55 protein-coding genes and 1 riboswitch (2 of these 56 cut by a window edge) are annotated in these 55838 nt (G+C 71.0%); of the genes, 17 read left to right on the forward strand and 38 right to left on the reverse strand.

The features are described 5' to 3' along the window. The 8 genes from ACFYTT_RS09210 to mqnC form a co-directional block, all read right to left on the reverse strand. A protein-coding gene (locus ACFYTT_RS09210) for an NADH-quinone oxidoreductase subunit C (protein WP_176092342.1) crosses the window boundary here: on the reverse strand, positions 1 to 567 show its 5' portion. The gene continues 165 nt to the left of window position 1, outside the view; only the first 567 of its 732 coding nucleotides appear in the window; its start codon is at positions 565 to 567; its stop codon lies off the left edge, out of view. Beyond that, positions 564 to 1241 (reverse strand): NADH-quinone oxidoreductase subunit B family protein, encoded by a 678-nt coding sequence (locus ACFYTT_RS09215; protein ID WP_117229654.1) that lies wholly within the window; start codon positions 1239 to 1241, stop codon positions 564 to 566. Before ACFYTT_RS09215 ends, ACFYTT_RS09210 begins: the two co-directional genes overlap by 4 nt. Positions 1242 to 1254: 13 nt before the next feature. Continuing rightward, complete coding sequence (locus ACFYTT_RS09220; protein ID WP_117229653.1) at positions 1255 to 1620, reverse strand: NADH-quinone oxidoreductase subunit A; 366 nt, start codon at positions 1618 to 1620, stop codon at positions 1255 to 1257. Positions 1621 to 1729: 109 nt separating this feature from the next. Then, positions 1730 to 3004, reverse strand: coding sequence for a geranylgeranyl reductase family protein (locus ACFYTT_RS09225; RefSeq protein ID WP_387258337.1), 1275 nt, complete (start codon positions 3002 to 3004; stop codon positions 1730 to 1732). Positions 3005 to 3172: 168 nt separating this feature from the next. Beyond that, positions 3173 to 3379, reverse strand: coding sequence for a hypothetical protein (locus tag ACFYTT_RS09230; protein WP_131054082.1), 207 nt, complete (start codon positions 3377 to 3379; stop codon positions 3173 to 3175). Positions 3380 to 3455: 76 nt separating this feature from the next. Next, on the reverse strand, positions 3456 to 4163 hold the full coding sequence (locus ACFYTT_RS09235) for a demethylmenaquinone methyltransferase (protein ID WP_131054083.1): 708 nt from the start codon (positions 4161 to 4163) through the stop codon (positions 3456 to 3458). 149 nt (positions 4164 to 4312) lie between these two features. Further along, the gene (locus tag ACFYTT_RS09240; protein ID WP_176092339.1) at positions 4313 to 5494 is read right to left on the reverse strand and encodes an LPXTG cell wall anchor domain-containing protein; all 1182 of its coding nucleotides are present in this window, start codon (positions 5492 to 5494) and stop codon (positions 4313 to 4315) included. Between the two features lie 294 nt (positions 5495 to 5788). Beyond that, on the reverse strand, positions 5789 to 6979 hold the full coding sequence (gene mqnC / locus ACFYTT_RS09245) for a cyclic dehypoxanthinyl futalosine synthase (protein ID WP_131054602.1): 1191 nt from the start codon (positions 6977 to 6979) through the stop codon (positions 5789 to 5791). Positions 6980 to 7167: 188 nt separating this feature from the next. On the opposite strand from mqnC, the gene ACFYTT_RS09250 reads away from it, so the two are divergent. Further along, a complete protein-coding gene (locus ACFYTT_RS09250; RefSeq protein WP_387258339.1) occupies positions 7168 to 8916 on the forward strand; it encodes an ATP-binding protein in 1749 nt (582 codons plus the stop codon). A 48-nt stretch (positions 8917 to 8964) separates the two neighbouring features. Here ACFYTT_RS09250 and paaE read toward each other — a convergent pair whose 3' ends face one another. From paaE to paaA, 5 genes are read right to left on the reverse strand one after another with little or no spacing between them, the layout of a single operon-like run. Further along, the gene (gene paaE, locus ACFYTT_RS09255) at positions 8965 to 10083 is read right to left on the reverse strand and encodes a 1,2-phenylacetyl-CoA epoxidase subunit PaaE (RefSeq protein WP_387258340.1); all 1119 of its coding nucleotides are present in this window, start codon (positions 10081 to 10083) and stop codon (positions 8965 to 8967) included. Then, on the reverse strand, positions 10080 to 10556 hold the full coding sequence (gene paaD, locus ACFYTT_RS09260) for a 1,2-phenylacetyl-CoA epoxidase subunit PaaD (RefSeq protein ID WP_387258342.1): 477 nt from the start codon (positions 10554 to 10556) through the stop codon (positions 10080 to 10082). Before paaD ends, paaE begins: the two co-directional genes overlap by 4 nt. A gap of 19 nt (positions 10557 to 10575) precedes the next feature. Further along, the gene (gene paaC / locus ACFYTT_RS09265; protein WP_387258343.1) at positions 10576 to 11301 is read right to left on the reverse strand and encodes a 1,2-phenylacetyl-CoA epoxidase subunit PaaC; all 726 of its coding nucleotides are present in this window, start codon (positions 11299 to 11301) and stop codon (positions 10576 to 10578) included. Next, complete coding sequence (paaB, locus tag ACFYTT_RS09270) at positions 11298 to 11600, reverse strand: 1,2-phenylacetyl-CoA epoxidase subunit PaaB (RefSeq protein ID WP_131054607.1); 303 nt, start codon at positions 11598 to 11600, stop codon at positions 11298 to 11300. The genes paaC and paaB overlap by 4 nt, the downstream gene beginning before the upstream one ends. Before the next feature lie 55 nt (positions 11601 to 11655). Further along, positions 11656 to 12711, reverse strand: a complete 1056-nt coding sequence (paaA, locus tag ACFYTT_RS09275) for a 1,2-phenylacetyl-CoA epoxidase subunit PaaA (RefSeq protein WP_387258345.1) — start codon at positions 12709 to 12711, stop codon at positions 11656 to 11658. Positions 12712 to 13074: 363 nt separating this feature from the next. On the opposite strand from paaA, the gene ACFYTT_RS09280 reads away from it, so the two are divergent. Together ACFYTT_RS09280 and ACFYTT_RS09285 are read left to right on the forward strand one after the other, a co-directional pair. After that, positions 13075 to 14058, forward strand: coding sequence for a hypothetical protein (locus tag ACFYTT_RS09280; RefSeq protein ID WP_387258347.1), 984 nt, complete (start codon positions 13075 to 13077; stop codon positions 14056 to 14058). Next, complete coding sequence (locus ACFYTT_RS09285) at positions 14058 to 14996, forward strand: serine hydrolase (protein ID WP_131054610.1); 939 nt, start codon at positions 14058 to 14060, stop codon at positions 14994 to 14996. The genes ACFYTT_RS09280 and ACFYTT_RS09285 overlap by 1 nt, the downstream gene beginning before the upstream one ends. Before the next feature lie 91 nt (positions 14997 to 15087). Here the strand turns inward: ACFYTT_RS09285 and ACFYTT_RS09290 are convergent, their stop codons facing one another. Beyond that, positions 15088 to 15939, reverse strand: a complete 852-nt coding sequence (locus tag ACFYTT_RS09290) for a menaquinone biosynthetic enzyme MqnA/MqnD family protein (RefSeq protein WP_131055694.1) — start codon at positions 15937 to 15939, stop codon at positions 15088 to 15090. A gap of 296 nt (positions 15940 to 16235) precedes the next feature. On the opposite strand from ACFYTT_RS09290, the gene ACFYTT_RS09295 reads away from it, so the two are divergent. The 4 genes from ACFYTT_RS09295 (at position 16236) to ACFYTT_RS09310 (ending at position 20848) form a co-directional block, all read left to right on the forward strand. After that, a complete protein-coding gene (locus ACFYTT_RS09295) occupies positions 16236 to 18290 on the forward strand; it encodes a HelD family protein (RefSeq protein WP_387258349.1) in 2055 nt (684 codons plus the stop codon). A 61-nt stretch (positions 18291 to 18351) separates the two neighbouring features. Then, positions 18352 to 19236: an ABC transporter ATP-binding protein gene (locus ACFYTT_RS09300; RefSeq protein ID WP_131055698.1), complete on the forward strand. Its 885-nt coding sequence runs from the start codon at positions 18352 to 18354 to the stop codon at positions 19234 to 19236. A 13-nt stretch (positions 19237 to 19249) separates the two neighbouring features. Continuing rightward, entirely contained in the window at positions 19250 to 19987 is a 738-nt protein-coding gene (locus tag ACFYTT_RS09305; protein ID WP_131055700.1) for an ABC transporter permease, read from the forward strand. A gap of 96 nt (positions 19988 to 20083) precedes the next feature. Next, on the forward strand, positions 20084 to 20848 hold the full coding sequence (locus ACFYTT_RS09310) for a VOC family protein (protein WP_387258351.1): 765 nt from the start codon (positions 20084 to 20086) through the stop codon (positions 20846 to 20848). Between the two features lie 18 nt (positions 20849 to 20866). On the opposite strand, the gene ACFYTT_RS09315 is transcribed toward ACFYTT_RS09310, so the two are convergent. From ACFYTT_RS09315 to mqnE, 7 genes are all read right to left on the reverse strand, one after another. Next, positions 20867 to 21631, reverse strand: coding sequence for an ABC transporter ATP-binding protein (locus ACFYTT_RS09315; protein ID WP_387258669.1), 765 nt, complete (start codon positions 21629 to 21631; stop codon positions 20867 to 20869). 29 nt (positions 21632 to 21660) lie between these two features. Further along, positions 21661 to 22749, reverse strand: a complete 1089-nt coding sequence (locus ACFYTT_RS09320; protein ID WP_131053074.1) for an iron ABC transporter permease — start codon at positions 22747 to 22749, stop codon at positions 21661 to 21663. Between the two features lie 35 nt (positions 22750 to 22784). Further along, positions 22785 to 23720: an ABC transporter substrate-binding protein gene (locus ACFYTT_RS09325; protein WP_131053073.1), complete on the reverse strand. Its 936-nt coding sequence runs from the start codon at positions 23718 to 23720 to the stop codon at positions 22785 to 22787. 107 nt (positions 23721 to 23827) lie between these two features. Continuing rightward, positions 23828 to 23888, reverse strand: a riboswitch (cobalamin riboswitch). Positions 23889 to 24047: 159 nt separating this feature from the next. Further along, positions 24048 to 25925, reverse strand: coding sequence for a M14 family zinc carboxypeptidase (locus ACFYTT_RS09330; protein WP_131053072.1), 1878 nt, complete (start codon positions 25923 to 25925; stop codon positions 24048 to 24050). 142 nt (positions 25926 to 26067) lie between these two features. Then, the gene (locus ACFYTT_RS09335) at positions 26068 to 26409 is read right to left on the reverse strand and encodes a DUF4229 domain-containing protein (RefSeq protein WP_131053071.1); all 342 of its coding nucleotides are present in this window, start codon (positions 26407 to 26409) and stop codon (positions 26068 to 26070) included. A 70-nt stretch (positions 26410 to 26479) separates the two neighbouring features. Further along, on the reverse strand, positions 26480 to 26902 hold the full coding sequence (locus tag ACFYTT_RS09340; protein WP_176092328.1) for a hypothetical protein: 423 nt from the start codon (positions 26900 to 26902) through the stop codon (positions 26480 to 26482). 24 nt (positions 26903 to 26926) lie between these two features. Then, a complete protein-coding gene (mqnE, locus tag ACFYTT_RS09345; RefSeq protein ID WP_131053069.1) occupies positions 26927 to 28096 on the reverse strand; it encodes an aminofutalosine synthase MqnE in 1170 nt (389 codons plus the stop codon). A 293-nt stretch (positions 28097 to 28389) separates the two neighbouring features. Here mqnE and ACFYTT_RS09350 point away from each other — a divergent pair, with 293 nt between their 5' ends. Then, the gene (locus tag ACFYTT_RS09350) at positions 28390 to 29943 is read left to right on the forward strand and encodes an NlpC/P60 family protein (RefSeq protein ID WP_357211090.1); all 1554 of its coding nucleotides are present in this window, start codon (positions 28390 to 28392) and stop codon (positions 29941 to 29943) included. 65 nt (positions 29944 to 30008) lie between these two features. On the opposite strand, the gene ACFYTT_RS09355 is transcribed toward ACFYTT_RS09350, so the two are convergent. Continuing rightward, positions 30009 to 30677: a hypothetical protein gene (locus tag ACFYTT_RS09355; protein ID WP_387258353.1), complete on the reverse strand. Its 669-nt coding sequence runs from the start codon at positions 30675 to 30677 to the stop codon at positions 30009 to 30011. Positions 30678 to 30737: 60 nt separating this feature from the next. Continuing rightward, positions 30738 to 31391, reverse strand: a complete 654-nt coding sequence (locus tag ACFYTT_RS09360) for a hypothetical protein (protein WP_387258355.1) — start codon at positions 31389 to 31391, stop codon at positions 30738 to 30740. Between the two features lie 235 nt (positions 31392 to 31626). Between ACFYTT_RS09360 and ACFYTT_RS09365 the strand changes: the two genes are divergently transcribed. The 3 genes from ACFYTT_RS09365 to ACFYTT_RS09375 all read left to right on the forward strand — a co-directional run bounded on the left by ACFYTT_RS09365 (position 31627) and on the right by ACFYTT_RS09375 (position 34342). Next, positions 31627 to 31842: a hypothetical protein gene (locus ACFYTT_RS09365; protein WP_131053194.1), complete on the forward strand. Its 216-nt coding sequence runs from the start codon at positions 31627 to 31629 to the stop codon at positions 31840 to 31842. Positions 31843 to 32028: 186 nt separating this feature from the next. Next, positions 32029 to 33657, forward strand: a complete 1629-nt coding sequence (locus ACFYTT_RS09370; protein WP_387258357.1) for a DEAD/DEAH box helicase — start codon at positions 32029 to 32031, stop codon at positions 33655 to 33657. A gap of 55 nt (positions 33658 to 33712) precedes the next feature. After that, positions 33713 to 34342, forward strand: a complete 630-nt coding sequence (locus ACFYTT_RS09375) for a putative glycolipid-binding domain-containing protein (protein WP_387258359.1) — start codon at positions 33713 to 33715, stop codon at positions 34340 to 34342. 13 nt (positions 34343 to 34355) lie between these two features. On the opposite strand, the gene ACFYTT_RS09380 is transcribed toward ACFYTT_RS09375, so the two are convergent. Both ACFYTT_RS09380 and ACFYTT_RS09385 read right to left on the reverse strand, forming a co-directional pair. Further along, positions 34356 to 35447, reverse strand: a complete 1092-nt coding sequence (locus ACFYTT_RS09380; RefSeq protein WP_387258361.1) for a PLP-dependent cysteine synthase family protein — start codon at positions 35445 to 35447, stop codon at positions 34356 to 34358. A 22-nt stretch (positions 35448 to 35469) separates the two neighbouring features. Then, positions 35470 to 35928: an Lrp/AsnC family transcriptional regulator gene (locus ACFYTT_RS09385; protein WP_387258362.1), complete on the reverse strand. Its 459-nt coding sequence runs from the start codon at positions 35926 to 35928 to the stop codon at positions 35470 to 35472. A 268-nt stretch (positions 35929 to 36196) separates the two neighbouring features. Between ACFYTT_RS09385 and ACFYTT_RS09390 the strand changes: the two genes are divergently transcribed. Continuing rightward, positions 36197 to 36463, forward strand: a complete 267-nt coding sequence (locus ACFYTT_RS09390; protein WP_131053190.1) for a BldC family transcriptional regulator — start codon at positions 36197 to 36199, stop codon at positions 36461 to 36463. A gap of 29 nt (positions 36464 to 36492) precedes the next feature. Here the strand turns inward: ACFYTT_RS09390 and ACFYTT_RS09395 are convergent, their stop codons facing one another. After that, a complete protein-coding gene (locus ACFYTT_RS09395) occupies positions 36493 to 37122 on the reverse strand; it encodes a UbiX family flavin prenyltransferase (RefSeq protein ID WP_131053189.1) in 630 nt (209 codons plus the stop codon). 172 nt (positions 37123 to 37294) lie between these two features. Here ACFYTT_RS09395 and ACFYTT_RS09400 point away from each other — a divergent pair, with 172 nt between their 5' ends. After that, the gene (locus ACFYTT_RS09400) at positions 37295 to 38281 is read left to right on the forward strand and encodes a terpene synthase family protein (protein WP_387258364.1); all 987 of its coding nucleotides are present in this window, start codon (positions 37295 to 37297) and stop codon (positions 38279 to 38281) included. Between the two features lie 24 nt (positions 38282 to 38305). Here the strand turns inward: ACFYTT_RS09400 and mqnP are convergent, their stop codons facing one another. Further along, positions 38306 to 39220, reverse strand: coding sequence for a menaquinone biosynthesis prenyltransferase MqnP (mqnP, locus tag ACFYTT_RS09405; RefSeq protein WP_131053187.1), 915 nt, complete (start codon positions 39218 to 39220; stop codon positions 38306 to 38308). Then, positions 39220 to 40680 (reverse strand): menaquinone biosynthesis decarboxylase, encoded by a 1461-nt coding sequence (locus ACFYTT_RS09410; protein WP_131053186.1) that lies wholly within the window; start codon positions 40678 to 40680, stop codon positions 39220 to 39222. The genes mqnP and ACFYTT_RS09410 overlap by 1 nt, the downstream gene beginning before the upstream one ends. A gap of 175 nt (positions 40681 to 40855) precedes the next feature. On the opposite strand from ACFYTT_RS09410, the gene ACFYTT_RS09415 reads away from it, so the two are divergent. Both ACFYTT_RS09415 and ACFYTT_RS09420 read left to right on the forward strand, forming a co-directional pair. Further along, positions 40856 to 42268 carry a hypothetical protein gene (locus ACFYTT_RS09415; protein ID WP_387258366.1) on the forward strand — a complete coding sequence of 471 codons (1413 nt, stop codon included), beginning with the start codon at positions 40856 to 40858 and terminating at the stop codon, positions 42266 to 42268. A 103-nt stretch (positions 42269 to 42371) separates the two neighbouring features. Next, a complete protein-coding gene (locus ACFYTT_RS09420; RefSeq protein ID WP_387258367.1) occupies positions 42372 to 43256 on the forward strand; it encodes a transglutaminase-like domain-containing protein in 885 nt (294 codons plus the stop codon). 63 nt (positions 43257 to 43319) lie between these two features. On the opposite strand, the gene ACFYTT_RS09425 is transcribed toward ACFYTT_RS09420, so the two are convergent. Then, on the reverse strand, positions 43320 to 44216 hold the full coding sequence (locus tag ACFYTT_RS09425; protein ID WP_387258369.1) for a DUF397 domain-containing protein: 897 nt from the start codon (positions 44214 to 44216) through the stop codon (positions 43320 to 43322). Between ACFYTT_RS09425 and ACFYTT_RS09430 the strand changes: the two genes are divergently transcribed. Further along, positions 44130 to 44330 (forward strand): hypothetical protein, encoded by a 201-nt coding sequence (locus ACFYTT_RS09430; protein ID WP_131053182.1) that lies wholly within the window; start codon positions 44130 to 44132, stop codon positions 44328 to 44330. The two genes, ACFYTT_RS09425 and ACFYTT_RS09430, sit on opposite strands and share 87 nt — an antisense overlap. A gap of 30 nt (positions 44331 to 44360) precedes the next feature. Here the strand turns inward: ACFYTT_RS09430 and ACFYTT_RS09435 are convergent, their stop codons facing one another. The 7 genes from ACFYTT_RS09435 to hemL all read right to left on the reverse strand — a co-directional run bounded on the left by ACFYTT_RS09435 (position 44361) and on the right by hemL (position 52115). Continuing rightward, complete coding sequence (locus ACFYTT_RS09435) at positions 44361 to 45842, reverse strand: ATP-binding protein (RefSeq protein ID WP_387258371.1); 1482 nt, start codon at positions 45840 to 45842, stop codon at positions 44361 to 44363. Positions 45843 to 45907: 65 nt separating this feature from the next. Next, positions 45908 to 46933, reverse strand: a complete 1026-nt coding sequence (ccsB, locus tag ACFYTT_RS09440) for a c-type cytochrome biogenesis protein CcsB (RefSeq protein WP_387258373.1) — start codon at positions 46931 to 46933, stop codon at positions 45908 to 45910. Next, the gene (locus ACFYTT_RS09445; RefSeq protein ID WP_387258375.1) at positions 46933 to 48627 is read right to left on the reverse strand and encodes a cytochrome c biogenesis protein ResB; all 1695 of its coding nucleotides are present in this window, start codon (positions 48625 to 48627) and stop codon (positions 46933 to 46935) included. The genes ccsB and ACFYTT_RS09445 overlap by 1 nt, the downstream gene beginning before the upstream one ends. Continuing rightward, the gene (locus ACFYTT_RS09450; protein ID WP_176092319.1) at positions 48627 to 49487 is read right to left on the reverse strand and encodes a cytochrome c biogenesis CcdA family protein; all 861 of its coding nucleotides are present in this window, start codon (positions 49485 to 49487) and stop codon (positions 48627 to 48629) included. The genes ACFYTT_RS09445 and ACFYTT_RS09450 overlap by 1 nt, the downstream gene beginning before the upstream one ends. Then, entirely contained in the window at positions 49487 to 50065 is a 579-nt protein-coding gene (locus ACFYTT_RS09455; RefSeq protein ID WP_387258377.1) for a TlpA family protein disulfide reductase, read from the reverse strand. The genes ACFYTT_RS09450 and ACFYTT_RS09455 overlap by 1 nt, the downstream gene beginning before the upstream one ends. Position 50066: 1 nt before the next feature. Then, the gene (locus tag ACFYTT_RS09460) at positions 50067 to 50714 is read right to left on the reverse strand and encodes a histidine phosphatase family protein (RefSeq protein ID WP_131053678.1); all 648 of its coding nucleotides are present in this window, start codon (positions 50712 to 50714) and stop codon (positions 50067 to 50069) included. Positions 50715 to 50780: 66 nt separating this feature from the next. Beyond that, positions 50781 to 52115, reverse strand: a complete 1335-nt coding sequence (gene hemL / locus ACFYTT_RS09465; protein WP_131053679.1) for a glutamate-1-semialdehyde 2,1-aminomutase — start codon at positions 52113 to 52115, stop codon at positions 50781 to 50783. A gap of 139 nt (positions 52116 to 52254) precedes the next feature. On the opposite strand from hemL, the gene ACFYTT_RS09470 reads away from it, so the two are divergent. Further along, the gene (locus ACFYTT_RS09470; protein ID WP_131053680.1) at positions 52255 to 52590 is read left to right on the forward strand and encodes an STAS domain-containing protein; all 336 of its coding nucleotides are present in this window, start codon (positions 52255 to 52257) and stop codon (positions 52588 to 52590) included. Between the two features lie 102 nt (positions 52591 to 52692). On the opposite strand, the gene ACFYTT_RS09475 is transcribed toward ACFYTT_RS09470, so the two are convergent. Both ACFYTT_RS09475 and ACFYTT_RS09480 read right to left on the reverse strand, forming a co-directional pair. Further along, complete coding sequence (locus ACFYTT_RS09475; protein ID WP_131053681.1) at positions 52693 to 53253, reverse strand: two-component system response regulator; 561 nt, start codon at positions 53251 to 53253, stop codon at positions 52693 to 52695. Further along, positions 53250 to 55838, reverse strand: the 3' portion of a protein-coding gene (locus ACFYTT_RS09480) for a HAMP domain-containing protein (protein WP_131053682.1). Its footprint extends 1782 nt past the window's final position; only the last 2589 of its 4371 coding nucleotides appear in the window; its start codon lies beyond the right edge, outside the window — the gene reads right to left on this strand; it ends in the stop codon at positions 53250 to 53252. Before ACFYTT_RS09480 ends, ACFYTT_RS09475 begins: the two co-directional genes overlap by 4 nt.

Here is a 55838-nt window from a genome sequence, read left to right on the forward strand (position 1 = left end):
GTCGTACGCCTCCCGCTCCTGCCAGTCCGCGGTCGGGTAGACCGAGGTGACGCTGGGCAGATGCGGCTCCTCGGCGGAGACGGCCACCTCCAGCCGCACCAGTCGCCGGTAGGTCATCGAGGTGAGCTGGTAGACCACGTGCAGCCGGCGCTCGTCGGCACCGAGGTAGTCCACGCCGGAGAGCGACGAGAGCAGCTCGAAGCGCAGCCCCGCGTCGTCCCGCATCACCTGGCAGACCTCGGCGATCCGCTCCGGGCGGATGTGCAGGGTCAGCTCACCCCGGTCGACGACCACGTTCTCGATCGCGTCGCCGAAGGCCGGGTACGCCTCCTCCAGCGCGTCGTACACCTCGTCGAAGTAGCCACCGAACGGCCGGGGCGAGTCCACGAGCTGCGGGCGCGGGCGGACCAGCCCGCCGAAGCCGGAGACGTCACCGGTGCCCTGGTTGCCGAACATGCCCCGACCGGCGGGCGAGGCCGGCGGGAACTCGGCGGGTGCGCCGCTGGTCGACCCGGCCGGCGTCACCGGAACCGGTACGACACCGTCGGTCCGCTTGTCGTCAGTCACTTGATCCCCCCGTACGGGTGGAGGTGGTTCTGGGCCTTCATCCAGTTCTCGATCCGCAACTGCTCCTCGCGGCCCTCGCGGACGGCCTTCGTCCACTCGGCCCGCCGGGCCTTGTCGTTGCGGTACGACGACGGCATCGAGCCGTACGGCACCACCGGCACGTCACCGCGCGCCTCGCGGGCCGCCAGCATCTTGCGGCCGTTCGGACCGAGCGGCTCGTGGCCGATCTTCTCGCGCAGCTTGAGGATCGCGTCGATGAGCATCTCCGGCCGGGGCGGGCAGCCCGGGAGGTACATGTCGACCGGCACGACGTGGTCCACGCCCTGCACGATGGCGTAGTTGTTGAACATGCCGCCGCTGCTGGCGCAGACGCCCATGGAGAGCACCCAGCGGGGCTCGGCCATCTGGTCGTAGATCTGGCGCAGCACCGGGGCCATCTTCTGGCTGACCCGGCCGGCGACGATCATCAGGTCGGCCTGACGGGGCGAGGCCCGGAAGACCTCCATGCCCCACCGGCCCATGTCGTAGTGCGGACCACCGGCGGCCATCATCTCGATCGCGCAGCAGGCCAGGCCGAAGGTGGCACCCCAGACCGACGACTTGCGCGACCAGTTGACGAGCTTCTCCACCGAGGTGAGCAGGACGCCGGCGGGAAGTTTCTCCTCGATACCCATTGCCGTTCCTCCCTCAGTCCCAGTCCAGGCCGCCGCGCCGCCACTCGTAGGCGTACGCGACGAAGACCGCACCGATGAAAATCAACATGGCGACGAATCCGAATACCGGAAGCATGTCGAAGGAGACCGCCCACGGGTAAAGGAAGATCATTTCCACGTCGAAGACGATGAAGAGCATCGCCGTCAGATAGAACTTGACCGGGAACCGGCTGCCGCCGATCGGCTGCGGGCTGGGCTCGATGCCACATTCGTAGGCTTCGAGCTTGGCCTTGTTGTAGCGCCGGGGTCCGGCGAACCGGGCAGCCCCTATGGAGAACAGCGCGAAGGCCGCGGCGAGGGCGAACAGCCCAATGATGGGTACGTAAGGCGAGAGCGACATCTTCTTCTCCTGCTCGTCCTTCCCTGCCCGCGTTCGTTGGCGAAATTCACACTATTCACATCCCACCCGGCGACCGTCGGCGGGGGGTCGATCTGCCTGGTCCGCGCCCCTACACTGCGGGCGCGACCCGGGTCATCGCATTGATCACCCGGTCCATCGCGTCACCGCCACGAGGGTCGGTGAGGTTGGCCAGCAGCTTGAGCACGAATCTCATGAGGGTCGGGTGGGGCATGCCGTGCTTGGTCGCCACCCGCATGATCTCGGGCCGGCCGATCAGCTTCACGAAGACCCCACCCAGCCGGTAGTAGCCGCCGAACCGGGTCTTCAACTCCTGCGGGTACGCCATCAGTGCCCGCTCGCGCTCGGCACCGACCGGACGGGCCAGCGCCTGCACCGCGACCTCCGCGGCCAGTTCACCGGACTCCATGGCGTACGCGATGCCCTCGCCGTTGAACGGGTTGACCATGCCACCGGAGTCACCGACAAGCATGACCCCCCGGGTGTAGTGCGGCACCCGGTTGAAGCCCATGGGCAACGCCGCGCCGAGGATCGAGCCCTCGGCGTTGGCCTCGTCGGTCATCCCCCACTCCGGTGGCGTGTTGGCCAGCCAGTCGGTGAGCAGCCGCCGGTAGTTGGTCTTGCCGAAGGCCGACGAGGAGTTGAGGATGCCGAGGCCGACGTTGACCCGGCCGTCGCCGAGGCCGAAGATCCAGCCGTACCCGGGCAGCAGGGCACCGGTGCCCTTGGCCCGCAGCTCCAGCCAGGACTCCAGGTAGTTGTCGTCGTGCCGGGCCTCGGAGCGGTAGTAGCGGCGTACCGCCACGCCGATCGGACGGTCCTCGCGCTTGGCCAGCCCGAGGGCGAGCGGGAAGCGGCCGGAGACGCCGTCCGCGGCGACGACCAGCGGCGCGTGGAAGGTGGCCGGGGCCTTGTCCGGGCCGTCCTCGGCCTCCACGCCGATCACCCGGCCGTTGCCGTCGAGCACCGGGCCGGTCACGTTCACGTTGGTCCGCAGCGTCGCCCCGGCGGACGTCGCCCGCTGGACGAGCAGGTCGTCGAAGTCGAGTCGGGTGCGGACCAGCCCGTAGTTCGGGAAGCTGGCCAGGTCGGGCCAGTCCAGTTCGAGCCGGACCCCGCCGCCGATCACCCGCAGACCTCGGTTGTGCAGCCAACCGGCCTCGGGCGAGGTGTCCACGCCCATCCGGATCAGTTGCCGCACCGCGCGCGGGGTCAGCCCGTCACCACAGACCTTCTCCCGGGGGAACTCGGTCTTCTCCAGCAGCAGCACGCGTACGCCGTGCCGGGCCAGGTGGTATGCGGTCGCCGCCCCACCGGGGCCGGCGCCCACGACGATCACGTCGGCGTCGTTCTCCACCGCGGTCATTCGCGCCTCCTCCCCGGGTGCTCGTGAAATGCTTCACAAGCCAGTCGGGACGAGTCTATGACCGCCGCCGTACGCTCGGTTTGTTAGGGCGACCTAACATCACGGAAACAGGACACTGACGGAACTCCCGGACGCTGGGCTCATGCCGTCCGAGGCATCGGAGCAGCCCTATGCGCGGGGGCCGGTCGCGTCCAGACCTGCGCGGATCGTCTCCGGCAGGTGCTCCCGCAGCGCGCCGCCGGCAGCCCGGTCCAGCGCGGCGAGCACCTCGGACACCACCTGACGCACGTCCGCCGGATCCGCGCCGGCCAGATCCCTGAGCTGGTCGACCAGCTCGGCGGCATCATCGATGGCCACGTGGCGCGAATCCGTCATGCGGGCCAGCCTAAGCGGCAGACAATATCAAACAGACTTATTCGCCCAAATAGCGGTGAAAATGGTGCAAGTCGGGTCAGTCGCGGATCGCGCGGTGCAGCGCCACGATGCCGCCGCTCAGGTTCCGCCACGCCACCCGACCCCACCCGGCCGCGCCCACCCGGGCGGCCAGCGCGGGCTGGTCCGGCCAGGCCCGGATCGACTCGGCGAGATAGACGTAGGCGTCCGGGTTGCTGGACACCGTCCGCGCCACCGCAGGCAACGACCGCATCAGGTACGACAGGTAGACGGTGCGGAAGGCCGGGTTGACCGGGGTGCTGAACTCGCACACCACCAGCCGGCCGCCGGGCCGGGTGACCCGCGCCAGCTCGCGCAGCGCCGCATCGGTGTCGCTGACGTTGCGCAGCGCGAAGGAGATGGTCACCGCGTCGAAACTCGCATCGGCGAAGGGCAGCCGGAGGGCGTCACCGGCCAGCAGCGGCACCTGTGGACGGACCCGCTTGCCCGCATAGAGCATGCCCAACGACAGGTCGGCGCCGACCGCGTACGCCCCGGAACGGGACAGCTCTTCGGTCGAGACCCCGGTGCCCGCGCCCACGTCCAGCACCCGGTCCCCGGGGCGCAGATCCAGCGCGGCCCGGGTGGCCCGCCGCCAGAACCGGTCCTGCCCGAAGGAGAGGACGGTGTTGGTCAGGTCGTAGCGGGCCGCGACCCCGTCGAACATCGCGGCGACCTCGTGCGGCTGCTTGTCCAGGCTGGCGCGCTGGCCCTGCGGGGTGCTCACCCCTCCACTCTGCCAGCCGGGCCTCGCACCCTTCACGCCCAGGGTCACCGGCGCCCACCGCAGAGACAGTAGGGGCGGGATGGTCGCCCATCCCGCCCCTACTGCCGTGCGTTATGTGAACGGCCCGCGCGGGCCGATTGAGGACTACCTCAGGAATTGGTCTTCTCGTCGCCCGGAGCCACCAGGACCACCCGGCGACGACGGGACACCAGGAACATGGCCGCACCGGCGAGCACGACACCCGCGCCGACGGCGCCGATCACGCCCGCCTGCACACCGGTGACCGGCAGGCCACCGCCGCCGCCACCGTTGCCGGTGGCCGCCACGATCACGGCGAAGTCGTCGCTGTTGTCGGACGGGTCGATGTCGACGAACTCGGACTCCTCGATCTTCCGGACCTCGGCCCGGTCGAAGTCGGGCTTGGTCGCCTGCTTGCTGATCCGGGCTTCCGGCTTCAACGCGCCGTGCGCCACGGCCTCCAGCGAGCCGCCCTTGAGGGCCACCGGCGCCTTCACGTCCTCGTCCACCACGACCGGCAGCGGGAGGATCAGTACGCTGTCCTGCTCGAGCACGAAGTCCTTGTCCTCGCAGACCACGGTGCGGTCGGCGCCGGTCTTGCAGCCGTCGATCGGGAAGGCCAGGCTGACGTGCTCGGGCAGCTTGTAGGTCAGCTTGAGTCCCCGTGCGGCCATGTCGCCCTGGTTGGCGATCTCGCTGTAGACCAGGGCGGTGTCACCGGGGTGCAGCTTCTTGCCCTCTTTGACGGTCTCGAAGTCAAAGCTGGTCTTCACGTCCGGGACGATCACGCCCAGGTCGACGCCGCTCTCCGGGGTCACCTCGACGTCGAAGGTGACGCTGTTGTTGCTGTCGTCGGTGTCGTCCGGCGACTCGACGGTGATGGTGACCGGGGCCTTGTACGGCCCGGTGGCCGTTCCACCGGGCTTGATCAGGAGGAGCGGCAGCTCGGTGGTCTCGCCGGGACCGGGGATCTCGGTCTTGTCCAGCTCGCAGACGAACAGGTTCGGGTCCGGGTCGTTGTCGAAGGTGCACCCACCCTCGGTGAACGTCACGAACCAGAGCTTGCTCTCGTCCACCTTGGAGGCGTCGACCCTGAGGGAGACCTTGCTCGGGGTGTTCTTGCCCTGGTTGGCGATCTTGGCCCAGGCGACCTTGCCCCAGACACCGTCGGTGACCTTGGTGCCGGCCGAGGTGATCGCCAGGTCGGTCTCGGTGCCGGCCGCGTGGGCCGGCGCGCCGAACGCGGCGACCGCGCCCGAGGCGAGCAGTGCGGCCGTGGCCAGGCTCGCGGCACGGCGAGTGCGGAAGATCATTGAAGGGTCTCCCCCGTGGAGTGGTGTGAAGCGTACGGCCGGGGACGTTAGCGCTCAGGGATCACCCGCGCCACCCCGGTTCACACCCGCCACAGGCTGCTCAGCTAATCGCCATTTAAGGTTTGTCCGGATTGATGGCTCTTGTTGCCCAGGGGAGCGCGACCCCGCACCGCTCCGGCGTCGCGCTTCGAACCGGATGGATGGGCGGGGTGAGCCGTTCGGATGATCAGCTGAGAAGCGACACCGTTGGCGAACCGTGACCTTCCCGGAAACCGCCCGTGACCTCGGGGAGAGTCAGTTCGCCTCGACCAGCGGCAGGGAGCGGCCGGCACCGCCGCCGGGCAGCGCGATCGACGAGAAGTGCGACACCACCCGTTCGTCGGTGGGGTCGTCGGCGGGGGTGTGGTGCACGGCCAGCCGCTGGTAGAGCGTGTCCCGTTGCGCCGGGATCCGGTCGGCGGAGCGGATCATCCCGATCAGCTCGTGCAGGTTGGACCGGTGCCGGGCACCCGCCGAGGAGATGACGTTCTCCTCCAGCATGATCGAACCCAGGTCGTCCACGCCCATGTGCAGCGCGAGCTGCCCCACGTCCTTGCCCGTGGTCAACCAGGACGCCTGCAGGTGCGGCACGGTCTCGAAGAAGAGCCGGGCCACCGCCACCAGGCGCAGGTACTCCAGCGTGGTCGCCTGGGTCCGGCCCTTGAGGTGGTTGTTCTCCGGCTGGTACGTCCACGGGATGAACGACCGGAAGCCCTGGGTACGGTCCTGCACGTCGCGGATCATCCGCAGGTGCTCGATCCGCTCGGCGGCCGTCTCACCGGTGCCCATCATCATCGTCGCGGTCGACTCGACGCCCTGCCGGTGCGCCAGCTCCATGACCTCCAGCCAGCGCTCACCCGACTCCTTGAGCGGCGCGATCGCCCGGCGCGGGCGCTCCGGAAGCATCTCGGCACCGGCACCGGCGATCGAGTCCAGCCCGGCGGCCTTGATCCGGGCGATGGCGTCGTCCAGGCTCACGCCGGAGACCTTCGCCATGTGCAGGATCTCGCTCGGCCCGATCGAGTGGATGGCGAGCTGCGGGTACGCCTTCTTGACCGAGGAGAACAACTCCTCGTAGTACTCCACCCCGTAGTCCGGGTGGTGGCCGCCCTGGAGCATGACCTGGGTCGCGCCCAACTCGACCGCCTCGCCGCAGCGGCGCAGGATCTCCTCGGTGGGGTGGGTCCACCCCTCCTTGTGCTTCGGAGCCCGATAGAAGGCGCAGAACTTGCACGCCGTCACGCAGACGTTGGTGTAGTTGATGTTGCGGTCGATCAGGTAGGTGACGACGTTGTCCGGGTACCGCCGACGGCGCACCGCGTCCGCGGCCTCGCCCAGCGCGTGGAAGGGCGCCTCGGTGTAGAGCAGCAGCGCCTCCTCGGGCGTGATCCGCCCACCGTCCGCGCCACGCTGCAGGATGTCGTCGATCTCCCGGCTCGTCGTCACATCCCGAGCGTACGTCGAGGACCTGTGCTGCGCGGAGGCGACTGACGAGCCGTTACTGCCGTCACACAGCACCGAGCTGTGTTACTCCTCAGGCCACACAGGCGCCACACAACGGCATGTCACCGCACCACATCTCCATCACAGTGTCACACTGAGCCACACCAGGAACTCGCCGCCGGAGGTGACCAGTGGAGGCATCGGAACTCCGAGAACTACTCGAACGCCTTCGCCAGCTCCGCAACGACTACTCGACCTGCGAAGTCAAGAAGGCCCAGGGCGGACTCCCGGCCAGTATCTGGGAAACGATCAGCGCCTTCGCCAACGCGAGCGGCGGGTACCTGCTTCTCGGGGTCGACGAGCGCGACGCATTCGCGGTGACGGGCGTCGCCGAACCGGGTGCCACGGAGGCAAACCTCGGGGCGGTCTGCGCTGATCTGGAGCCGGCGGTTCGCGCGGACATCAGCACCGTCGAACTCGACGGTCGCCACGTCGTGGTCTGCGAGGTCCCACAGCTGGCCCGCGACCAACGTCCGTGCCACAAGAGGAGCCTCGGCCCGTGGGCGGGTTCCCGGATCCGGGTCGGCGACGGAGACCGCCGCCTCACCGACTACGAGGTGGCGGTGCTGTTGGCCAACCGCACCGAACAACGGCACGACGTGGCGCCGGTCCCACGTGCCACGCCGGACGATCTGGACGCGGACCTTCTCGCGGCATTCCTGGTCCGGATCCGACAGTCCCGGGCGGACATCTTCCGGCGGCTGGACGACGAACAGGTGCTGATCATGCTGAACGTCCTGACCCGTCACCAGGACGTCGTGGTTCCCACCCTGGCCGGGCTCCTCGTGTTCGGCACCTATCCACAGACCTTCGAGCCTCAGTTGGGGTTGACCTTCGTGGCGTACCCCACGGCACAGCCGGGAGTTCTCGGTCCCCGCGGCGAACGTTTCAGCGAGAACCGGTCCGTGGACGGTTCGATACCCGTGATGGTCGCGGAATGCATCCGGGTGCTGAAGCGCAACATGAAACGGCGCAACGTGATCACGGGTCTCTATCGGACCGAGGAGTGGGAGTACCCGGAGGAGGTACTGCGCGAGGCGCTGGTCAACGCGCTCGTACACCGCGACTACGCCGAGTTCGCGCGGGGCATGCAGGTCCAGGTCGAGATGTATCCGGACCGTTTGGTGATCAGGAACCCGGGCGGACTCTACGGTCCGGTGGAGGTGAGCTCGCTCGGCACGACGCCGGTCACCTCGTCCCGCAACCGAGCCCTGCTCAAGATTCTCGAAGACACACCCTTCGGCGACGGCCACATGGTCTGCGAGAACCGAGGCAGTGGGATCACCCGTATCAGGGTCGCCCTCGCCGAAGCCGGCATGGAGCAACCCCGATTCGTGGACGACATCGCCACCTTCACCGTGGAGTTCCCCAACCACACACTGCTGGACGAGGAGGCCATCAGGTGGTTGGGGTCGCTCGGTCGAGGTCCGTTGAGCCGGTCCCAGATGACCGCTCTCGTGCTGATGCGCAGCGGGCGGGAACTGTCCAACAGTTCCTACCGCGACGTGACCGGCGTGTCCGACAGTCGCGCGGCCAGCCGGGAACTCCGCGAGCTCGTGGAACGTGGGCTGGTCGCGCAGCAAGGCTCACGGGGGGGCACGACCTATCGACTGCTGACCGACGTCATCGCCGAAGCACCCGACCTTTTCGCACCCATGGCCGCACCGGCTTCCGGTTCCCGACCTCCGTTGAACGCGAACGAGGGCATCGTCCTGGCGGCACTGGGCGTCGGCAGCCGCTCTCGGGCGGAACTCGAGACGGCCACCGGGCTACGGCCGCACCAGATACACCGCGCGCTGCGCTCACTGCGGAGGCAGAACCTCGTGCAGATGAGCGGCCAGGAACGGTCCCGCAACGCCCGGTACACCGCCGTCCGTTGACTCCGCCGACCACCCGAAGTTCCGACCGAGCGGGTGACGCGGGTGGCCTCAGGCGTCGTAGTCGACGGTGACGGTGTCGGTTACCGGGCTGGACTGGCAGGTCAGCACGTAACCGGCGGCCACCTCGTCAGGCTCAAGCGCGTAGTTGCGGGCCATCTCGACCCGACCGGAGACCACCTTCGCGCGGCAGGTCGAGCAGACGCCGCCCTTGCAGGCGTACGGCAACTCGCTGCGGACCTTCAACGCCGCGTCCAGGACCCGCTCGTCGCGGCGCATGGTGAAGCGCGACGAGCGGCCGTCGAGCAGGATGGTGACCTCGGTGCCGGTGCCCGGCTCGTCGCCCGGACGGCGGACCGGCTCCGGTGGCGCGTCGACGTGGAACAGCTCCGTGTGCACCGCCGACTCGGCGACGCCCCGCCCGACGAGCACCGTCCTGGCGTCCACCACGAGCCCGTACGGGCCGCAGAGGAACCACTCCTCGATCGCGCCACCGGGCACCACGGTGTCCAGCAACCGCCCCAGACGCGTGGCGTCGATCCGCCCGGAGAGCAGCGGCGACTCGGTCTGCTCCCGGGACAGCACGTGCACCAGGTGCAGCCGGGTCGGGTAGCGGTCCTTCAGGTCGGCCAACTCCTCGGCGAACATCACCGAGTTGGCCGTGCGGTTGCCGTACACCAGGGTGAAGGTGCTGGCCGGCTCGACGGCCAGGGCGGTGGCGATCAGCGACAGCACCGGGGTGATCCCGGAGCCGGCGACCACCGCGCCATAGCGACGGACCCGGTCCGGGTCGAACGCGGTGCCGAAGTGTCCCAGCGGCGGCAGCACCTCGACGGTGTCGCCGCGCCGCAGCACCCCGCAGGCGTACGCCGAGAACGCCCCGCCGGGGATCTCCCGCACGCCGATCCGCAGCCGCCCGTGCCGGGCCAGGTCCTGCGGGATCGAGCAGATCGAGTACGACCGGCGCACGTCCTGGCCGGCACCCCCACCCTCGGTGGGCAGCCGTACGGTGAGGTGCTGGCCGGCCTGGAAGGCGAAGGTCTCGCGCAGGTCCTCGGGTACGTCGAAGGTGATCGCGACGGCGTCGGCGGTGAGCCGGTCCACCGCGACCACGGGCAACGGGTGGAACACCGGGCGGCGGCGGACCGGACGGGTGATGGTGACAGTCACAGCGCCTTCACATGGTCGAAGGGTTCGGAACAGGCGCGACAGCGCCACAGCGCCTTGCACGCGGTGGAGCCGAAGCGACTGAGCTGCGCGGTCTCCGGTGAACCGCAGCGTGGGCACCGCACGGCGAGGGTCAACGGGACCACGCCGTCGCGGGGTGCCGCCCCCGGTGGGGCGATGCCGGCGGCGGCCAGCTTGGCCCGGCCGGCATCGCTGATCCAGTCGGTGCTCCAAGCGGGACTGTGCACCGTACGCACCTCGGCGTCCGGATGTCCGGCGGCGGCCAACGCCCGCCGGATGTCGGCCCGGATGACGTCCATCGCCGGGCAGCCGGTGTACGTCGGGGTGATGGTCACCACGACGTGGCCCGTGGCCGCATCCTCCTCGACCGCCCGCAGGATGCCGAGGTCGTCGATGGTGACCACCCGGATCTCGGGGTCCACCACCGACGCGACGGCCGTGCGCGGGTCGGTCATCGCGGCGGTCCGTCCGCGCTCACCAGCGCGCCCCGGGGTGCGCGCGGTGCAGCACCTGCATCTCGGCGAGCAGGTACGACAGGTGTTCGGTGTGCACGCCGTCCCGCCCGCCGGCCGGCGCCCAGGCCGACTCGGGCGCGGTGAGGGTCGCCTCGGCGAGCACCCCGGTGACCGTGCGGTCGAATCCGGCCCGCAGGGTGGCCGGGTCGACCGGCGCATCCGGCCCGGGGGTGAACAGCTCGTCGGCGTACGGCCAGACCTGGTCGACGGCGGCCTGCATCCGCCGGTGCGACTCGGCGGTGCCGTCGCCGAGCCGCTTCACCCAGAGCGCGGCGTGGTCCAGGTGGTAGGCGGACTCCTTGCGGGCCTTGCCGCCGATCGCGGCCAGCCGCTCGTCCGCGCAGCCGGCCAGCGCGGTGTAGAGCGGAAGCTGGTACGCCGACAGCACGAGCAGCTTCGCCATGGTCACCGCGAAGTCGCCGTTCGGCAGCTCAACCAGCAGGCAGTTGCGGAACTCCCGGTCGTCGCGCAGGTACGCCAGCGCGTCCTCGTCGCGGCCCGCGCCCTCCAGCTCACCCGCGTACGTCAGCAGCAGCCGCGCCGCACCGAGCTGGTCGAGGGCGATGTTGGCCAGCGCGATGTCCTCCTCCATCTCCGGGGCGCGGGTGGTCCACTCGGCGAGCCGCTGCGCCGCGATCAACGCGTCGTCGCCGAGCGCCAGAGTGAAGGCGAAGGGACCGTTCACAGGTGCGCCACCCCGTCCGGCACCTCGTAGAAGGTGGGATGGCGGTAGACCTTGTCGGCGGCCGGGTCGAAGAAGGCGTCCTTCTCGTCGGGGCTGGAGGCGGTGATCGCGCCGGCCGGCACCACCCAGATCGACACCCCCTCCTGACGGCGGGTGTAGAGGTCCCGGGCGTTGCGCAGCGCCAACTCGGCGTCGGGCGCGTGCAGGCTGCCCACGTGCGTGTGCGACAGGCCCCGTCGGGCCCGGACGAAGACCTCCCAGAGCGGCGAGGTTTCCCTGCCAGCACTCGTCGCGCTCACTGTGTTGCCTCGGTTCGCGACTGCGGGGCTCGCAACACCGGCTCACTCCTCGCGCTCACGCTGCCACCTTCTCGTTGGTCCGCCGCTTCGCCGCGTACGCCTCGGCGGCCTCGCGTACCCATGCGCCGTCGGTGTGCGCCTGGCGGCGGTGCGCCATCCGCTGCCGGTTGCACGGCCCGTTGCCCTTGATCACCCGCATCAGCTCGGCGTAGTCGGGCTGGGTGTAGTCGTACGCCTGGCGCTCCTCGTTCCAGCGCAGGTCCGAGTCGGGAATGGTGAGCCCGAGCGCCTCCGCCTGGCCGACGCACATGTCCACGAAGCGCTGCCGCAACTCGTCGTTGGAGAAGCGCTTGATCTTCCAGGCCATCGACTGGGCGGAGTGGGTGGAGTCACCGTCCGGCGGGCCGAACATGGCCAGCGACGGATACCACCAGCGGTCGACCGCGTCCTGCGCCATCGCCCGCTGGGCCGGGGTGCCGTGTGCCAGCACGTGCAGGATCTCGTAGCCCTGGCGCTGGTGGAACGACTCCTCCTTGCAGACCCGGATCATGGCGCGGGCGTACGGGCCGTAGGAGCAGCGGCACAACGGCACCTGGTTGACGATCGCCGCGCCGTCCACCAGCCAGCCGATGGCACCGACGTCGGCCCAGGTCAGAGTCGGGTAGTTGAAGATCGAGCTGTACTTCTGCCGGCCGTCGAGCAGGAGTTGGACCAGTTCGTCCCGGCTCACCCCGAGGGTCTCGGCGGCGGCGTAGAGGTAGAGCCCGTGACCGGCCTCGTCCTGCACCTTGGCGAGCAGGATCGCCTTGCGCTTGAGCGACGGCGCCCGGCTGATCCAGTTGCCCTCCGGCTGCATGCCGATGATCTCGGAGTGCGCGTGCTGGGCGATCTGCCGGATCAGCGTCCGCCGGTACGCCTCCGGCATCCAGTCGCGCGGCTCGATCTTCTGGTCGGCCTCGACCACGGCCGTGAAGTACGTCGCCAGGTCGGTGCCGGGTTCGGCGACCGTCCGTCCCTGTTCCGCCGCGGCGCGCAGCGCGGCCTCCGCCGCCTCGACCTCGCCGAGCAGGCCGCCGGGCGGGTCCTCGCCCGGGAAGTCATTGCCATACATGGACTCAGTGTTACAGCTTGCGACCAGCGGCACCAGGGGGGTGTCATAGAAATACGAGATGCCCGAGCGTTACCGTCCGCACGCCACGAGTAGCGTCCATCGCTGTGAGACGGGTCACAAACGAGCCACAAATCCTCGCAACAGCCGCGTAGCGGGTTCTTATCCCGCCTTCCCCGCGAGTTGGCCAGTGTCGGATCCTGGCGTCACGCAGATCCGGACGTAGACTTCGCAGGTCACACCGATCGGTGCCGAACGATCGCCTGCCTTCAGGGGCACATCCCCCGCCTCCGCAAGCGATCCATACCGGTCAGTCCTGGCAACAAGCCGGTCCCCCCGGCCCTGACATCTGGAGCTCACCCGCTCATGCGATCTCGCGTGATCATGGTGTTCGCCGTCACGGCGGTGCTACTCGGCGGCGTCATGCTGGTGCCGGCCGCGTACGCCCGGCTCTCCGGCGACGAGGCGAACGCCGCCCAGGAGAGCGTCGCGGCGCCGCCGCCCGCGCCACCGCCGCCACCGACCCTCGCCGCAGGCAAGGTCTCGGTGAACTTCGAGGGCGAGTTCTTCTCGTGGGCGCTGATGGACCGCGAGTCGGGCAAGATCTCCGGCTCGAAGAACATGGCCGCGACAAGCTCCACCGAGTCGATGATCAAGGCCTGGATCGTCGCCGACTACCTGCGCCAACTCGGCGACGAGGAGCCGACGGCCGCGCAGAAGAAGGCGGCCAGCAAGGCCATCCGGGACAGCGACGACTCGTCGACCAACTACATCTACCGCATGGCCGGCGGCTCGTACGCGGTGCCGGCCGGCGGCCAACCCGGCCCGGTGATCAAGCGCGCGATCAGCATCTGCGACCTCACCGACACCAAGCGGGGCAACGTCAAGGGGTACGAGGGCTGGTGGAGCTTCACCAGGATGTCCCCGCGCGACGCGGTCCGACTCGGCGACTGCATCGCCGACGGCCGGGCAGCCGGCCCGAAGTGGACCGAATGGGTGCTCTCCGAGATGAGCAAGGTGCGCGGCAGCACCGCCGCGAAGGACCAGCACGAGGAGGAGGGTTGGGGCGGCGGCCGATGGGGCATCATCGACGGCCTACCTGAGTCGATCACCAGTCAGGGCCCGGTCGGCATAAAGAACGGCTGGACCCGCCTCTATTACGACCGCAACTGGCACGTCAACTGCCTCGCCGTCACCGAGAAGTGGAGTCTGGCCGTCATGCTTCGCTATTCGATCGCCGAGAAGCTCGACTACGGGGCCGACGTCTGCGCCAGCGTCGCCGCCCAACTGGTGACCCCGCAGCCCGGCGGTGCGCTCAAGGTGCCGCAGCAGCCGGTCGGGAAGCTCTGATGGCCGCCCGCAAGCGCGACCGGGAGGGCGGAACATCCCCGCTACGGCTGATCGCGATCGCCTGCGTACTGCTCGGGCTGGTCCTGGTCTCCCTGCGCCTGCTCCCCGGCTCGCCCTTCGAGTCCCGCGCCGCCGCCGAGTGGGGCCGGTCCGATCCGCCGGTGTCCCGCGACGGCTCGCTCACCGACCGCCACACGCGTCCGTCGCCCTCGCCCAGCCCGTCACCGGAGCCCGAGCCGCTGCCGTTCGCGGCGAAGCAGCTCGACCTGGACATCGACGGCTGGTACGGCTGGAGCGTGCTGGACCGCCGTTCCGGCGAGATCATCGGCTCGGACAACATGGACGAGACCAACACCACCGCCTCGCTCATCAAGTCCTGGGTCGTCGCCGACTACCTGCGCCGCACCGCGAACGCGGGACAGACGCCGAGCGACGCGAAGCTCGACGACCTGACCAGGATCATCCGGGACAGCGACAACACCCGCACCGAGCAGCTCTACACCCAGATCGGGCGGGCCGCGTCGATCAAGCGGTTGCTGTCCGTCTGCGACCTGACCGACAGCAAGGTCTCCAGTGACCTGGGGTGGAGCCGTACCGAGCTGTCTCCCCGCGACACCGCCCGGCTGGGCAACTGCATCGCCGACGGACGGGCCGCCGGCCCCGAGTGGACCAAGTGGCTGCTCAAGGAGATGCGCCTGGTACGCGGTGCCGGCGACTTCGGCATCCGCAAGGCGTTCCCGGCCGACGAGGCGAAGCGGATCGCCATCAAGAACGGCTGGGTGGACCGCACCCAGGAGCAGGAGATCCACGTCAACTGCCTGGCGGTCGGCGACACCTGGACGATGGGCGTGATGCTCCGCTACCCCATCGCCAAGGGCTACGAGTACGGCATGGACAACTGCCAGGAGATCACCGAGGCCCTGCTGACGCGTACCTGAGGGTGCGCGGGTGGTCAGCAGCCGACCGCAGCGCCGGCGGCGGCGCACGGCGGGGGCTCGACGGCCGCGCTGCCGCCGGTTCGGGGTGCGGTCAGCGGGTGAAGAAGGCCGGTCCGCCGGCCGGCAACGCGGGCGTCTCGCCGATCTCGGCGGCCCGACGGGCGAACTCCCGGAGCCCGGCGACCTGACGCTCGCCGAGCGAGAAGTCCAGGGCCCGGAAGTACTCGGCGAGGGTGGCCGCGTCGAAGGGTTCCCAACGGGCCGCCGACTCGGCGACCTGGTCCAGCTCGGCCAGGCACAGGTCACGCGAGCGCAGGAACGCCTCGTGGACCTCCTTGACCAGGCCGGGATGGGCGGCGGCGAAGTCGCGGCGGACCGCCCAGACGGCGAAGACCATCGGCAGGCCGGTCCACTCCCGCCAGGCGAGCCCCAGGTCGGTCACGGTCAGCCCCTGCCGGGGGGCTTCGTACATCGCCCGCAGGGCCACGTCACCGATCAGCACCGCGGCGTCGGCCTCCAGCAGCATCTGGGTCAGGTCCGGCGGGCAGCGGAAGTACTCCGGGTCGACGCCGTACCGCTCGCGCAACAGCAGCCGGGCGAGCAGCACCCCGGTCCGCGAGGTGGACCCGAGCGCGATCCGCGCCCCGTCGAGGTCGGCCAGCGGGCGGGTGCTGACCAAGTTGACCGAGAGCACCGGGCCGTCACTGCCGACCGCCAGGTCCGGCAGGAGCAGCAGTTCGTCGGCGTGCCGCAGGTACTCGACCAGGGTGATCGGCCCGATGTCCAGGTCACCGGCGACCAGCGCGGCGCTGAGCCGGTCCGGCGAGTCCTTGTGCAGGTCGACGTCGAGCAGCGCACCCGAGCGCATCAGCCCCCAGTAGATGGGCAGGCAGTTGAGGAACTGGATGTGCCCGACCCGGGGGCGGGCGACGCGCTCGACCATGCCCCGACCGTATCCCCGCCCGGCCCGATCGGCTCAGCGAGCCGCCCCGGAAGTGGCCAACCCCGCACCTGATGTAAGCAGGGGTCCCCTGTACGACACCAGGCGTTAGCAGGGGGCCCTTCCTTGCACGGCCCCGGCTCGGGGTGGTGGTAAATCGGTTGCTGGCCGCCCGGCGGGGAGTAGGCTGTTCGTTTCCGCCTGACGGCCGAGGTGAGTAGCACCGGAGCGGACGTCCCGCGCCGACCCGTGGTCGGACACGCGAGCGGCAGCCTTCCTCCCCGTCAAGGAGCACGTGGATGAGCCTGCACGCCCCACACACCCCGTACCCACCGCCGTCCGGCCTCGACGACGAGCTGACCGCCGAGCGGACGCACCTGACCCGGTCCCGCGCGGCACTACACCGGATGCGTGAACGCGCCGAGGCCCTCTTCGCCACCGGCGACACGGTGGCCGGTGACTCGTACACCGCCGAACAGCTCGGGCGGCACCTCGCCCGGCGGGTGGCCGAACTCGCCGACGACCCGCGGACGCCGTTGTTCTTCGGCCGCCTCGACTTCGGCGACGCCGATGCCGAGCACGCCGGACGGCGCTACCACGTCGGCCGCCGGCACGTCACCGACGAGCAGGGCGAACCGCTGGTGCTGGACTGGCGGGCCCCGGTGTCGCGGTCGTTCTACCGGGCCAGCGCGCGCGACCCGCAGGGGCTCGCGGTCCGCCGCCGGTTCGGTTTCGGCGACGGCGTACTGACCAGCTTCGAGGACGAGCACCTCGACCGGGGCGAGGAACTCGGCACCGCCAGCCGGATCCTGACCGCCGAGATCGAACGCCCCCGGATCGGGCCGATGCGCGACATCGTCGCCACCATCCAGCCGGAGCAGGACGAGCTGGTCCGCGCCGACCTGGCCGACTCGATCTGCGTACAGGGCGCGCCGGGCACCGGGAAGACGGCGGTGGGGTTGCACCGCGCCGCGTACCTGCTCTATCTGCACCGGGAGCGGCTGCGCCGGTCGAAGGTGCTGGTCGTCGGCCCGAACCGGGCGTTCCTCGGGTACATCGCGGCGGTGCTGCCCGCCCTCGGTGAGGTGGAGGTCGCGCAGGCCACCGTCGAGGACCTGGTCGACCGGGTGGCGGTGCGCGCGATGGAAGCGCCGGAGGTGGCGAGGATCAAGCACGACGCCCGGATGGCCGAGGTGCTGCGCCGGGCCGTCGACGCGTACGTGGGCGAGCCGACCGAGGCGATGACCGTCTCCGACGGCTCGTACCGCTGGCGGATCGGATTGGAGCCACTGCACCGGCTGGTCCACGAGACGCGCGCGGAAGGACTGCCGTACGCCGTCGGGCGGGAACGGATCCGCGCCCGGGTCGTCGGGCTGCTGCAACGGCAGGCCGAGGCCCGGCGGGCGGAGTCGCCCAGCGACGCCTGGCTGCGCCGGACGGGCCGCTCGACGCCGGTCACCACCTTCCTGGACGCGGTCTGGCCCGCGCTCACCCCGGAAGGGCTGGTGCACGCCCTGCTCGGTGATCCCGCCCGGCTCGCGGCGGCAGCCGAGGGACTGCTCACCCCTGACGAGCAGGCCCTGCTCACCGCCGGGAAGCGGGCCCGTACGCCGAAGGCCACCCGGTGGACCGCCGCCGACGCCGTCCTGATCGACGAGGCGGCCGGGCTGATCGAGCGGCCGACCGGCTTCGGCCATGTCGTCATCGACGAAGCCCAGGACCTCTCCGCGATGCAGTGCCGGGTGATCGCCCGGCGCAGCGAGCACGGCTCGCTCACCCTCCTCGGCGACCTGGCGCAGGCGACCGCGCCGTGGGCCGCCACCGACTGGCGGGAGACCCTGCGCCACCTGGGCAAGCCGGACGCGGTCGTGGTGCCGTTGACGGTCGGTTTCCGGGTGCCGGCGGAGGTGCTCGCCTTCGCCAACCGGCTGCTGCCGGCGCTCGCCGTCGACGTACCGCCGGCCGAGTCGCTGCGCCACGACGGCATGCTCGCGGTGCGTACCGTGACCGAGCTGTCCGAGGCGACGGTCGCCGAGGTGCGCGCGGCGCTCGCGCACGAGGGGTCGATCGCGGTGATCGCCGCCGACGACGCGGTGGCCGGGCTACGCGCGGCGCTGGCCGCGGCGGGGATCGAGACGGCGACCGTCGACGAACCGACGGCGGGTACGCGGGTCTCCGTCATGCCCGCCACGACGATCAAGGGCCTGGAGTACGACCATGTGGTCGTCGCCGAACCGGCGGCCATCGTGGCGGCCGAACCGCGCGGCCTGCACCGCCTGTACGTGGTGCTCACCCGGGCGGTGTCCCGGCTCTCGGTGGTGCACGTCGCGCCGCTGCCCGCACCACTCGGCTGATTGCGCGGTGGCACCGACCCGATAGACCGTTGTACACGGAGCACCATGGAAGGAGCCCCCCGTGATTCTCGCCCGCGCCGATCAGGTCAGTCGCCGCTACGGCGACGTCCTCGCACTGGACCGGGTCGACCTGGAGGTCCGTGCGGGCGAACTGGTCGGCCTGCTCGGGCCGAACGGCGCCGGCAAAAGCACCCTGCTCAACCTGCTGGTGGGGCTGCGCCGGCCGACCTCGGGCCGGGTGGAGCTGTTCGGCGGCGACCCCCGGGACGCGGCGAACCGGCAACGGATCGGCGTGACGCCGCAGGAGACCGGGCTCCCCGCCACCCTGCGCGTCGGCGAGGTGGTCGACTTCGTCTCCGCCCACTACCCGGACCCGGTGCCCCGGGATGAACTGCTCGACCGGTTCGGCCTCACCGACCAGCTCAAGCGGCAGACCGGCGGGTTGTCCGGCGGACAGAAGCGCCGGCTGGCCGTGGCGCTGGCGTTCGTCGGCCGCCCCCGGCTGGTGTTGCTCGACGAGCCGACCACCGGGCTCGACGTGGAGGCCCGGCACACCCTCTGGAACGCCATCCGGTCCTTCCACGCCGACGGCGGCACGGTGCTGCTGAGCAGCCACTACCTCGAAGAGGTGGAGACGCTGGCACGCCGGATCGTGGTGATCGGGCACGGCCGGGTACTCGCCGACGACAGCGTCGACGCGGTCCGGGCCGTGGTCGGCGTACGCCGGGTCAGTCTGACCACCGACGCGCTGCCGACGCTGCCCGGAGTGGTCCGCACCGAACACGTCGACGGCCGGACGCACCTGCTCACCGCCGACGCCGACCAGCTCGTCCGCGACCTGGTCACCAGCGGTGTCGACTTCCGCGATCTGGAGGTACGGCCCACCTCGCTGGAGGAGGCGTTCCTCGCCATCACCACCGCCGAGACCGAGCCGACCCCCGTCTGAGGAAGTGCCTGCCGTGCCACTCGCCCTGACCCACGCGCGTTACCAGCTGCTGGAGACGGTCCGCATCCCGATCGCGCTCTTCGGCAGCGCGTTCTTCCCTGCCGTCGCGATGCTCTTCTTCGTGGTGCCGTGGGCCGGCGACGACCCGGTCGGCGCCACCTTCGCCACCGCCTCGATGGTCACCTTCTCGGTGATGAGCGCCAACATCTTCCAGTACGGCATGGGTGTCGCCGAGGACCGCCAACAGCCCTGGGACCCGTACACCCGGACCCTGCCCGTCGGGCCGGGACCACGCTTCGCCGGCCGGGTGCTGGCCGGTCTGCTGGTCACCTACCTGTCGTTGATCCCGCTGCTGGTCATCGCCGCGACGTTGACCGCAGCCGAGATCACCCCGATCCGGTTCCTGCTGGCGCTGGCCACCGTGGCGGTGGTCGCGGTGCCGTTCACCCTGCTGGGGCTCGCCATCGGGTACTCACTGCCGAGCAAGGCGGCGATCGTGGTGGCCCAGGTCGTCTTCTTCCCGATGGCCTTCGGCGGTGGGCTGCTCTCCGCCCCCGGTGACGCGCCCGGCTTCATCGAGGCGATCGCGCCGTTCCTGCCCACCCGGGGGGCGGTGGAGCTGATGTGGGCGGTCGTCGGCGACTTCCCGGTCAGCACGTTGTCGCTGGTCATGCTCGGCGTCTGGGTGGTGGCGCTGGCCGCGATCGGTGGATGGGCATACCGACGGGACGAGGGTCGCCGGTTCAGTTGACGATCCGGCCGTTTCGCACGGGCGGCGGCCGGGCGGTGCCACGATGCCGGTGAGGGTGGTCGAGCCGCGAGCGCCCCGAGCCGAGAGGGGTGGCCCGTGGTCGGCGTCCCACCGGGTACCCCCTGCTGGGCCGATCTGGCCACCCCGGGGCTGGACGCGGCCCGACGGTTCTATCCCGAGTTGTTCGGCTGGACCGGTCGGGTCGACCCCGAACCGGAGGCGGGCGGCTACACGGTCTTCCTGCTCGGCGGGCGACCGGTGGCCGGCGTGGGGCCGCCGGCCGTACCCGACCAGGTGCCGATCTGGTCGACGTACGTCGCCACCGACGACGCCGACCTGGTCGTCGGCCGGGTGGAGCGGGCCGGTGGGCAGGTCGTGGTGCCGCCGTTCGAGGTGTTCGACCGGGGCCGGATGGCCGTGTTCAGCGATCCCGCCGGTGCCGCGTTCAGCGTCTGGCAGCCGATGAGCTTCGCCGGGGCCGACGTCTTCGACGTACCGGGCGCGATGTGCTGGACCGAGCTGGTCACCCCCGACCCGGACGGGGCACGGGTCTTCTACGAACTGGTCTTCGGGTGGCAGCCCGAGGAGGAGCCGATGGGGCAGGTCGCCTACACCGGCTGGCGGCTGGGTGACCGCCTGGTGGCCGGGATGATGCCGCCGTTGGGCGCCGAGTTCCCGGCCGACTCACCGGCGTACTGGACGCTCTACTTCTCGGTCGCCGACGCCGACGCCACCGCCGCCCGCGCCGCCGAACTCGGCGGCACCATCCTCGTCCCGCCCCGGGACATCCCCGCCGGCCGCGTCACCGCCCTGCGCGACCCACACGGCGCCCTCTTCTCCCTCATCGCCCTGACCTCCTGACCACCCCATCGCCACCCATCAGCGGGGGCGGGTGGGGAGGACCAGGGGGCCGTGGGGGCCGGGGACGACCGTGACGTGGGCCCGGTAGTAGCGGGCGAGCATCTCCTCGGTGAGTACCTCGGTCGGGGTGCCCTCGGCGACGATCCGGCCGTCGGCCAGCAGCACCATGCGGTCGGCGTACTCGCCCGCGATGGAGAGGTCGTGCATGGTGGCCAGCACGGTCAGGCCGTGCGTCCGGCGTAACTGGTCGACGAGTTCGAGCACCTCCTGCTGGTGACCGATGTCCAGCGCGCTGGTCGGCTCGTCGAGCAGCAGCAGGGTGGCGCCCTGTGCCAGTGCGCGGGCCAGGAAGACCCGCTGCCGCTCCCCGCCGGAGAGGGTGGCCAGTTCCCGACCCTGGAAGCCGGCGAGGTCCAGCCGACCGAGCACCTCGTGCACCACGGCCATGTCGGCGGCGGACTCCCGGCCCAGCGGCGGGATGTACGGGGTACGTCCGAGCAGCACGTAGTCGAGCACCGCCATTCCGGGCGGTACGACCGGGGACTGGGCCACGGTCGCCACCACCCGGGCCCGTTCGCGGCGGCGCAGGGCGCTCAGCGGCGTACCGAAGAGGTCGACGGCGCCCGGCGCGGCGAGCAGGCCGCCGACGGCCCGCAACAGGGTCGACTTGCCGGCGCCGTTGGGTCCGATCACGGTGACCCACTCGCCGGGCCGGACGGTCAGGTCGACGCCGCTCAGGATCGGCGTGCCGTCCAGGCTGATCCGCAGGTCACGCACCCGCACTGCGGCGGAATCGGACGTGTCGGGCGCGGTCACGTCAGCACCCGTCGGGCGGTCCGCAGGATCAGCACGAAGAAGGGACCACCGAGCAGCGCGGTGACCACCCCGATCGGGATCTCCTGCGGGGCGGCGGCAGTCCGGGCCGCCACGTCGGTCAGGGCCAGGAAGGCGCCGCCGAACAGCAACGACAGCGGCAGGATGACCCGGTAGCTCGATCCGGCGAGCAGCCGTACGGTGTGCGGCACGATGATCCCGACGAAGCCGATCAGGCCGGAGGCGGACACCGCGGCGGCGGTGCCCAGCGAGGCGGCGGCGATCAGCAGGTACCGGGAGCGTTGCGGGTGCAGGCCGAGCCCGGCCGCCTCGTCGTCACCCACCGAGAGCACGTCCAACTCCCGGCGGTGCAGAAGGATGACCAGGCTGGTGAGCAGGAAGTACGGCAGCACCAGCCGGACGTCGTGCCAACCGGCGGTGGCCAGCCGCCCGAGCAGCCAGGAGTACACCTCCTGGATGCTGTCCGCGTTGCGTTGCAGCAGGTACGTCTGACCGGCGGAGAGGAACGCGGAGACGGCCACCCCGGCCAGGATCAGGGTGGCCGGCGAACGGCTGCGTCCACCGGCCACCCCGAGCAGGTACGTCATGGCGACCGCACCGAGCGAGCCGACGAAGGCGGCCAGCGGGATGGTGAGCGGCAACCCGCTGAGCGCACCGCCGGTCGCGGTGCCGAGGGTCAGGACGACGGTGACCGCGAGCCCCGCTCCGGCGGCCACCCCGAGCAGGTACGGGTCGGCCAGCGGGTTGCGGAACACGCCCTGGTAGGCGCCGCCGGCCAGGGCCAGCAGTCCACCGACCAGCAGGCCCAGCACCACCCGGGGCAGCCGCAACTCGGTGACGATGGCGATCTCGCGCTCGGTCAGCCCGCTGTCCAGGCGTACCCCGGGCAGCAGATTGAGCAGTTCGATCGCGACGCTGCCGGGCGGCAGGCTGACCGGGCCGAGCGAGACGCCCGCCACCAGGGCGACGAAGACGGCGAGCACGCCGACGGCGAGCCAGCGTTTCCGCAGGCCCGCCGGGCGGGCGACGACCGGTAAGGAAGGGTCCCTTGCTAACGCCTGGTGCATAGGAAGGGTCCCCTGCTAACGCCTGACGACGTCGGTCACTCGGTGACCTTGGCGGTGGCGTCCACGATGGTCCGGAGCAGGTCCACCACGCGCGGGCCCCAGCGCGAGGCGACGTCGTCGTCCAGCTCGACGATCTGGTCGCTCTTGACCGCCTCGATGCCGGACCAACCGCTGCGCGCCTTGACCGTGGCGGCGCTCTGCTGGCAGCACTTCACGTCGGAGAGGAAGACGAAGTCCGGGTTGGCCTGGACGATCACTTCCTGGGAGAGCTGCGGGTAGCCGCCGTTCGTGCCGTCGGCGTCCGCCGCGTCGGCGATGTTCTCCAGGCCGGCGAGGGCATAGATCGAGCCGATGAAGGTCTTGCTGGTGGCGGTGTACAGCTCCGGCCCCAGCTCGTGGAAGTAGGTGGGCGCCTGGACCCGCTGCGGCACCTCGGCGACGATCTTGGTGATGTCGTCCTTCATCCGCTGCACCACGTCGGTCGCCGTGTCGGCGTTGCCGGTGAGCGTGCCCAGCTCGGTGATCTGCCGGTACGAGTCGTCCAGGGTCTGCGCCGCCGGGGTCAGGTAGACCGGGATCTTGAGGGTGGTGAGCTGGTCGACGATCTTGTTGCGGTCGTCGCTGAGCACCACCAGGTCGGGGTTCTTCGCGGCGACCGCCTCGGCGTTCGGCTGGTAGCCGGAGAGGTCCGTCTTCGGCGCGTCGGCCGGGTGGTTCGACTGGTCGTCAACGGCGGTGACCTGCGGCCCGGCACCGATGGCGAAGAGCATCTCGGTAGCCGTCGCGGAGAGCGAGACGATCTTCTCGGGACGCTGATCCAGGGTCAACGACCCGACGGTGACGGGGAAGGTGGCGCCACTGCGGCTGTCGCCGGTGCGGGGTGTCTCGCTGTTCGTCTCGGCGCAGGCACCGAGGGCGAGCGCGGCCACCGCGAGAGTGGCGGCGAAGACCCGGGGGGTACGGCTGAACATCGGTCCTCCTGTCGGTCGAGGAGTGCTGCTTCGCCGACAGGAGCCGGAGCGGCCCGTCCGCGAGGCGCCCTTCCTCGAGAGCGCGAATCGCGACGCGCCCCAGGCGACCTGACTCGTCCCCGTCTTCGGGGCATCACAGTTGCGGGACAGCGCCGGTTTCGCACCGGCTTCGCTGCGGCGGGTCGGTACGACGGTAGCGCACGGCGGGACCGCGACCCGCTGAGCAGGTCACGGTCCCGGCCACGTGCAGCCCGTCTAGTTCACTGTTGTCCGTTTGGCCCCTGGACGGGGCCCCGCGCGAGGGGGTGTGGCGGGGCCCCGCCGCTTTCAGGAGGCGGTGATGGTGACGTTGTCCACAGCCGCCTCGACCAGGCTGGCCGTCGACGCGTCGGCGGCCTCCACCAGGATCCGGACCGACTGCCCGGCGTACGGGGTGAGGTTGAGGTTGGCCTGGGTCCAGGCGCCGTTGCGGTTGCTGGCCGCGCCGGCCTGGGTGAGCAGTGCCGTGGTGCCGCCGTTGTGCACCACGCTGACCCGCAGGTAGTCGGCCGACGACGAGTTCGAGCCGTGCGCCAGGTACCAGGCCAGCGACAGCGTCAACGTGCCGCTGGACGGCAACGTGACCGCCGGGGACCGGGCGCTGGTCACGCCGCCGTCCACGTCGTAGTCCCCGGCGGCGCTGCCGGCCAGCCGACCGGTGACCAGGTCGTTGCTGCCGGCGAACGGGGTGAGCTGCTTGGCGCCGCTGGAGTTGGTGGCCTGCGCGGCCCCCCGCTCCCACTGCCCCGAGGTGGCCGTGTCGGTGCCGTTGGGGTTGATCGTCCAGCCGGTCGCGGTCTCGAAGGTGTCCGACCAGACCGTGGTCCCGCTGCCACCGCCGCAGTACTGGGCCTGCTTGCCGATGGCCCGGTACGGGCAGTCGGCGTACTCGGAGAGGATCAGCACCGCCTCCCGGTTGCGCGAGGTCTGCGCCGGGATGACCTCGTCGGGCGGGTAGAAGCCGCCGCCGGAGGCCGAGCCCGGATACAGCTCGAAGGTGTACGCCCAGATGCCGTGCGTCGCCCACATCCAGTCGATGCTGCTGCCGTCGGTGATGTACAGGTCGCTGGACTGCTGCGGGGTGAAGCCGTTGGTCGCCGCCATCTGCTGGCCGATGGTGGCGAAGGTGTTGTACTGGTCGGCGTTCATCCCGGTGGCGGTGTTGCTGGTCGTGTAGCCGTACGGCCAGAGCACCAGCTCGGAGTAGGTGTGGAAGTCGATGTTGGCCTTGATCTGCTGCACCCCGCCGACCACCCGGCTGTTGACGAAGTTGCGCAGCGCCTGCGTCTCGGGAGCGGAGAACGCCGACGGGCCCCGGTAGGTGTCCGAGGAGGTGGAGCCGGACGAGCCGCCGCAGCACCCGAAGTTGAAGCTCCAGTTGCGGTTCAGGTCGGTGCCGACGTACGACGAACCGCTGTTGGGTTGGCGGTTCTTCCGCCAGGACCGGTAGGAGCCGGTGGCGATGTCGTACTCGCTGCCGTCGGGGTTGACGGTCGGCACGATCCAGATCTCCCGGTTGTTGACCAGGCCGGTGATCCGGGAGTCGGAGCCGTAGTTGTCGGTGAAGAGGTTGAGCAGGTAGATCGCCATCTCGACGGTCAGGTGCTCGCGGGCGTGCTGCTGGGCGTTGAAGAGGATCTCCGGCTCGTTCTCGTCGGTGGCGACGTTGTCGGAGATCTTCACCGCCACCAGCTCCCGGCCCTCGTACGAGCTGCCGATGCTGACCTTGCGGGCGATCGACGGGTGGTCCGCGACGACCTGGTTGACCACGGCGGTCATCTCCGCGTAGTCGTGGTAGTTCGCGTCGGCCGGCGGGAAGGCCAACGCGCCGACCTGCCCGTCCGTGGCGCCCCGATCGGTGGGCAGGGCGGCGATCGCCTCCAGCCGGAACCCGAGGCGGGTGATCGCGGCGGCCTCGGCGCGGGTGGCCGAGACGTGCAGCACCCCGTGTTCGGAGTAGTCGATCGCGGCACCGGTGCCGGCGATCGCGTTGCGGTCGGCGAGCGTCTTCGGACCCAGTACCCGGTAGGGCACGGCGGCCGGCTGCTCGTCCCGGTTCGGGGCCGGTTCGGCGGAGACCGGTGGTGCGGAGATGGTGAGCAGGCCGAGCCCGGCGGCGACGATGAGCGCCAGGGCACGGCGGACGGGGATCGAACGGAAGGCCATGGACAACCTCCTGGAGGCGCGGGGGTTCCCCGCCCGGCAGCGGACAGCCCACCACCGGTCACATGGTCATATCAACATCGATCGTTGTACGGCCCATCCCAGTCGGATCCTCATGCCGACGACATGGTCCCGTCGCCGCAGGTCAGGAGGACGAGCCGCGTCCCGGCTCGGTGGACGAGCCGGGCTGGTCGGCCGATCCGCCGTCGGTCTGGCCGCCGGAGACCGGGTCGGCCTCGGCCTGGTCCTCGCCGGCCAGGGCGGACCGCAGCCGCTCCTTCTCCGAGCGGCGACGCTCGGCGGCGGCGGCCATCTCCTCGGCCATCTGGTCGCGTACGCCCTTGAGCAGGAAGAAGGAGACCGCGGCGGAGAACAGCAGCGCCAGGATCAGCTTGAGGAAGATGTCCATGTCGACCGGCCAGAGGGCCAGCATCACGACCACGAACAGGCCGATCCGGCCGAGGGTGTACTTGGCCGCCGCGCTCACGTCGTACTCCATTCTCCGCCGGGCGGCGGCGTCTCTCAGCTCCTGTGTGCGGCCGCGCCGCACGGCGACCTCAGATCGTCCGGTCGACCAGCCAACGGACGCCGGGGAACCAGACCAGCGCGTACACGACGGTGAACGTCACCGCCGCCAGGCCGCCGGAGAGCAGCGGCGGCAGCCCGGTCACCACGCCTGCCACCAGCAGACCGGAGACCACCGCCATCGCCAGCGCCACCAACCCGGCCACCAACCGGGGCGCGCCGAACTCCCAGGCCCGGAAGTCCTCCCAGAACAACCAGACGGCCAGGATCACCGCCAGCCACCCGTTGGCCTGGCCGAAGTCACCGGCACCGAACCAGGCGAAGGCGGTGTCGAAGAGCACCAGCACCAGCATCCCGATGACCACTCCGCCCAGGCTGACGCCGAGCAGGTCACCCAGGAACCGGATGCGCCCGTCGTCGTCCCGGCGGGGGAACGCGCTCTGTTGCTCGCTCATCGTCGTGCCAGGGTACGCGTCGACTCAGGCCCAGACCTGCTGCGGCTCGGACCGGCGCTCCGCCATGCTCGGCGCGGCGTCGTACTCGCGGACCACCTCGTAGCGGGTGTTCCGCTCGACCGGACGGAAGCCGGCGTCCCAGATCAGGTGCAGCAGGTCGTCCCGGTGCATCGTGTTCGGCGTCCCGTACGAGTCCGCGTCGTGCGTGATCTTGTATTCGACGACCGAGCCGTCCAGGTCGTCGACGCCGAAGTTGAGCGAGAGCTGGGCCACCGAGAGCCCGTGCATCACCCAGAAGCACTTCACGTGCGGCACGTTGTCGAAGAGCAGCCGGGAGACCGCGAAGGTCTTCAACGACTCGGCCGGCGAGGCCATCGTGGTGCGGGCCTGGATCCGGTTACGGACCTTGCCGTCCGCCGAGTCGACGAAGTCGTGCTGGTAGCGCAGCGGGATGAAGACCACGAAGCCATTGGTCTCGTCCTGCAGCTCCCGCAGCCTCAGCACGTGGTCGACCCGGTGCCTCGGCTCCTCGATGTGGCCGTAGAGCATGGTCGACGGCGTCTTCATGCCCTTGCTGTGCGCCAGGCGGTGGATCCGTGACCAGTCCTCCCAGTGGCAGGCGTGGTCGACGATGTGCTGGCGGACCTCCCAGTCGAAGATCTCCGCACCGCCACCGGTCAACGACTCCAGACCGGCTTCCATCAGCTCGTCCAGGATCGCGTCGGCGGTCAGCCCGCTGATCTTCTCGAACCACTGCACCTCGGTGGCGGTGAACGCCTTGAGCTTGACCTTCGGCAGCGCGGCCTTCAGCTCGCGCAGCACCTTAGGGTAGTAGCGCCAGGGCAGGGTCGGGTGCAGGCCGTTGACGATGTGCAGCTCGGTGAGCTGCTCGTCCTCCATCTCCTTGGCCTTGCGGACCGCCTCGTCGATGCGCATCGTGTACGCGTCCTTCTCGCCCGGCTTGCGCTGGAAGGAGCAGTACGCGCAGGAGGCGGAGCAGACGTTGGTCAGGTTGAGGTGCCGGTTGACGTTGAACATCACCCGCTCGCCGTTGCGCTCGGTACGCGCGTGGTGGGCCAGTCGCCCCAACCAGGTCAGGTCGTCGCTGGAGTAGAGCGCGATGCCGTCCTCACGGGTCAGCCGCTCCCCGGCGTACACCTTCGCTTCGAGCTCGCGCTTGAGTCCGGCGTCCATCGAAAGCCCGTCCCTTTCCCCTGCGTCCGCGACCGTTACCGGCCGCAGTCAGAGCCTACGTCGCAGACCCGGGCTGCTCACACCGTGGTCCTTCGGTGACCAGCGTCTCCCGAACTCACAGCTTCCTTTAACCCGTCCAAACATCGACACCGCGCAGCAGGTGAGGTAAGACAGGATGGGGCACGCCACACCTCGCACCGGTGACACCAGGCGATCTGGCGACACCTGGCAGTAGCGTCCCCACATCCGCGTCCGACCCCCGGCGCGGCGGAGCAGGTCCGGACGGGAGCCCGATGGTCGACAGCACGGACGGACGGCGGCGACGGCGACGGAGTCCGCTGGTCTCGCCGGTGCTGCGGCCGATGCTCTGGTCCGCGCTGCTCAGCGCCGTCGCCAGCGCCGTCCTCGCCGCTCCCGCGTACGCCGAGCCGAGCGTCCCGGCCACGGTGCCCGACAGCGGTTCCCGCCCGGCCGTCGCCGGTCAGCTCCAACTGCCCGGCGCACCGCCCGGCGGCACCCCCGGCGTGATCGCCCCGACCGTCACCCCCGCCGGCAACGCGCTCGAAGCCCAGATCACCGCCGTCGAGGCACGGATCGGGGAACTCGGCACCCAACTACTCGACCTGCAACAACAGCGCACCGAGGCCGAGACCCAGCACACCGCGGCCGGACGCACCCTGGAGTTCGCCCGGGCCGCGGTCCAGCAGGCCGAGCAGCGTGCCGACCAGGTCGCCGCCGAGGCGATCAAGGTCGACGCCGCCCAGCCGCCCGGCGACTGGGCCGCCACCCTGCGGGACCTGGAACTACTGCACCGGGCCAACCGGGGCGAGCGCAGCGAGGGCGCCACCGGGCCGGCCGCCGGCCAGGTCAGCCGTGCCCGGGCCGACGAGCAGGTGGCCACGCAGGCGTACGCCGCCGCCGATCAGCGGCTGCGCGGGGTGCAGCAGCAGTACGCCGCCACGCAGCAGTCGCTGCGTGAGGAAGAGGCCAAGCTGGTCAAACTGCGCGAGGAGAACTCCGCGCAGTTGATCACGCTGGCCCGCCAGCAGGAGGCCGCCGAGCAGCAACTCGGTGCCGACTACCTCGACCAGTCGGCCGACGGACTGGTCGCGCACCCCACCGCGCTGGCCGCCCTCGCGTACGCCCGGCGTCAGCTCGGCGACCCGTACGTCTGGGGTGCCACCGGACCGAACTCGTTCGACTGCTCCGGCCTGGTCTGGTCGGCGTACCGGTCGGCCGGGTACTACAAACTGCCGCGGGTCGCCCGCGACCAGTACTACGCGACCCGGTCCCGCACCGTGCCGCGCACCGCGCTGCTCCCCGGCGATCTGATCTTCTTCGCCTCCGGCAGCAGTTGGCGGACCGTCCACCACATGGGCATGTACGTCGGCGGCGGCAAGATGATCCACGCACCGACCACCGGCGACGTGGTGAAGATCTCGACGGTGCGCTGGTCCCGGTTCTACGCCGCGACCCGGGTGGTCGGTGCGGTGCCCGCCCCCGCCACTCCGCCCACCCCGTCGCAGCCGCCGGCACCCAAGCCCACGCCGAAGCCGACCCCGAAGCCCACCACCAGCCCGAAGCCGACGCCGACTCCGCGACCGACGTCGCCGTCCCCCTCGCCGACGGGCTCGCCCACGCCGAAGCCGACCGACTCTCCCTCCCCGTCGGTGACGCCGTCGCCGACGGGCTCGCCGTCGGAGAGCCCGTCGGCCACGGCCACCCCGAGCACGGAGAACAGCAGCCTCGACCCGACGCGCAGCAGCCTCGCCCCGACCACGGCGGCGAGCAGCAGCGATCCCGAGGAGAGCACCTCGGCCACCCCGTCCGCCACCGGCGGTCGCTGACCGGACGGGGCCCACCGAGGCGATCTCCGACCCGTCCCACGCGTACACGCGGGACACTGTGTGGGCTACGGGTGTGCCTTCCGGTCGGGATGTGGCACGGTGTCACACAGGCACTGCCGGTCCGGTGGGACGGATCCGGGTGCGAGCGTGGCACGGAGGACGAGGATGACCGAGCACGAGGTTCCGGCGACGCCGGCCGACCCTGCGTCCGCCGCGCCGACCGCGACCGCCGAACCTGCTCCGGCCGCCGCCGAGCCGATGCCTTCCCCGCCGCGACCCGCACCGGCCACACCCGAGCCGACGTCGTCCGCTCCGGAGCCGACGTCGTCCGCCTCCGGTTCGGCGGCCGTCGCCGCCCCGGACCCGGTCGGCACGGCCGGCCACGTCCCCGCTCCGTCAGCGGCGGCACCGGGCGGCACTGATCGGCCACCGGCGCGCGGAAGGGCGGGAGTGGCCCGCGTACCCGGCCCCGGAGGTCCAGCGGCGGTCGGCACCGGAGCAGCCGCACCGGCCACCGGCGGACCCGGCTCCGGCGCTGCCACCACGAGCGGCGGGACCACGTACCGTGCCGGGTCCCCGGTGACACCCGAGGCTGACCGGCCGTCGGCCGGCACGGGCATGAACAGGGCCGTCGGCAGCGCGGGTGTGAGCGGGGCCGGGATGACCAGTGTGCCGGGGCAGCGGGAGCCGGTGCCGCCCACGTCGGCACGGGCCAGCGTGCGGGTCGCCGGCATGGGCCAGGTGAGCGTGGACGAGGCCGCAGCCGCCGGTGGTGGCGGTCGGGCCGCCGGGGTCTACCGGTCCGCGCCGGTCACCCCGGAGTCGTCCGAGCCCAGCCGACCGACCCAGCCCGACCGACCGGCGGAGCCACCGCAGCCGACGACGCCGGAGCCCCACCCGGTGCCGGATCCGGCCCCGGCGGAGCCCGCACCGACGCCACCCGCACCGGTGCCGGGACCCAATCCGCCGTCACCGACGCCACCCGTCCCGGTGCCGGCACCGCCGACGCCCGGGCCGTACCCGCCGGGGCCGGTGCCCGCGCCGCCGCCTGCGCCCCGGCCGGCACCGCCGGTGCCGGGTCCGCCGTCCCCGCCGCCCGGCCCACCGGTGCCGCCGCCACCGCCGCCGCCCGGCCCGATGCCCGCGCCGCCGTTCCCGCCGCCCCCGGCCACCTTCGCCTCGGTCACGGCAGCCTCGACCACCACCGCACCCACCGCCGCGCCGACCACGGCAGCCTCGACCACGGCAGCACCCACCAGCGCCGCACCGGCAGCGCCGGTGTCGGCGCCACCGGTGGTGCCCGCTCCGGCGCTGCCGATCTGGCCGCCACCCACCACCCCGGGCGGGCGCCGGGACGAGCCGAGCGCCGGCTCTCCGGCAGGCGCGCCCCGACCCTCGGTACGGCCAGGGCTGCTTCCGACCGAGCCGCCGACGGCTCCTACCGGCACCGACCAGGACCGGACCCGGCCGGTGCCACTGGACGACCCCGACGCCACCAGGCCGGTGGTCCGCCCGGGCCCGCCGTCGGCGGCGGTTCCAGGGACAGCGGCGGCGGCCGACCCACGGGCAACGGCGGGTCCCGGTCCCCGGTCGGACGGCTCCCGCACGGCCGGATCGGCGACGCACCATCCCGGCGGGTCCGATCTCAGCGCCTACTACGCGGGCGGGTCGGGAGCCAACACCGTGGCCTTCCCGGTCGGCGAGGAGAACTCCGGGTCACTCACCGGTCACATTCTGGCGCAGGGTTGGACGGACACTCCGGCCGAGCGTTCCGGGAACACCCTGCGGGTGGCGATCGTGCTGGCGGTCGCGCTGGGCCTGCTGGTGGCGTTCAGCGTGCTGATCGTGCTGCTGACGAACGACGCCCTGAGCGGTCTGACCGGCGCTCTGCCGGGGTGAACGGCGGGTGAGTCCGCCCACTACCCCCATCCGGTCCCCGCGCGGGGTCGACACTCGCCGTACACTGGTGGGTGATCACTGACCTGGCGCGCTCCTGCGCGCCCATGGGCGTTCTTGCGGACGGATCCGGCGGCGCAGTGCCGTGGCGGGACATCGCGAAGGTGCGCCCCGCTCGAAAGGCATTTCTTGACCACCTCCGCTGCCTCTGGCATGCCCCTGTCCGCCTCTGACGTTCCCACCGATCTGCCGGCCGACGCCGCCGGCCCCGACCAGTCGATCGACTTCGGCGCACTCGGGCTGCCCCACCCGCTCGTGCGCGCCCTCGCCCGGCAGGGCATCACCACACCCTTCGAGATCCAGCGCGCGACCGTGCCGGACGCCCTCGCCGGACGCGACGTGCTGGGCCGGGGACAGACCGGCTCGGGCAAGACGCTCGCCTTCGGGCTGCCGCTGCTGGCCCGGGTCGCCGAGAGTGGCCAGGCCCGCCCGATGCGGCCGCGTGCCCTCGTCCTGGTGCCCACCCGGGAACTCGCCATGCAGGTCAACGACGCGCTGCTGCCGCTGGGCAAGGCCGTCGGCGTCTTCCTGAAGACCGCCGTCGGCGGAGTGCCCTACGACCGTCAGATCGACGCCCTGCGCCGGGGTGTCGAGGTGGTGGTGGCCACCCCGGGCCGGCTCGCCGACCTGATCGACCGTGGCGTCTGCCGCCTGGACGACGTCCAGGTCACCGTGCTCGACGAAGCGGACCAGATGGCCGACATGGGCTTCCTGCCCGAGGTCACGGAGCTGCTGGCGAAGACGCCTGCGAACGCCCAGCGTCTGCTCTTCTCGGCCACCCTGGACACCGACGTGGACGCGTTGGTCAAGCGGTTCATGACCGACCCGGTGACCCACTCCACCGCGCCCGCGACCGCTGCGGTCTCCACCATGGACCATCACATGCTGCTGATCCCGCCGCAGGAGAAGTTCCCGGTGACCGCGTCGATCGCGGCACGGTCCGGCCGGACCATCGTCTTCGCCCGTACGCAGCTCGGCGTGGACCGGTTGGTCACGCAGCTCGCGGCGGTCGGCGTGCGCGCGGGTGGGCTGCACGGCGGCAAGACCCAGCGGATGCGTACCCGCACCCTGGCCGAGTTCCGCGAGGGCCGGACCAACGTGTTGGTGGCGACCGACGTGGCGGCCCGGGGCATCCACGTGGACGGTGTCTCGCTGGTGTTGCACGTCGACCCGCCGAAGGACCCGAAGGACTACCTGCACCGGGCCGGGCGCACCGCGCGGGCCGGCGAGGCGGGCGCGGTGGCGACCCTGGTGCTGCCGAAGCAGCGCCGCACCACCCTGGCGATGATGGAGAAGGCCGGTGTGGAGCCGGAGCAGACCCGGGTACGCGTCGGTGACGCCGCCCTGGCCGAGCTGACCGGAGCCCGCGAGCCGAGCGGGGTGCCGGTACGCGAGGAGCGGGAGGAGCCGCGTCGGCCCGGTCGGCCGACCGGGGGCCCGCGTCGCTTCGGTGACCGTCCCGGCGGCGACCGTCGCTTCGGTGACCGTCCGGGCGGGGACCGTCGCTTCGGCGACCAGCCGCGTGGCGAGCGCCGCTTCGGCGACCGCAGCTACAGCGACCAGCCACGCGGGGAGCGCCGCTTCGGTGACCGTTCCTACGGCGACCAGCCGAGCGGGGAGCGCCGCTTCGGTGACCGCTCCTACGGCGACCAGCCACGCGGGGAGCGCCGGTTCGGCGCCGACCGGGGCGGGCGCTCGGAGGTGCGGGGCGAGGACCGGCGCGGGTCGGCCGGTCGTCCCCGGGCACACACCTACTGATCGTCGTTCGGCGCATGGCCTGCCGGGCCGGGCGCGGTGGCGTAACGTCCGAAACATGTCGACCATGCGGAAGTCGTTGCTGTGGACCCGGTCCGACACGGCCGGTGCCGAACACGCCGTGGTCGACGACGGGTCCGGACTGACCGCGTACGGCACCCAGATCGCGGTCGACCCGGTGCCCTACACCTGCCGCTACCAGGTGGCCACCGACTCCGAGTGGGTCAGTGTCCGCCTGGAGGTCGAGGTCGAGGGCGCCGGGTGGCGGCGGAGCGTACGCCTGGAACGGGCGACCGAACGGTGGCGGGTGACCGCCGCCGAGCAGGGTGACCTGGACGCGGTCCTCTCCGCCGCCGGGCGGGCTCCGGCCGGGCTGCCCGGCCTGGAGGATCCCGACCGCCTGGCCGACGCCCTCGACGTCGACCTGGGCGGCTCGCCGCTGTTCAACACGCTGCCGCTGCGGCGGCTCGGCCTGACCACCGCGCCGGCCGACACCACCCACCGGATCGACGTGGCCTGGGTGCTGCTGCCGAGCCTGACGGTGCTTCCCACCGAGCAGGTCTACACCGGGCTGGGCCCACACCGGTTCCGGTACGCCAGCGACGGTTTCAGCGCCGACGTCGACGTGGACCCCGACGGCTACGTGCGGCACTACCCCGGACTGGCGGAGCGCGCGACGCCCCGCTGACGCGTCGGCCGGTTCAGCCCGGCCAGGAAGCGTCGGCCAGAAAGCGTTGCACGGTCGCCAGGTGCGGGGCCAGGTCGAGGCCCTGTGCGGACACCCACTCGTCGGCGTAGTACGTGTCGGCGTACCGGTCGCCGGCGTCGCAGATCAGCGTGACCACCGAGCCGGTCTGCCCGGCGGCGCGCATCTCCGCGATCAGCCCGAAGGCGCCCCACAGGTTGGTGCCGGTCGACCCGCCCACCCGTCGGCCGAGGACGGCCGACCCGGCCCGCATGGCGGCCAGGGAGGCGGCGTCCGGCACCTGCACCATCCGGTCCACCACGGCGGGCAGGAACGACGCCTCCACGGTCGGCCGACCGATCCCCTCGATGCGGGAGCCCCGGCCGGTGCGGACCGACCAGTCGGCCGCCTGCCAGGCCGGATAGAACGCGGAGTTCTCCGGGTCCACGACGCAGAGCTTGGTGGGCAGTCGCCGGTAGCGGGCGTACCGGCCGATGGTGGCGCTGGTGCCGCCGGTGCCGGCGCCGACCACCACCCAGGCGGGTACGGGATGGCGTTCCAGCGCGAGCTGCGCGTAGATCGACTCGGCGATGTTGTTGTTGCCCCGCCAGTCGGTGGCCCGTTCGGCGTAGGTGAACTGGTCCATGTAATGCCCGCCGGAGTCCTCGGCGAGCCAGCGTGCCTCGATGACCACCTTGGCCGGGTCCTGCACCAGGTGGCACCGGCCGCCCTGGAACTCGATCTGGGCGATCTTCTCCGGCGACGTCGAGGCGGGCATCACCGCGATGAACGGCAACCCCAGCATCCGCGCGAAGTACGCCTCGGAGACCGCCGTGGAGCCCGACGACGCCTCGACGATCGTGGTCTCCGGCCCGATCCGGCCGTTGCAGAGCCCGTACAGGAAGAGCGAGCGGGCCAGCCGGTGCTTGAGCGAGCCGGTCGGATGCACCGACTCGTCCTTGAGATATAGGTCGATCCCCCACGACCGGGGCAGCGGGAAGGGCAGCAGGTGGGTGTCGGCGGACCGGTTGGCGTCCGCCTCGACGGCGGCGATCGCCTCGGTCACCCACTGCCGGCAGGCCTCGTCGCACCGGTCGAGATGAGTCACGCTCGGAAAGGTAGCAAGCCGCTCAGGACGAGGTCTGCGCCACCGGCTGGGGCCGGTTCTCCCACTTGGTCGACAGGGCGATGCCGGTCCGGGTGGAGGCCACCCCGGGTGTCCGGTTCAGCCGTACGATCAGGCGCTCCAGCTCGACGATGGTGCTCACCCGCGCCTTGAGCAGGAAGGACTCGACTCCGGCCATGAAGTAGCAGGACTCGATCTCCGGTATCGCCCGGAACGCCTCCAGCACGTCGTCGGTGTCCGCGCCGGAGTCCTCGACGATGCCGATCAGGGCGGTGACGCCCAGCCCCACGGCCTCCGGCTCGACGTCGGCCCGGTAGGCCCGGATGACCCCGCCGGACTCCAACTTGCCGACCCGTTCGTGCACTGCCGGCGCGGATAGGCCGACCTGGCGGGCCAGTTCGGCGTACGACAGGCGGGCGTTGCCCCGGAGCAGGTCCACGAGGCTGCGGTCGATGGCGTCCACGGACTGTGACCCTAGTCGGCGGCGTGTGACACCGGGACTCCGGTGTCGGTTGGGCATGGCAGTGGGTGACAGTTCGCATACCCAGGGTCGGAAGGGCGTGCCGCCGCTACCATTTACTAACTTCTCACTCAGTGCGTTTTTCGCGTTTGGCGGACAGGCCAGTTCGCTGGTGCTGTAATTGCCATACGTCCCTCATGACGGCTCTGGGCTCGCACCGGCCGGGGGCAGTGTGTTCAGCCGGGGGCTTCGTCGACGCGAGGAGGGGGCTGTGGACACTGGAGATCGCCTGCTGACACCGGGTGAGGTCGCCGCGCTGTTTCGGGTTGACCCGAAGACTGTCACGCGATGGGCGGCAGCGGGCCGGATCGGCAGTATCCGGACTCCAGGAGGGCACCGCCGGTTTCGGGAATCCGAGGTGCGGGCCCTGCTTGAAGGGGAGGGCATGCTGGACGAGGCGGACGAGATGGGCAGACCACGCAACAACGGCCCAGCCGCCTCGACCGGCCCAGGTCCGGCCAACGCCGGCATGTACTGAGTGGTGCGGGTCAGGACGCGGACCGGTCGTCAGGTCCGGTCCGCGTTCAACTTCCCCGCCCACCTGCGGAACAGGGTGTGCGGTACGCCGAGGGCGTCGAGCACCTTGCCGGCCACGAAGTCCACGAGTTGGGCCGCCGTGGCCGCGGCTCCCGCGCCGTAGAAGCCGGGACTGGCCGGCAGCACCACCGCACCGGCGTCGTGCAACGCGATCAGGTGTTCCAGGTGGCTACGGGTCACCGGGGTCTCCCGGGGCACCACCACGACCCGTCGGCGCTCCTTGAGGTTGACCTCGGCGGCGCGCTGCAACAGGTCCTTGGACAGGCCGATGGCGATGCCGGCGCAGGCGGCCGTGCTCGCGGGCACCACCGCCATGCCACGCACCGGGTACGAGCCGCTGCTCGGCCCGGCCGCCAGGTCACCGGCGGGCCAGTGCCGCACGTCCGCTCCGTCCAGGTCACGACCGAGCCAGGCACTTAGGTCGTCGGCCCAGTGGGCGTCCCGGAACGGTCTGCCGGTCTCGTCCAGCACGGTCAGCCGGGCGGCCCGGGAGACGATCAGGTCCACCGACTCCCCGGCGTCGAGCAGCCCGCGGACGACTGCGGCCGCGTACGGCGTGCCGGAGGCCCCGGAGACCCCGACCACCCATGGTTCACGCATCCCCCAAGCCTGCCTGGTCACCGTCGACGCCGGTGCAGTACCCCCGGGACCTGCCCTGATCCGGCGGTCTGCGGGCGTTACGACACCGATGTCCGATCGGCGTGCGGGGCCCTTCGCGACCTGGCATGCTCCTGGTGCCGCATGCGGTACGGACCTCAGGGGAGGGATCGGGATGAGTCGGGACGTCCTGCCCTCGCTGCGGGACGCGTGTCCGATCCCGTCCAGCCTGTCACCGTACGCGGACGACGTGCAGGAGTGGTTGATCCACTGGCTGCCCCGGACCGGGCTGACCGTGGACCCGGCGACCGCCAGGCTCCTGGCCGGGGCCCGCTTCGCCCGCTACGCCGGCCGGCTCTACCCGGACGCCGACGAGCCCGACCTGCGGGTGCTCACCGCGCTGTTCACCTGGTTCTTCCTGGTCGACGACGCCTGTGACAAGCCCGGCCAGTTCACCCTCACCGAGATCCGTGGACTGCGCGACGGCGTACTGGCGTTGTTGGGCGGGCAGACCCGGTCACCGCAGACCGGGCTGGTCGGGCCGTTGCGGCGGCTGCTGGTGACCGCGTGGCGGGAGCCGCGCCGCCGGATGCCGGCCCCCTGGCGGGCACGATTCGCCGACGCGGTCGCCCACCATCTCGACGGGACCTGGCAGGAGGCGGCCAACAAGGCCGACGGCCACCGGCCCGGCGTCACCGAGTACGTCGAACTGCGCCGCGCCACCTCGGCCGCGTACGTGTCGTATCCGCTGGGCGAGTTCGTCACGGGTCGGCCCCTGCCCGACGCGGTCTACCACCATCCGGCGCTGAGCCGGTTCCGGGACCTCGGCAACGACCTGCTCTCCTGGTACAACGACCTCGCCTCGCTGGAGCGCGACGAGGCCACCGCCGGAGGGCACAACCTGGTGCTGGCGACTGCCGCCGAACACCGGCTGTCCCGGGAGGCCGCGATCGAGTCGGTGACCCGGCGCTGGCACGAGACGATGCGGGAGTTCGTCGACCAGCGGTCCCGGGTGCCGTCGTTCGGCCCGGCGCTGGACGAGGCCGTCACCACCCATCTCGACGGGGTGTCCCGGGCCCTGCGCGGCACCATCGACTGGACGCTGGAGAGCACCCGCTACGCGGGTAAGGAAGGGCCCCTTACTAACGCCTCCGGTAGATGAAGGGTCCCTTCCTAACACGTGAGTTCAGGGGCGCAGGCCGAGCCGGACGACCAGGTCGAGCACGGCGAAGGCGAACAGGGCGATGCCGACGAAACCGTTGGCGGTGAAGAACGCCCGGTTGACCCGACTCAGGTCGGTCGGCGTGACCACCAGGTGCTGGTAGCCGAAGGCGACGGCGGTGAGCAGCAGACCGATCCACCAGAGCCAGCCGAAGCCGACCAGCACGCCGAACCATCCGAACAGGGCGAACGTCACCACGTGCGAGACCGTGGAGGCGTGCAGGGCGAAGCGCAGGCCGTACCGCGACGGCACGCTGTGCACCCCGATCTCGCGGTCCACCTCGGCGTCCTGGCAGGCGTAGATCAGGTCGAAGCCGCCGATCCACAGGCCGACGGCCGCGCCGAGCAGCCAGGCCGGTCCGGAGCCGGCGAAGGTGCCGGTGACCGCCAGCCAGGCGCCGATCGGGCCGACCGCCTGGGCGAGCGCCAGGATGGCGTGCGGCCAGTTGGTGAACCTCTTGCCGTACGGGTAGACCACCAACGGCACCACGGCCAGCGGCGCGAGCACCAGACAGAGCGGGTTGAGCAGGGCGGCGGCGGCCAGGAAGACCACCAGGGCGACGCCCGCGCCGGTCCAGGCCGTGCGCAGGCTCACCGCGCCGGTGACCAGCTCCCGGTTGGCGGTACGCGGGTTCCGCGCGTCGATCCGGCGATCCAGGATGCGGTTCGCGGCCATCGCGAACGTCCGTGCCCCGACCATCGCCACGGTGATCAGCAGCAGGTCGAGCCAGCGCACCCGGCCACCGTTGACCTGCATCGCGGTCAACGCCGACAGGTACGCGAACGGCAACGCGAACACCGAGTGCTCGATCGCCACGAGCTTGAGGAAGGACTTCACGCGCCCGGGACGTTCGGCCGGCTCCACGGCGGCGGTCGCCATCAGATGCCGTACTCCTTCCAGCGCTTGTCGACCAGCGAGACGACCTCGGGCGACATGGTCATCTCCTCCGGCCAGCCCCGGGTGTAGCCCTCGGTGGGCAGCTTGCGGGTGGCGTCGATGCCCGCCTTGCCGCCCCAGAACTGCTGGTAGGAGGCGTGGTCGAGGTGGTCCACCGGCCCCTCGGTGAGCAGCAGGTCACGGGCGTAGTCGACGTTGCCGAAGGCGCGGAACGCCACCTCGCGGTAGTCGTGCACGTCGCAGTCCTCGTCCACGATCACGATCAGCTTGGTCAGCGACATCATGTGCGCGCCCCAGATCGCGTTCATCACCTTCTGCGCGTGCTTCGGGTACCGCTTGCGGATCGACACGATCGCGCAGTTGTGGAAGACCCCGGCGGCCGGCAGGTCGTAGTCGACGATGTCCGGGATGAGGAAGCGCAGCAGCGGCGCGAAGATCCGCTCGGTGGCCTTGCCGAGACCGTGGTCCTCCTGCGGCGGCTTCGAGGTGACGATCGTGTGGTAGACCGGGTCACGCTGCATGGTCATCGCCTCGACGTGCAGCACCGGGAACGGCTCGACCGGGGTGTAGAAGCCGGTGTGGTCGCCGAACGGTCCCTCGGGCAGGCGCTCCCCCGGCTCCAGGTAGCCCTCCAGCACCACCTGGGCGTGCGCGGGCACCTGCAACGGGACGGTCAGGCAGTCGACCATCTCCACCCGCTCGCCGCGCAGGAACCCGGCGAACAGGTACTCGTCGATGTCGGCGGGGAGCGGCGCGCTGGACGCGTAGCTGACCACCGGGTCGCAGCCGATGGCGATGGCGACCGGCAGCCGTTGGCCCAGCCGCTCGGCCACGGCGTGGTGCGCCGTGGAGTTCTTGTGGATCTGCCAGTGCATACCGAGCGTGTTGTGGCTGTGCTGCTGGAGCCGGTACAGGCCGAGGTTGCGCTTGCCGGACTCCGGGTGCTTGGTGTGGGTCAGCCCGAAGTTGTGGAAGATGCCGCCGTCGCCCGGCCACACCTGGAGCCCCGGCAGCCGGTTCAGGTCGACGTCGTCGCCCCGGTAGACCACCTGCTGGCACGGGGCGGTCTTGACCTTCTTGGGCGGCATCGACTTGAGCTGCATCACCTTGCCCAGCCCGCCCATCATGCCGGAGAAGCCCATCGGCAGTTCCGGCTTGAGCATCTCGCCGATCCGGTTGCCGATCTCGTCCAGCGACTCGACGCCGAGCGCCATCGCGGTGCGCTTCTCGGTGCCGAAGAGGTTGATCGCCACCGGCATCTCGCCCCGGGTGGGCCGCTCGAAGAGCAGCGCCGGCCCGTCCGCCCGCACGGTCCGCGTGACGACCTCGCTGATCTCCAGCGCAGGATCGACCGGTACGCCGACGCGCCGTAGCTCGCCCGCGCGCTCCAACGCCGCCAGGAAGTCCTTCAGATCGGTGTACGGGAACCCACGAGCCGCCATGCAGCAAGTCTCCCGCACCGCCGGACCCGTCTGCCAAGCCGGGCCGACTTTCGGGCGGAGATCACGTCGCACGGGGCGTCGGGTGTCGTACCGCGCATCTAAGCTCATGGTTCCCGAACGGCCCCGCCGCCGGTGGCGTCGGCGTGCCGTCGGGTCCCTCCACCCAAGGAGTCACATGCGATCTGCGCGACGCCCGCACGCCCGTGCGGGACGAGCCGCCGTGGTGTTGGCGGTCACCGCCTCACTCGTGGCGCTCGGTGCTCCGGCCCAGGCCGAGACCGGATCCGGTTGGTTCCAGGCCCAGCTCGACGATGTCGTGATCGGCGCAGCCGGCGCACCCGGCAAGGCCAAGCCGCTCTACGTGTACGCCGAGAACGCGGTGAATCCACGGGTCGTCGTCGACCTCACCGGCCTGCTCGGCGTGGCTTCCGCCGAGTTTCCCGCCTGGTGCGCCACGACGGGCACCCAGGTCACCTGCCCGCTCCCACCGGACGTCGACCCGGACTCGAGCCTCCAGATCGGCAGCATCCCGGTGCTGTTCCGGCCACTGGCCGGTGCCTCCGGGGGCGACAGCGCCACCGTGTCGTACCGAGCGGTGGCCGACAACGCCGACCCCTTCGTCGCCACGGCGACGGTGTCCGTCGGTGACGGCGCGGACCTGGTCAACCTGGGCGACGGTCGGGTCGACACGGCTGCGGTCGGTGATCTGTTATCCGCGCCGATCCGGCTCACGAACGTCGGCAACCGGACCAGCAGAGGAGTCCGGATCACCTTCACCCTCTCCTCGGGGTTGACGCCGTCAACCTGGTCCAACTGCTGGTACGCCCCGCTGACCGGTCACCGCACCTCGGTCGTCTGCGACCTCACCGGACGGGTCCGCCCGGGAGCGACGATGGAGGTGTCCGGCGGCTTCGGATTCGAGATCGGCAGCTCCGCGTACGCCGGGGAGAGCCTCGACCAGTTCGTCGAGCCACTTGCCGGCGCTGCGGCCCTGCCGACGCACCTCGGCTACCAGCGCCGGGAGGGCGGCACCAAGCTGAGGCTGCGTCCCAGCCGGACCACGTCCGCAGCGGCCCGCGTCCCGACGCCCGAGATCGACCCGGGCGACAACTGGGCTTCCTTCTACGTCGACAACGTGCCGAACAGCCTGGACCTGGCCGCCCTGGCGGAGCCGGTCGTCGGCCCGGTCGGCGGTTCGACCATCCTGCGGGCCGGGGTCCGGAACAACGGCGCGGGAGACCTCGACGACTTCCGCAGCGGCGCGGGCGAGGTGGCACCGTTCTACGTCCGGGTGCCGGCCGGGGTGACCGTGGAGTCGGTGCCCGACCACTGTTTCGCGCTCTACGAGTCGGAGGACGGTTGGAACGGCGGCGAGCCGCAACTCGGCGCCTCCTGGTACCGCTGCGCGGTGCCCGGCTCGGTGTTCGCCGCCGGTGAGACCTATCAGGTCGACTTCGGGGTCCGGATCACCTCCGTGGGTGGTGCGGCCGGCGCGGTGAGCCTCAACATGCCCGGGCCGTACCCCTCCTGGTGGGACGACGACCGGGACAACGACGAGGTCACGGTCGTCGTCCAGATTCAGTCCTGATCGTGGCCGGTTCGGGATGGTGACCGGGGCTGGCCCCGCCCATCCCGGACCGGTCACCTCTGCCTGGTCGAGCCCTTTCGAGCTGATCGCAGAAATGGATCGGATGCACCACGAATCGACGACTCTCTCCCGGTACGCGCGGCCGGGGCGGATGACCTCCGCCGGGGCGTACGCCGGACTCCTCGACGCGGTGCCGGCGGACCCGGCGGGGATCGCCCGGACCCTTCAGGGACTGGTGATCCACGAGCACATCGCCGGGGCGTACGGAGTCACCCTGTCCGACGCCGACCGGAGCAGCGTGCACGTGCGGCCCGCCGAGGAACTGCTCGCCGGCATCGTCGGCCGGGACGACCGGCCGCCGGACGTCCCACGGCAGCCCGAGCAGCGGTTGGCGGGTAACTGCCGGCACTACACCGTCCTGTTGGTCACCGTCCTGCGGGCCCGTGGTGTGCCGGCCCGCGCCCGCTGCGGCTTCGGCGACTACCTGAACGCCGGGCGGCACGAGGACCACTGGGTCGGTGAGTACTGGGACGCGGAGCAACACCGATGGATCATGGTCGACGCCCAGCTCGACGACCTCCAGCGGGAGATGTTCGGCATCGACTTCGACACCACCGACGTTCCTCGTGACCGGTTCCTGGTCGCCGGTGATGCCTGGACGCGGTGCCGTGCCGGCCGAGCCGACCCGGACACCTTCGGTCTCAGCGTGACCGACGAGGCCGGCTGGTGGTGGATCGCCGGCAACCTGATGCGGGACGCCGCTGCGCTGGGCACGGTGGAACTGCTGCCCTGGGACAGCTGGGGTGCGATGCCCGAGCCGGACGAGACGATCGACGAGGAGCGGATGACGCTCTTCGACGAGCTGGCCCGACTGACCCTCGATCCCGACAGGCACGCGGACGAGTTGCGGCGACTCTGCGCGGATGAGCGGCTACGCGTCCCGCCCACCGTCCGCAACGACCTGCTCCACCGCGACGAACCGGTCTGACCCCTCCCGCACGGCCAGGGCCGGCCGGTGGCCGATTCGGCCCACGGGGCGATGGACGGCAGGTCAGCGATTGCGGGCCAGCGCCACGAACGCGCGCCAGGCGGCCGGGCCGAAGATCAGCACCTCGCCGTCCCGGTCCTTGCTGTCGCGTACGGCGACCACGCCGGGCAGGTTGTCGGCCACCTCGACGCAGTTGCCGCCGTTGGTGCTGCTCCGGGTGCTGGTGCGCCACCGGGCACCGGTCAGCTCCGCCACCTCCGTCAACAACTCGATCGACTGCCGGGGCGGCAGCGCCTCGCCCTGGATCGCCTCCCAGGACGCCCGGATCGCCAGCACGTCCTCGGTGTCGTCGATGACCTGACCCTTGAGTTGGTCATCCAGGTAGGCGACGTACTCCCCACCGGGAAGGGTAGCCAGCACGAAAGCCCCGGCGACACCTGGATACGCGCCGACCGAGGCGGGCACCACGTGCAGCCGCACCCGGGGCTGTTCGGTGGCCAGCTTGACCAAGCGGCCCAACTGCTCCCGCATCACCAGCGGGCCGCCGACCGGGCGACGCAGCACGTGTTCGTCCAGCACCGCGACGAGCTGCGGCGGACGCTCGCCGGTCAGCACCGCCTGCCGCTCCAGCCGGGCCGACGCCCGCTGCTCCACCTCCGCCTCGTCGTAGAGCCCGACGCTGCGGAACAACGCGCGGGCGTACGCCGAGGTCTGCAACAGTCCCGGCACCGACGCGTCGACGTTTGAGATCTTGGACAGTTGCCGTTCATAGATAACGGAAACTGTCCAAGATCTCCTCGGCGGAGGCAGAGCACGGACGGGAAATCTCACAGGTGCTGGGGCGGCGGGCGTCGGGGACGGCAGGATTGGCGCATGTCGGACGCGTACGTCGTCGGTGACCCGGACGGGTTGTCGCCGCTGCTCACCAGTCTCCGCGACGCGATCGCCCGGGAACTGCACGCGCAGCTGGAGATGCGTGCCGAGCGCATCGACCTGGCCGACGTGCCGGAGATCGCCTACCAGATCACGCTGCGCGTCGACGAGACCCTGAGCCGCCTCGGCAGGGACTGGTGACTACGGCGCCGACCAGGGCCGGCAGCCGGTTCACTCGCCGGAGTAGAGCCGGGCGGCATCAACCAGGACCACGTCCGGTCGGCTGACGGCTAGCTGCCGCAGCTCGTCGGTGAACCCCGCAGCGCTGGCGAGCAACAACCGCGTGTGATCCAGATCGAGACCGGGCCGCCCCCGCAGCAGCTCACGTGCCCGGACCAGCCGTTCGAAATCTGAGCGGCCCAGCGTACGACCCCACTTGGCCTCCCCCAGGGCCAGCAATGGTCGTGGGCCGTCACCTGCCGGCAGTTCCCCGAGCGCCACCAGGTCGAGTTCCTGACTCGTCCGGCTCGCCGGGTCCGTCAGCACCGCCGCCTGCACTTCGGCGGCGATGCCACCCAGCGTTTCGGGGGCGACGAAACGCAGCGTCCACTGCCGGACCATCTCCTCGAAGCCGGGGCCCAGCACCGCGCTCGCGTATCGCTGCTGGGATCGGCGCCAGACGTCCGCGCCACGGCGCTGCTCCAGAGCGGTCCATGCCGGACGCATCAGAGCCTGGTAGAAGGTGATCAACGGCTCGGCGATCCGGTACCGGCTACGCCCGCTACGCAGCGGGTCAGGCTCCCGCACGAGCAGCCCGGCGTCTTCCAGGACCGTCAACGGATGCTGCAAGTCGGTGGCTTTGCGCCCGATGAAACCGGCGATGCCGCCCCGGGTGGCGCTGCCCTCGGCGACCGCAGCCAACACTGAATGGTAGAGCGCGGTGTCGCGCAGATCCGGTTCCTCGGCGAGCAGGTAGCGCGCCTCGCGGAAGAGTGGCCGGGCCGGATTCAGCACGGCGCGCACCACCCAGTCGTCGAAGTCGTCAGGCCCCTCCGGCGCGTCGTCCTGGACGTACTCCCGCCGGTAGGCCGGCGTGCCGCCCACGATGGCGAACACCTGGACGGCGAGTCGCGGGTCACCGATACCCCAGAACTCCGCTGCGGCGCGGTAGTCCAGCGGCGCGATCGGCAGTTCGAGCCCGGCCCGGCCCCGCAGCGGTGCGGAGCCGGCCAACAGACCGCCCATGAAGGAGAGCGCCGATCCGCACAGGAGAAGGCGGGTACGTGAGCCGGTGCGCTCAGGTCGGCCAGGGGTGAGTGCGTGCTGGATGATCGACGGAAGATCCCGGCTGGCCCTGGCCAGGTAGGGGAACTCATCGATCACCACGGTGACGGCACGCTCCTCGCCCAAGGCGAGCAGGGCGTCAACGGCATGCTGCCAGTCCGACAGTTGCACCGGGCCCGGGCTGCCGGCGTACCGGCCGAGAGCGTCACCGAGTCGCCGAAGGGACTCGGCCTGCGTCGCCTCGGTCGCCCCGAAGTAGAACCCGCGGGTGGCCTTTGCCAACTCGTACAGAAGCAGGGTCTTGCCCTGGCGGCGGCGCCCGCTGACGACTCCGAGCGTTGCACCTGGGCGAACGTCGGTCGCGAAACGGGTCAGCTCGGCCCATTCCGCGTCGCGGTCGAAGATCTCGACAGGCTTCGACAGCCTCATGCCGGACCACCAAAATGTAGAACTACAGTTATAGAAAGTGTAGTTCTACATCCTGGGTTCTGTCCTCACAGACCGCCGTAGGAGTGCAGGCCCTCGAAGAAGATGTTCACGCCGAAGAGGTTCATCAGCACCGTCAGGAAGCCCAGGATGGCCAGCCAGGCGGCCACGTTGCGCTTCACGCTCGGCGTCGCGCGGGCGTGCAGGTAACCGGCGTAGATCACCCAGGAGATGAACGACCAGGTCTCCTTCGGGTCCCAGCCCCACGGCCGACCCCAGGCCGCCTCGGCCCAGATCGCACCGGCGATCACCGCGAAGGTGAAGAGCGGGAACGCGAAGGCGTGCAGGACGAAGGTGAGGCGTTCCAGGCTGGCCGCCGCCGGCAGCTTCTTCGCCAGCGTGTACGGGAAGCTGCGCTTGCCGCGTTCGTAGCCGGCCCGCATCAGATACGTGGCGGCCGGCACCGAGCCCAGCAGGAACAGTCCCGAGGCGAAGACGACGGTCGACACGTGCACGACGAACCAGTACGAGTTGAGCGCCGGCACCAGCGGCACGATCGGGGTGTAGAGCACCAGCTCGGCGGTGGCCACCAGCAGCACCATGACCAGAGTCAGGAACAGCCCGAGGCGGCGCAGCGACGGCACCTTCCAGAGCACCACCAGCCAGGCGGCCACCCCGATGAACGAGACCGTGAGCACGAACTCGTACATGTTGCCCCAGGGCATCCGCTCGGCGGCGATACCCCGCGTGACCAGCCCGACCAGGTGCAGGGCCGCGCCCACGCCGGTCAGGGCCACCGCGATCCAGCCGGCGAGTGCGGCCCGCTTCGCAGTGCGTTCGGCGGGCGTCAGTGCCGTACCGCCGCCGGTCCCGGCCACGCCGTCGGCGCCGACCGTACCCGTCAGGCTGCCGGCCCCCGCCGCGTTCGCCGACCCGGCACCGCCGCCGACCGCCGCGCCGACCAGTTCGCGGGCCGGGGGCGCCGTCACCTTGACCCGCGAGTTGCCGAGGGCGTACTCGACCGCGTGGCTGATCATCGCCAGCAGGTACACCAGGGTGGCGATCGACACCACCTGGTCGGAGAGTGCGGACATCACTCGGCTCCTTCTCGCGCCCCGGCCCGCTCGTCCGGGTCGATGGCCTCGCCGGTCCGCCGGTCGTCGCCGATCGCGGCGACCAGTTGGCTGAACTCGGCGGCGAACCCCGGATGTTCGGTCCGGGGCAGGCCAGCCACCTCGACCAAGCTACTACCGCCCGTCGGAGATCCACCGTCGGGGGGTGCGGCACCAGGAAGCCCGGCCACGGAGGGCTCGGAGCCGCTGGGTCCGGAGCCGGCGGGCAGCACCCGGACGAAGATCCGGCGCCGCCGGACGAAAAGCGAGCCCATCAGCCCGAGCACCAGCCCGACGGAGCTGGCCAGCAGCAGCATGGTGCCCGGATCGTGCCGCACGGAGAGCACGATGTAGCGCTCGGTGCCCACGAACTCGACCGTGGTGCCGTCGTCCAGCGTCCAGCTCTCGCCCTTGCGCAGGTCCTTGGAGCCGACCTCGGTGAGCCGGCCGTTGCGGATCTGCCGCTGGTCGAGCTGGTAGACCGAGCCGGGGATACCGCCGTCGAGACCCAGGTTGCCCCGGTACGCGATCAGCCCGAGCAGCGGGTTCTCCTCCGTCGGGTACTCGGACCGGGTGAACGGGGGCTCCTGCGGTGCGGTCGGGAGGTACAGGCCGGAGAAGGCCATCTGGAGGTCCGCATTCCGCTCGCCGGTCGCCGGGTCGACGTTGGCGTCCGGGAAGGCCGCCAGGCCCTCGCTGGTCAGACCCATGTCGCCGGTGGTGAGGAACGGCACCGTACTGGTCTGGGTGTTGCCGAACCGGTCGGTGTAGCGGATCAGCGGCACGTAGCCGTGGCCGAGCAGATAGACGTTCGCGCCGTCGAGGCGCAGCGGCGAGTTGACCGAGAACTCGGCCGCCCGGGGCGCACCGCCGTCCTCGTCCACGGTGACCTTGGCGTTGAAGTGCGAGGGCTGGCCGCTGGGCAGGAACTCGGCCTCGAACTCGTCGAGCTGCATGCAGAACCGAGGCAGGTCGTCGCCGACGCGCGGGCCGAGCTTCGCCTCGGCGTACTGCTGGCGGGTGTTGCAGAAGACGCCGTCCGGGCCGGAGACGAGCAGCCGGTTGCCGTGCCAGCCGTACCAGGAACCGAGCGCGACACCGACCAGCAGCAGCACCATCGCGCTGTGGAAGATCAGGTTGCCGGTCTCCTTGAGGTAGCCCTTCTCGGCGGAGATCTCGTCGCCGCGTACCGCCACCCGCCACCGGCGGCGGCGCAGGGTCTCGGCGACCGCGGCCGCGCCACCGGCGGGCGCCGGCACCACCGCGTGCTGGGGCAACCGCTCCAACCGCTTCGGTACGGCCGGCGGCCTGGCCCGCATCGCCCGGACGTGATCGCGCAGCCGGGGCGTGATGCACCCGATCAGCGAGGTGAACAGCAGCAGATAGATCGCGGAGAACCAGACCGAGCTGAACGCCTCGAACGCGCCGATCCGATCCAGCACCGGCGCGAGCTGCGGGTTCGCGGTGTAGAAATCCCGGACGTCCTCCGGGTTGACGCCACGCTGCGGCAGCACCGAACCCGGGATCGCGGCGATCGCGAGCAGGAAGAGCAACACCAGCGCGGTACGCATGCTGGTGAGCTGCCGCCACGAGTTGCGCAGCAGCGCGAGCAGCGCGTGGGGGCGGCGCCGGGGTGACTGGGCTGGCGTGGCGGGCCGGTCGTCCACCGCGGTCATCAGATGCTCACCTCGAAATCGCCCACCCCGACGGTGGTCTGCAACCAGATCACGACGTTGGTCCAACCGCCGGTGAGCAGGGCCAGCCCGATCAGGATCAGCAGTACGCCACCGATCCGGGTGACCCAGCGGCTGTGCCGCCGGATCGTGCGGAAGACCCCGAGCAGGCGGTTGAAGCCCAGCCCGAAGACGATGAACGGGATGCCCAGCCCGAGGCAGTACGCCACCGCGAGGATGACCGCGCGGTCGGTCTGCCCGCTGGTGGTGGCCATGCCGAGCACCGCAGCCAGCGTCGGGCCGGTGCACGGAACCCAGCTCAGGGCGAACACGGCACCGAGGACGGGTGCGCCGAGCAGGCCGGCGTTGGGCAGACGGTTGATCCGGAACTCGCGTTGGAAGCCGGGCAGCGCCCCGAGGTAGCCCAGCCCGAGCACCACGATCAACGCGCCGACGACGATCTCCAGCGCCCGCTCGTAGTCGAAGAAGACCCGGCCGATGCTGCTGAACAGGATCGCGGTGGCGGTGAACACCACGGTGAAACCGGCGATGAAGAGCAGCGTCCCGGCGAGTACGCGCCCCTTGACCGCCGGGCTGACCCGGGTGCGCTCCCGCAGCGCCGTCCCCCCGCCGGAGGTGTTAGGAGGGGACCCCTCCTCTACACCAGGCGTTAGTAGGGGGCCCTTCCTTTCATCTCGGCCCTCGAGGTCGGCGCCGGCCAAGCCGGTCACGTACGACAGGTAGCCCGGCATCAGGGGCAGGACGCACGGGGAGAGGAAGCTGACCAGTCCCGCCAGCGCCGCCGCGCCGATCGCCAGTAGCAGTGGCCCCGAGACGGCGAGTTGACCGAAGGTCTCGCCCATCAGCGCGGGCCGGACGCCGCGGTCGACTCTGCGGCGATCCGCTCGACGATGGGTTGCAGGCCCTCCTGGCGTACCGCCGCCCGGATCACGGTCGCGATCCGGCCCTCCCGGTCCAGGACTACGGTGGCGGGAATCGTGTTCGGCGGGATGTCCAGGTCGAGGGCGAGGCGGCTGCCCGGGTCGAAGATGCTCGGGTAGCTGATCCCGAAGCCCTCCTCGAAGGCGATCGCCTTGTCCCGGCTGTCCTGCACGTTGATGCCGAGGAAGGTCACCCCGGAGTCCTTGGTCGCCTGGTAGGTGTTCTCCAGGTCGTCGGCCTCGGCCCGGCACGGCGCGCACCAGGAGCCCCAGAAGTTGACCACGACGACCTGGCCCCGCTGCTGCGTCACGTCGTAGGAACCGCCGTCGAGCAGGTCACCGGCGAGGCGCGGCGCGGCGGACCGTTGGTCCGGGGCGCATTCCACGATGCCGCCCGTGTTGTCGCAGGCCGCCTCCCGGCCACCGCCGGTGCAGCCGCTCAGCACCGTCGTCGCGGTGACAGCGGCGAGCAGACCAACGGCCCACCTGCGGGTACGCATCTCAGGCCCCCTTGGCCGTCCGCGCGGTCGGCGAGATCGCCACCAGGTGCGCGGCCGGCTCGGAGTAGCCGATCCCGACGATCTTGGCGCCGTCGAAGTGGAACGTGGTCAGCGAGGCCAGACCGCACTGCCGACGGCGCGGGTCGTGCCAGAGCCGCTTGCGCTCGACGTGCCGACGCAGCGTCCAGATCGGGAGCTGGTGCGAGACCAGGACGGCCTCCCGCCCCTCGGCGGCGACCCGGGCCGCGTGCAGCGCGGCGAACATCCGCTCGGCGATCACCCGGTACGCCTCACCCCAGGAGGGGGTCACCGGGTCCCGCAGCACCCACCAGTTACGCGGGTCACGGAAGGAGCCGTCGCCGGGCGAGACCTTCTTGCCCTCGAACCAGTTGGCGCTCTCGATGAGCCGTTCGTCGACCCCGACGGGGAGCCCGAACTGCGCGGCGATCGGTTCGGCGGTCTGTTGGGCGCGCTCCAGAGGGCTGGCGACCACGTGCACGACCTCGCGTTCGGCGAGCCCCTGCGCGGCGGCCTTGGCCATCTGGACACCGAGCTCACTGAGGCGGAACCCGGGCAGCCGGCCGTAGAGGATGCCGTCCGGGTTGTACACCTCTCCGTGCCGTAGCACGTGGACCACCGTCTTGCTCATTGCTGTGCCCCCTCTGTTCGCGACTGCGGGGCTCGCAACACCGGCTCACTCCTCGCGCTCACTGGCCTACACCCCCGTTGTCGCTGCCGCCGCGTTGGCCGCCACCGGCAGGGCGGCGGCGATCTGTTCCAGGGCGGCGTCGTCGATCGCCGCCGACACGAACCAGGATTCGAACGCGCTCGGCGGCAGGTAGACCCCGGCCGCGAGCATCGCGTGGAAGAACGCCTTGAACGCGGGCACCTGCTGGGTGCGGGCGCTGTCGTAGTCGACCACGTCGGCGTCCGTGAAGAAGATCGAGAACATGTTGCCCGCGTACGACAGCCGGTGCGGGACCCCGGCGGCGGCCAACGCGTCGCCGGCGAGCTTGCCCACCACGGCGGCGGTGTCGTCCAGCCGGCGGTACAGCGCCTCGTCGGCGAGCCGCAGCGTGGTCAGGCCGGCGGCGCAGGCCAGCGGGTTACCGGAGAGGGTGCCGGCCTGGTAGACCGGACCGGCCGGAGCCAGTCGCGACATGATCTCCGTGCGCCCGCCGAACGCCGCCGCGGGCAGCCCACCACCCATGACCTTGCCGTACGTCCACAGGTCCGCGTCGACCGGATCGAGGCCGTGCCAGCCGGAGCGGGAGACCCGGAACCCGGTCATCACCTCGTCGATGATGAGCAGCGCGCCGTGCGCGTGCGCGATCCCCGCCAACTGGCCGTTGAAGTCGTCCCGGGGCGCCACCACGCCCATGTTGCCCGGCGCCGCCTCGGTGATCACGGCGGCGATGTGCTCGCCCTCGGCGGCGAACGCCTCCTGCACCGCGGCGAGGTCGTTGTACGGCAGCACGATGGTCTCGCTGGCCGCCGCGCCGGTGACGCCGGGCGAGTCGGGCAGGCCGAGGGTGGCCACGCCGGAGCCGGCGGCGGCCAGCAGCGCGTCCACGTGCCCGTGGTAGCAGCCGGCGAACTTGATGATCTTCGAGCGCCCGGTGTAGCCCCGGGCCAGCCGGATCGCCGACATGGTCGCCTCGGTGCCCGAGTTGACCAGCCGGACCTGCTCGACCGGGGTCCGCGCGACGATCTCGGCGGCCAGGTCGACCTCGCCCGGGGTGGGCGTGCCGAAGCTGGTGCCCTGCGCGGCGGCGGCCTGCACGGCCGCCACCACCTCGGGATGGGCGTGGCCGAGGATCAGCGGGCCCCAGGAGCAGACCAGGTCGACGTAGCGTCGCCCGTCCGCGTCGTGGAGCCATGGTCCCTCGCCACGGACCATGAAGCGTGGGGTGCCGCCGACCGCTCGGAAGGCACGCACGGGGGAGTTCACCCCGCCCGGCACGATGGCGCGGGCGCGGTCGAACAGGGCCTCTGAGGCCGGCGCGTCGACCGGATAGCGGTCGGTTCCGGCGGGAAACACCTCGGTCACGATGCCGCCATTGTGTCAGCGCCCGACGGCGGATCGGCAGGCACCCCAGTTCAGGGTTATCCGGCTCACCTGCGGCACGCTGGGCGGAGGCGGTTCGCCTCGACGGGCCGGGTGCCCGAGATCGCGCTAGGCTGACCCGGTGGATCGTGCCGAACTGTCCATCACCGTACACCGGACTGGTGACGAAGCAGTGCTTCGCCTGGCCGGTGAGATCGACATGCTCACGGCCGCCCAGCTGTCGACCGTCGTCAACGAAGTGCTCACCGAACCCCCGCCCCGGATCGTGCTCGATCTCGGCGGGGTCACCTTCTGCGACTCGCAGGGGTTGGGGACGCTCGTGGTCCTCAGCCGCAAGGCCAGCCACGCGCAGAGCCTGCTCCTGCTGACCAACGTGGGCGAGTTCCTGATACGCGTACTCGACATCACGGGCCTGCGCAGTGCCCTGATGATCCGTAACGACGCCCCTACCAGCTAAGACACCGCTCACCCCGGTCCCGATCACGGGCCGCCGGGTCGATCGTGACGCTGTCGTGGACCACCGGGCGGCAGTCCACGGCGACGTCACGACCGGGCGGTGTCAGGAGGTGGTGCCCCAGCGGGCCTGCTCCAGCAGGGCCACCGCCTGCGAGACGGCGTCAGGGTCCTTGTCGGCGGTCCGCAGCAGGGTGCTCGCCTCGTCGACCGCGTCGGTCAGCAGTCGCCACTGGGCGTCGCGCTCCCGCACCATCTCGGACTGCGCGGCCAACTGCCGGGTCTTCGTCCACAGCTCCACGAAGACCGAGACCTTGGCCCGCAGCACCCAGGGGTCGAAGGGCTTGGTCAGGTAGTCCACCGCGCCGACCGCGTAGCCGCGCAGCGCCAGTTGGGCGTCGCGGTCGGCGGCGGTCAGGAAGATGATCGGTACGTGCCGGGTCCGTTCCCGCCGTTTGATGTGACTCGCCGTCTCGAAGCCGTCCATGTCCGGCATCTGGGCGTCCAGCAGGATCACCGCGAAGTCGTCCACCAACAACTGCTTCAGCGCCGCCTCGCCGCTCTCCACCGCGACCGTCTGCACCGGCAGACCCTGGAGGATCGCCTCCAGGGCCATCAGGTTCTCCCTGCGGTCATCGACCAGCAGCGCCTTCGCCACCTGCGTCACGAGCCCTCCTCGGTGCGGCTGCCACTGATGGAGCTGGTCATGAGTTCGATCAGCTCGTCCAGGTCGACCGGCTTGGTGATGTAGTCGCTGGCCCCGGCCGCGATCGCCGACTCCCGGTCACCGGGCATCGCCTTGGCGGTCAGGAAGACGATCGGCAGGTCCACGAAGCGGTGGTTCCGGCGGATCTGCCGGGTCGTCTCGTACCCGTCCTGGTCGGGCATCATCGCGTCCATCAGGACGATGTCCACCTCCGGGTGCTCCGCCAGCAGGCGTACCCCGTCGGTGCCGTTGTCGGCGTACAGGACGGTCATGCCGTGCAGTTCGAGCGCGCTGGTCAGGGCGAAGACGTTGCGGACGTCGTCGTCGACGATCAGCACGGTGGCACCGTCGAGCTGACGGGTCTTCGGTGCCTCCGGCCGCTGCGGCAGCAGCTCCACCGGCGGCATCAGCAGCGACGACGGCAGACCGGCCCGCTGTGGCGACGGCGGCGACGGCGCCACCACCGCGTCCGGCGCCAGCACGTCGGGCAGGTACAGCGTGAACGTCGAGCCCTGGCCCGGCGCCGAGGTGACGGTGATCGTGCCGCCGATCAGGCGGGCCAGGTCCCGGCTGATCGACAGCCCCAGACCGGTGCCGCCGTAGCGGCGGCTGGTGGTGCCGTCCGCCTGCTGGAACGCCTCGAAGATGAGCGACAGCTTGTCGTCGGAGATGCCGATGCCGGTGTCGATCACCGTGAACGCGAGCACCTGCCGGGCGTTGGTCAGTGCCGGAACGTCGAACACCGCGTGCTCCGGGGCACGCGCGATGCGCAGCGTCACCGCGCCATTGTCGGTGAACTTGACCGCGTTCGAGAGCAGGTTGCGCAGGATCTGCTGGAGCCGCTGGGCGTCGGTGACGACCGCTGCCGGCAGGTCCTTGCCGACGCGTACCTGGAAGTCCAGTCCCTTCTCGTCGGCCTGCGGCGCGAACGCCTGCTCCACGTAGTTGCGGATCTCCGCGAACTGGATCTCGGTCGGCTCGACGTCCATCCGGCCCGCCTCGATCTTGGACAGGTCGAGGATGTCGTCGATCAACGAGAGCAGGTCGGACCCGGCGCCGTGGATGGTCCGGGCGAACTCGATCTGCTTCGGGCTGAGGTTCTGCTCCGAGTTCTCGGCGAGCAGCCGGGCCAGCAGCAGCAGCGAGTTCAGCGGCGTCCGCAGCTCGTGGCTCATGTTCGCCAGGAACTCCGACTTGTACGCCGAGGCCCGGGTGAGCTGCTGCGCCTTCTCCTCCAGGCCGAGCCGGGCCAGTTCGATCTCCCGGTTCTTGGTCTCGATGTTGCCCTTCTGCTCGGAGAGCAGCGTCGCCTTCTCCTCCAGCTCGGCGTTGGTGCGCTGCAACTCCGCCGACTGCTCCTGCAACTCGTGGGCCAGCCGCTGCGACTGGGCCAGCAACTCCTCGGTTCGCCGGTTCGCCTGGATGGTGTTGACCGCGATGCCGATGGTGGCGACCAGCCGCTCCAGGAACGCCAGGTGCAGTTCGGAGAAGGGGGTGACGGTGGCGAACTCGATCACGCCGAGCAGTTCGCCCTCGAAGAGGACGGGCAGCACGACCAGGTCGGCCGGCGGGGTGTCGGCGAGCCCGGAGCGGAGCGTGATGCGGCCGTCCGGCACCGCGCCGACCCGGATCGTGCGTCGAGAGATCGCCGCCTGACCGACGAGTCCCTCACCGGGCCCGAAGGTGACGTCGTGTCCCCGCGAGACGTAGCCGTACGAGGCGGTCAACCGCAGCCGCATCACCCCTTCGGAGTTGTCCGCCAGGAAGAACGCGCCGAGCTGCGCGTCGACCAGCGGGGTCACCTCCTGCATGATCATCCGGCAGACCTCACCGAGGTCGCGCTGGCCCTGCAACAGACCACCGATGCGGGCCAGGTTGGAGTCGAGCCAGCCCTGCTCCGCGTTCTTGTGGGTGGTCTCCCGCAGGGTGACGATCATCTGGTTGATGTTGTCCTTGAGCTCGGCGACCTCGCCCTGCGCCTCGACGGTGATCCGCTGGGTCAGGTCACCTCGGGTCACCGAGGTGGAGACCCGGGCGATGGCACGGAGCTGGGTGGTCAGGGTCGAGGCGAGCTGGTTGACGTTCTCGGTCAGGTCCCGCCAGGTGCCCGAGACGCCCTTGACCTGCGCCTGACCACCGAGCTTGCCCTCGCTGCCGACCTCGCGGGCCACCCGCGTGACCTCGTCGGCGAAGGACGAGAGCTGGTCGACCATCGTGTTGACCGTCGACTTCAACTCCAGGATCTCGCCCTGCGCGTCGACGGTGATCTTCTGCGACAGGTCGCCCTTCGCCACCGCCGTCGTCACCGACGCGATGTTCCGCACCTGACCGGTCAGGTTCGACGCCATCGAGTTCACGTTGTCCGTCAGATCCCGCCAGGTCCCGGAGACACCCTTGACCTCGGCCTGACCACCGAGCTTGCCCTCCGTACCCACCTCCCGGGCCACCCGGGTCACCTCGTCGGCGAAGGACGAGAGCTGGTCCACCATCGTGTTCACGGTCGACTTCAACTCCAGGATCTCGCCCTGCGCGTCGACGGTGATCTT

This window comes from Micromonospora sp. NPDC003816 (assembly GCF_042874705.1).
Lineage (GTDB): Bacteria > Actinomycetota > Actinomycetes > Mycobacteriales > Micromonosporaceae > Micromonospora.

What these genes read in the sequence shown, in the direction of transcription:
- ACFYTT_RS09215 (WP_117229654.1), bottom strand. Translation starts at nt 1,241, where the DNA reads ATGGGTATCGAGGAGAAACTTCCCGCCGGCGTCCTGCTCACCTCGGTG.
- ACFYTT_RS09220 (WP_117229653.1), bottom strand. Translation starts at nt 1,620, where the DNA reads ATGTCGCTCTCGCCTTACGTACCCATCATTGGGCTGTTCGCCCTCGCC.
- ACFYTT_RS09225 (WP_387258337.1), bottom strand. Translation starts at nt 3,004, where the DNA reads ATGACCGCGGTGGAGAACGACGCCGACGTGATCGTCGTGGGCGCCGGC.
- ACFYTT_RS09230 (WP_131054082.1), bottom strand. Translation starts at nt 3,379, where the DNA reads ATGACGGATTCGCGCCACGTGGCCATCGATGATGCCGCCGAGCTGGTC.
- ACFYTT_RS09240 (WP_176092339.1), bottom strand. Translation starts at nt 5,494, where the DNA reads ATGATCTTCCGCACTCGCCGTGCCGCGAGCCTGGCCACGGCCGCACTG.
- paaD (WP_387258342.1), bottom strand. Translation starts at nt 10,556, where the DNA reads ATGACCGACCCGCGCACGGCCGTCGCGTCGGTGGTGGACCCCGAGATC.
- paaA (WP_387258345.1), bottom strand. Translation starts at nt 12,711, where the DNA reads ATGTATGGCAATGACTTCCCGGGCGAGGACCCGCCCGGCGGCCTGCTC.
- ACFYTT_RS09280 (WP_387258347.1), top strand. Translation starts at nt 13,075, where the DNA reads ATGCGATCTCGCGTGATCATGGTGTTCGCCGTCACGGCGGTGCTACTC.
- ACFYTT_RS09285 (WP_131054610.1), top strand. Translation starts at nt 14,058, where the DNA reads ATGGCCGCCCGCAAGCGCGACCGGGAGGGCGGAACATCCCCGCTACGG.
- ACFYTT_RS09290 (WP_131055694.1), bottom strand. Translation starts at nt 15,939, where the DNA reads ATGGTCGAGCGCGTCGCCCGCCCCCGGGTCGGGCACATCCAGTTCCTC.
- ACFYTT_RS09295 (WP_387258349.1), top strand. Translation starts at nt 16,236, where the DNA reads ATGAGCCTGCACGCCCCACACACCCCGTACCCACCGCCGTCCGGCCTC.
- ACFYTT_RS09320 (WP_131053074.1), bottom strand. Translation starts at nt 22,749, where the DNA reads ATGCACCAGGCGTTAGCAAGGGACCCTTCCTTACCGGTCGTCGCCCGC.
- ACFYTT_RS09325 (WP_131053073.1), bottom strand. Translation starts at nt 23,720, where the DNA reads ATGTTCAGCCGTACCCCCCGGGTCTTCGCCGCCACTCTCGCGGTGGCC.
- ACFYTT_RS09330 (WP_131053072.1), bottom strand. Translation starts at nt 25,925, where the DNA reads ATGGCCTTCCGTTCGATCCCCGTCCGCCGTGCCCTGGCGCTCATCGTC.
- ACFYTT_RS09340 (WP_176092328.1), bottom strand. Translation starts at nt 26,902, where the DNA reads ATGAGCGAGCAACAGAGCGCGTTCCCCCGCCGGGACGACGACGGGCGC.
- mqnE (WP_131053069.1), bottom strand. Translation starts at nt 28,096, where the DNA reads ATGGACGCCGGACTCAAGCGCGAGCTCGAAGCGAAGGTGTACGCCGGG.
- ACFYTT_RS09350 (WP_357211090.1), top strand. Translation starts at nt 28,390, where the DNA reads ATGGTCGACAGCACGGACGGACGGCGGCGACGGCGACGGAGTCCGCTG.
- ACFYTT_RS09355 (WP_387258353.1), bottom strand. Translation starts at nt 30,677, where the DNA reads ATGCCGGCGACCCGCACGCTGGCCCGTGCCGACGTGGGCGGCACCGGC.
- ACFYTT_RS09375 (WP_387258359.1), top strand. Translation starts at nt 33,713, where the DNA reads ATGTCGACCATGCGGAAGTCGTTGCTGTGGACCCGGTCCGACACGGCC.
- ACFYTT_RS09395 (WP_131053189.1), bottom strand. Translation starts at nt 37,122, where the DNA reads ATGCGTGAACCATGGGTGGTCGGGGTCTCCGGGGCCTCCGGCACGCCG.
- ACFYTT_RS09400 (WP_387258364.1), top strand. Translation starts at nt 37,295, where the DNA reads ATGAGTCGGGACGTCCTGCCCTCGCTGCGGGACGCGTGTCCGATCCCG.
- mqnP (WP_131053187.1), bottom strand. Translation starts at nt 39,220, where the DNA reads ATGGCGACCGCCGCCGTGGAGCCGGCCGAACGTCCCGGGCGCGTGAAG.
- ACFYTT_RS09410 (WP_131053186.1), bottom strand. Translation starts at nt 40,680, where the DNA reads ATGGCGGCTCGTGGGTTCCCGTACACCGATCTGAAGGACTTCCTGGCG.
- ACFYTT_RS09415 (WP_387258366.1), top strand. Translation starts at nt 40,856, where the DNA reads ATGCGATCTGCGCGACGCCCGCACGCCCGTGCGGGACGAGCCGCCGTG.
- ACFYTT_RS09420 (WP_387258367.1), top strand. Translation starts at nt 42,372, where the DNA reads ATGCACCACGAATCGACGACTCTCTCCCGGTACGCGCGGCCGGGGCGG.
- ACFYTT_RS09430 (WP_131053182.1), top strand. Translation starts at nt 44,130, where the DNA reads ATGTCGGACGCGTACGTCGTCGGTGACCCGGACGGGTTGTCGCCGCTG.
- ACFYTT_RS09435 (WP_387258371.1), bottom strand. Translation starts at nt 45,842, where the DNA reads ATGAGGCTGTCGAAGCCTGTCGAGATCTTCGACCGCGACGCGGAATGG.
- ccsB (WP_387258373.1), bottom strand. Translation starts at nt 46,933, where the DNA reads ATGTCCGCACTCTCCGACCAGGTGGTGTCGATCGCCACCCTGGTGTAC.
- ACFYTT_RS09445 (WP_387258375.1), bottom strand. Translation starts at nt 48,627, where the DNA reads ATGACCGCGGTGGACGACCGGCCCGCCACGCCAGCCCAGTCACCCCGG.
- ACFYTT_RS09450 (WP_176092319.1), bottom strand. Translation starts at nt 49,487, where the DNA reads ATGGGCGAGACCTTCGGTCAACTCGCCGTCTCGGGGCCACTGCTACTG.
- ACFYTT_RS09455 (WP_387258377.1), bottom strand. Translation starts at nt 50,065, where the DNA reads ATGCGTACCCGCAGGTGGGCCGTTGGTCTGCTCGCCGCTGTCACCGCG.
- ACFYTT_RS09460 (WP_131053678.1), bottom strand. Translation starts at nt 50,714, where the DNA reads ATGAGCAAGACGGTGGTCCACGTGCTACGGCACGGAGAGGTGTACAAC.